This window comes from Acrocarpospora pleiomorpha (genome assembly GCF_009687885.1).
In the GTDB taxonomy this organism is placed as follows: Bacteria; Actinomycetota; Actinomycetes; order Streptosporangiales; family Streptosporangiaceae; genus Acrocarpospora; species Acrocarpospora pleiomorpha.
This window is the reverse complement of the sequence record NZ_BLAF01000039.1, coordinates 1-49,964: the sequence shown is the minus strand read 5'-3', so window position 1 is coordinate 49,964 and position 49,964 is coordinate 1. Positions and strand designations below refer to the sequence as shown.

The 49,964-nt window shown below is 69.1% G+C and carries 45 protein-coding genes; 27 read left to right on the top strand and 18 right to left on the bottom strand.

Annotated elements, in window-relative coordinates; translation table 11 throughout:
* Both Aple_RS54790 and Aple_RS30145 read left to right on the top strand, forming a co-directional pair.
* Positions 1-213: carbohydrate-binding protein (locus tag Aple_RS54790; RefSeq protein ID WP_373869653.1), on the top strand; the 213-nt coding region annotated here is incomplete at its 5' end.
* Between the two features lie 53 nt (positions 214-266).
* The gene (locus tag Aple_RS30145) at positions 267-812 is read left to right on the top strand and encodes a DUF305 domain-containing protein (RefSeq protein ID WP_155348103.1); all 546 of its coding nucleotides are present in this window, start codon (positions 267-269) and stop codon (positions 810-812) included.
* Between the two features lie 93 nt (positions 813-905).
* Here the strand turns inward: Aple_RS30145 and Aple_RS30140 are convergent, their stop codons facing one another.
* Positions 906-1,409, bottom strand: a complete 504-nt coding sequence (locus tag Aple_RS30140; protein WP_155348102.1) for a VOC family protein — start codon at positions 1,407-1,409, stop codon at positions 906-908.
* A 135-nt stretch (positions 1,410-1,544) separates the two neighbouring features.
* On the opposite strand from Aple_RS30140, the gene Aple_RS30135 reads away from it, so the two are divergent.
* Positions 1,545-1,769, top strand: a complete 225-nt coding sequence (locus Aple_RS30135) for a hypothetical protein (protein ID WP_155348101.1) — start codon at positions 1,545-1,547, stop codon at positions 1,767-1,769.
* Between the two features lie 119 nt (positions 1,770-1,888).
* Here Aple_RS30135 and Aple_RS30130 read toward each other — a convergent pair whose 3' ends face one another.
* On the bottom strand, positions 1,889-3,055 hold the full coding sequence (locus Aple_RS30130) for an ROK family transcriptional regulator (RefSeq protein ID WP_155348100.1): 1,167 nt from the start codon (positions 3,053-3,055) through the stop codon (positions 1,889-1,891).
* Positions 3,056-3,172: 117 nt separating this feature from the next.
* On the opposite strand from Aple_RS30130, the gene xylA reads away from it, so the two are divergent.
* The 5 genes from xylA (at position 3,173) to Aple_RS30105 (ending at position 8,777) form a co-directional block, all read left to right on the top strand.
* Positions 3,173-4,315: a xylose isomerase gene (gene xylA, locus Aple_RS30125; RefSeq protein WP_155348099.1), complete on the top strand. Its 1,143-nt coding sequence runs from the start codon at positions 3,173-3,175 to the stop codon at positions 4,313-4,315.
* Positions 4,312-5,676: a xylulokinase gene (gene xylB, locus Aple_RS30120; protein ID WP_155348098.1), complete on the top strand. Its 1,365-nt coding sequence runs from the start codon at positions 4,312-4,314 to the stop codon at positions 5,674-5,676. The genes xylA and xylB overlap by 4 nt, the downstream gene beginning before the upstream one ends.
* Positions 5,677-5,817: 141 nt before the next feature.
* Entirely contained in the window at positions 5,818-6,420 is a 603-nt protein-coding gene (locus tag Aple_RS30115) for a DUF998 domain-containing protein (RefSeq protein ID WP_246264874.1), read from the top strand.
* 51 nt (positions 6,421-6,471) lie between these two features.
* A complete protein-coding gene (locus tag Aple_RS30110) occupies positions 6,472-8,385 on the top strand; it encodes a sensor histidine kinase (protein ID WP_155348096.1) in 1,914 nt (637 codons plus the stop codon).
* Positions 8,382-8,777, top strand: coding sequence for a DUF742 domain-containing protein (locus tag Aple_RS30105; RefSeq protein ID WP_155348095.1), 396 nt, complete (start codon positions 8,382-8,384; stop codon positions 8,775-8,777). The genes Aple_RS30110 and Aple_RS30105 overlap by 4 nt, the downstream gene beginning before the upstream one ends.
* Here Aple_RS30105 and Aple_RS30100 read toward each other — a convergent pair.
* Complete coding sequence (locus tag Aple_RS30100; protein ID WP_155348094.1) at positions 8,774-10,042, bottom strand: sulfotransferase family protein; 1,269 nt, start codon at positions 10,040-10,042, stop codon at positions 8,774-8,776. The two genes, Aple_RS30105 and Aple_RS30100, sit on opposite strands and share 4 nt — an antisense overlap.
* A gap of 98 nt (positions 10,043-10,140) precedes the next feature.
* Positions 10,141-10,323, bottom strand: a complete 183-nt coding sequence (locus Aple_RS30095; RefSeq protein WP_155348093.1) for a BTB/POZ domain-containing protein — start codon at positions 10,321-10,323, stop codon at positions 10,141-10,143.
* A 226-nt stretch (positions 10,324-10,549) separates the two neighbouring features.
* Between Aple_RS30095 and Aple_RS30090 the strand changes: the two genes are divergently transcribed.
* Positions 10,550-11,002 (top strand): hypothetical protein, encoded by a 453-nt coding sequence (locus Aple_RS30090; protein WP_155348092.1) that lies wholly within the window; start codon positions 10,550-10,552, stop codon positions 11,000-11,002.
* Between the two features lie 193 nt (positions 11,003-11,195).
* On the opposite strand, the gene Aple_RS30085 is transcribed toward Aple_RS30090, so the two are convergent.
* Positions 11,196-11,987 (bottom strand): SDR family NAD(P)-dependent oxidoreductase, encoded by a 792-nt coding sequence (locus Aple_RS30085; RefSeq protein ID WP_155348091.1) that lies wholly within the window; start codon positions 11,985-11,987, stop codon positions 11,196-11,198.
* Between the two features lie 111 nt (positions 11,988-12,098).
* Here Aple_RS30085 and Aple_RS30080 point away from each other — a divergent pair, with 111 nt between their 5' ends.
* The 5 genes from Aple_RS30080 to Aple_RS30060 all read left to right on the top strand — a co-directional run bounded on the left by Aple_RS30080 (position 12,099) and on the right by Aple_RS30060 (position 17,078).
* The gene (locus tag Aple_RS30080; RefSeq protein ID WP_170321735.1) at positions 12,099-14,546 is read left to right on the top strand and encodes a sensor histidine kinase; all 2,448 of its coding nucleotides are present in this window, start codon (positions 12,099-12,101) and stop codon (positions 14,544-14,546) included.
* Positions 14,543-14,950: a roadblock/LC7 domain-containing protein gene (locus Aple_RS30075; RefSeq protein WP_155348089.1), complete on the top strand. Its 408-nt coding sequence runs from the start codon at positions 14,543-14,545 to the stop codon at positions 14,948-14,950. The genes Aple_RS30080 and Aple_RS30075 overlap by 4 nt, the downstream gene beginning before the upstream one ends.
* Positions 14,947-15,318, top strand: a complete 372-nt coding sequence (locus tag Aple_RS30070; protein ID WP_155348088.1) for a DUF742 domain-containing protein — start codon at positions 14,947-14,949, stop codon at positions 15,316-15,318. Before Aple_RS30075 ends, Aple_RS30070 begins: the two co-directional genes overlap by 4 nt.
* Positions 15,299-15,874 carry a GTP-binding protein gene (locus tag Aple_RS30065; protein ID WP_155348087.1) on the top strand — a complete coding sequence of 192 codons (576 nt, stop codon included), beginning with the start codon at positions 15,299-15,301 and terminating at the stop codon, positions 15,872-15,874. Before Aple_RS30070 ends, Aple_RS30065 begins: the two co-directional genes overlap by 20 nt.
* A 130-nt stretch (positions 15,875-16,004) precedes the next feature.
* Positions 16,005-17,078: an acyltransferase family protein gene (locus tag Aple_RS30060; protein WP_155348086.1), complete on the top strand. Its 1,074-nt coding sequence runs from the start codon at positions 16,005-16,007 to the stop codon at positions 17,076-17,078.
* A 12-nt stretch (positions 17,079-17,090) separates the two neighbouring features.
* Here the strand turns inward: Aple_RS30060 and Aple_RS30055 are convergent, their stop codons facing one another.
* Positions 17,091-17,888 (bottom strand): IclR family transcriptional regulator, encoded by a 798-nt coding sequence (locus Aple_RS30055; RefSeq protein WP_155348085.1) that lies wholly within the window; start codon positions 17,886-17,888, stop codon positions 17,091-17,093.
* Between the two features lie 96 nt (positions 17,889-17,984).
* On the opposite strand from Aple_RS30055, the gene Aple_RS30050 reads away from it, so the two are divergent.
* Positions 17,985-19,256: a glucarate dehydratase family protein gene (locus Aple_RS30050; RefSeq protein ID WP_155348084.1), complete on the top strand. Its 1,272-nt coding sequence runs from the start codon at positions 17,985-17,987 to the stop codon at positions 19,254-19,256.
* Entirely contained in the window at positions 19,250-20,293 is a 1,044-nt protein-coding gene (locus tag Aple_RS30045) for a 2-hydroxyacid dehydrogenase (RefSeq protein ID WP_155348083.1), read from the top strand. The genes Aple_RS30050 and Aple_RS30045 overlap by 7 nt, the downstream gene beginning before the upstream one ends.
* Here the strand turns inward: Aple_RS30045 and Aple_RS30040 are convergent.
* The 7 genes from Aple_RS30040 to Aple_RS30010 all read right to left on the bottom strand — a co-directional run bounded on the left by Aple_RS30040 (position 20,225) and on the right by Aple_RS30010 (position 27,403).
* A complete protein-coding gene (locus Aple_RS30040; RefSeq protein ID WP_155348082.1) occupies positions 20,225-20,941 on the bottom strand; it encodes a sulfite exporter TauE/SafE family protein in 717 nt (238 codons plus the stop codon). The genes Aple_RS30045 and Aple_RS30040 overlap by 69 nt on opposite strands.
* Positions 20,938-21,942, bottom strand: a complete 1,005-nt coding sequence (locus tag Aple_RS30035) for an ABC transporter ATP-binding protein (RefSeq protein ID WP_155348081.1) — start codon at positions 21,940-21,942, stop codon at positions 20,938-20,940. Before Aple_RS30035 ends, Aple_RS30040 begins: the two co-directional genes overlap by 4 nt.
* Positions 21,939-22,913, bottom strand: a complete 975-nt coding sequence (locus Aple_RS30030; protein WP_155348080.1) for an ABC transporter ATP-binding protein — start codon at positions 22,911-22,913, stop codon at positions 21,939-21,941. The genes Aple_RS30035 and Aple_RS30030 overlap by 4 nt, the downstream gene beginning before the upstream one ends.
* On the bottom strand, positions 22,910-23,866 hold the full coding sequence (locus Aple_RS30025) for an ABC transporter permease (protein ID WP_155348079.1): 957 nt from the start codon (positions 23,864-23,866) through the stop codon (positions 22,910-22,912). The genes Aple_RS30030 and Aple_RS30025 overlap by 4 nt, the downstream gene beginning before the upstream one ends.
* Complete coding sequence (locus tag Aple_RS30020; protein ID WP_155348078.1) at positions 23,863-24,798, bottom strand: ABC transporter permease; 936 nt, start codon at positions 24,796-24,798, stop codon at positions 23,863-23,865. Before Aple_RS30020 ends, Aple_RS30025 begins: the two co-directional genes overlap by 4 nt.
* A gap of 20 nt (positions 24,799-24,818) precedes the next feature.
* Positions 24,819-26,399 carry an ABC transporter substrate-binding protein gene (locus Aple_RS30015; protein ID WP_155348077.1) on the bottom strand — a complete coding sequence of 527 codons (1,581 nt, stop codon included), beginning with the start codon at positions 26,397-26,399 and terminating at the stop codon, positions 24,819-24,821.
* 86 nt (positions 26,400-26,485) lie between these two features.
* Positions 26,486-27,403, bottom strand: a complete 918-nt coding sequence (locus Aple_RS30010; protein WP_155348076.1) for a LysR family transcriptional regulator — start codon at positions 27,401-27,403, stop codon at positions 26,486-26,488.
* A 114-nt stretch (positions 27,404-27,517) separates the two neighbouring features.
* Here Aple_RS30010 and kdgD point away from each other — a divergent pair, with 114 nt between their 5' ends.
* The 4 genes from kdgD to Aple_RS29990 are packed head-to-tail and all read left to right on the top strand — an operon-like array spanning position 27,518 to position 32,267.
* Positions 27,518-28,450 (top strand): 5-dehydro-4-deoxyglucarate dehydratase, encoded by a 933-nt coding sequence (gene kdgD / locus Aple_RS30005; RefSeq protein WP_155348075.1) that lies wholly within the window; start codon positions 27,518-27,520, stop codon positions 28,448-28,450.
* A 2-nt stretch (positions 28,451-28,452) separates the two neighbouring features.
* A complete protein-coding gene (locus Aple_RS30000; protein WP_155348074.1) occupies positions 28,453-30,009 on the top strand; it encodes an aldehyde dehydrogenase (NADP(+)) in 1,557 nt (518 codons plus the stop codon).
* Positions 29,999-31,327, top strand: a complete 1,329-nt coding sequence (locus Aple_RS29995) for an enolase C-terminal domain-like protein (RefSeq protein WP_155348073.1) — start codon at positions 29,999-30,001, stop codon at positions 31,325-31,327. Before Aple_RS30000 ends, Aple_RS29995 begins: the two co-directional genes overlap by 11 nt.
* 13 nt (positions 31,328-31,340) lie before the next feature.
* On the top strand, positions 31,341-32,267 hold the full coding sequence (locus Aple_RS29990) for a 2-hydroxyacid dehydrogenase (protein ID WP_155348072.1): 927 nt from the start codon (positions 31,341-31,343) through the stop codon (positions 32,265-32,267).
* Here the strand turns inward: Aple_RS29990 and Aple_RS29985 are convergent.
* Both Aple_RS29985 and wecB read right to left on the bottom strand, forming a co-directional pair.
* Positions 32,264-34,330 carry a glycosyltransferase family protein gene (locus tag Aple_RS29985; protein ID WP_155348071.1) on the bottom strand — a complete coding sequence of 689 codons (2,067 nt, stop codon included), beginning with the start codon at positions 34,328-34,330 and terminating at the stop codon, positions 32,264-32,266. The genes Aple_RS29990 and Aple_RS29985 overlap by 4 nt on opposite strands.
* Positions 34,331-34,407: 77 nt before the next feature.
* Positions 34,408-35,547, bottom strand: coding sequence for a non-hydrolyzing UDP-N-acetylglucosamine 2-epimerase (gene wecB, locus Aple_RS29980; RefSeq protein WP_155348070.1), 1,140 nt, complete (start codon positions 35,545-35,547; stop codon positions 34,408-34,410).
* 56 nt (positions 35,548-35,603) lie between these two features.
* On the opposite strand from wecB, the gene Aple_RS29975 reads away from it, so the two are divergent.
* The 6 genes from Aple_RS29975 to Aple_RS29950 all read left to right on the top strand — a co-directional run bounded on the left by Aple_RS29975 (position 35,604) and on the right by Aple_RS29950 (position 43,450).
* Positions 35,604-37,268 (top strand): glycosyltransferase family 4 protein, encoded by a 1,665-nt coding sequence (locus Aple_RS29975; protein ID WP_246264872.1) that lies wholly within the window; start codon positions 35,604-35,606, stop codon positions 37,266-37,268.
* 78 nt (positions 37,269-37,346) lie between these two features.
* Complete coding sequence (locus Aple_RS29970) at positions 37,347-38,633, top strand: nucleotide sugar dehydrogenase (protein ID WP_373869652.1); 1,287 nt, start codon at positions 37,347-37,349, stop codon at positions 38,631-38,633.
* A gap of 13 nt (positions 38,634-38,646) precedes the next feature.
* Positions 38,647-39,735: a glycosyltransferase gene (locus tag Aple_RS29965; protein ID WP_174889893.1), complete on the top strand. Its 1,089-nt coding sequence runs from the start codon at positions 38,647-38,649 to the stop codon at positions 39,733-39,735.
* 35 nt (positions 39,736-39,770) lie between these two features.
* A complete protein-coding gene (locus Aple_RS29960; RefSeq protein ID WP_155348068.1) occupies positions 39,771-41,588 on the top strand; it encodes a DUF4434 domain-containing protein in 1,818 nt (605 codons plus the stop codon).
* A 26-nt stretch (positions 41,589-41,614) separates the two neighbouring features.
* Positions 41,615-42,271, top strand: a complete 657-nt coding sequence (locus Aple_RS29955) for an NUDIX hydrolase (protein ID WP_155348067.1) — start codon at positions 41,615-41,617, stop codon at positions 42,269-42,271.
* Positions 42,272-42,433: 162 nt separating this feature from the next.
* Complete coding sequence (locus tag Aple_RS29950) at positions 42,434-43,450, top strand: acyltransferase family protein (RefSeq protein WP_170321734.1); 1,017 nt, start codon at positions 42,434-42,436, stop codon at positions 43,448-43,450.
* A 178-nt stretch (positions 43,451-43,628) separates the two neighbouring features.
* On the opposite strand, the gene Aple_RS29945 is transcribed toward Aple_RS29950, so the two are convergent.
* The 3 genes from Aple_RS29945 to Aple_RS29935 form a co-directional block, all read right to left on the bottom strand.
* Positions 43,629-44,459, bottom strand: coding sequence for a hypothetical protein (locus tag Aple_RS29945; protein WP_155348065.1), 831 nt, complete (start codon positions 44,457-44,459; stop codon positions 43,629-43,631).
* A 558-nt stretch (positions 44,460-45,017) separates the two neighbouring features.
* Complete coding sequence (locus tag Aple_RS29940; protein WP_155348064.1) at positions 45,018-45,290, bottom strand: hypothetical protein; 273 nt, start codon at positions 45,288-45,290, stop codon at positions 45,018-45,020.
* 444 nt (positions 45,291-45,734) lie between these two features.
* Positions 45,735-46,379 carry a polysaccharide deacetylase family protein gene (locus Aple_RS29935; RefSeq protein ID WP_218038565.1) on the bottom strand — a complete coding sequence of 215 codons (645 nt, stop codon included), beginning with the start codon at positions 46,377-46,379 and terminating at the stop codon, positions 45,735-45,737.
* Between the two features lie 348 nt (positions 46,380-46,727).
* Here Aple_RS29935 and Aple_RS29930 point away from each other — a divergent pair, with 348 nt between their 5' ends.
* A complete protein-coding gene (locus Aple_RS29930; protein WP_155348062.1) occupies positions 46,728-49,928 on the top strand; it encodes an AfsR/SARP family transcriptional regulator in 3,201 nt (1,066 codons plus the stop codon).
* The last annotated feature ends 36 nt before the right edge of the window (positions 49,929-49,964 follow it).

The following is a 49,964-nucleotide window of genomic DNA, read 5'->3' as shown; positions in this document are numbered from 1 at the left end:
ACGACCCCCACCCCGACCCCCACCCCGCCGCAGCCTTCGCCGAGCCCGACGCCCAGCCAGCCCCCCGCGGGCGGAACCTGGGCAACCGGCGTGTTCTACGCCGTCGGCGCGCAGGTCACCTACGGCGGCGTCCGCTACCAGTGCCTCCAGCAGCACACCTCGCTGGCCGGCTGGGAGCCGCCGAACGTGCCCGCCCTCTGGCGCAGGCTCTGACATAGCGACCCGCGCCCGGGCTCCCGGGCGCGGCCCTCGCTCAGGAGAAAATCATGAGGCGGTACGTCCTACTCGCGGCCCTACTCCTCACGGGCTGCGGCACCCTCGAACCCGCATCGCAAGTCAACGCGTCCGACGTGATGTTCCTGCAGATGATGGTCGCCCACAACCAGCAGGGCGTCGGCCTCACCAAGCTCGCCGAAGGCCGTCAGGTCCGCCCCGAGGTCCGAACCCTCGCGGCCGCGATCGGCTCCACCCAGAGCACAGAGGTCCAGACAATGACCCGCTGGCTCCTCGAATGGGACCAGCCCCTGACCGCGTCCCCCGACGAGCACGCCCATCACGGCGGCATGCCGGAAACCACCAAGGCCGAACTCACCCGGCTCCGCAAAACCCCCGATCCGGACTTCGAACGCCGCCTCCTCAACACGATGATCGCCCACCAGGACGACGCCATCCAGCTGGCCCGCTACGAAACCGGCGGCGGCACCAACCCGGCCGCCCGGGACCTGGCCCACCAGATCGACGTCTCCCGGGCAGCCCAGATCAAGTACATGCTCGACCTTCTGGACGCGGAGGCCTCACCAACCGGCACGTAGCATCAGCGGTTCCATCGGTCATTTGGTGATCAGAGTTCGACCACGGACTCCGCAGGCACCCGTTGCGGCCCGAGATCGTGGGCAAGTCTCACGTCAGACCGATACGCCTACGCCGCCGCGCGTCTCCGCGCCGAAGCGTTCTTTCTCGCGGGCGATGTTCAAGGGTTTGATGGCGGATTTGGCGTTGATGATGTCCTCGCTGAGCAGGCTGAGGGGGACCAGCCAGGAGACCTCGAATTCGAGGCCGTCGGGGTCCTTGGCGTAGAGGGCCTTGGTGGTGGAGTGGTCGGAGGCGCCGACCAGGGAGTTCAGTTCGGTGAGTTTGGTGGAGATGCGTTCCAGTTCGGCGAGGGTGTCGACTTCCCAGGCCAGGTGGTAGAGGCCGACGGAGGTGCGGCCGGCGCCGGAGGCCGCGGCTTGCGGGCCGATCTGGAACAGGCCGAGGTCGTGGTCGTTGCTGGAGCCTTCGGCTTGGAGGAAGGCGGCGCCGGGGAACTCCATGACCACACGGAAGCCGAGGGCTTCGGCGTAGAAGGCGACGCTGCGGGCGACGTCGCGGACGTAGAGCACGGCGTGGTTGAGCCGCTGGACTGGCATGTTCCCTCCCAGGAATCTTCTCGCTCTCTTCAGCGATATCCCCGGGCGCGGTTGTTCCCGCCCCGGCGGGGGCGGCGATCCCCGAAACTGTCGGTGGCTCGTCGTACGGTGTCCAGCGGACCAGAGGGGGACTTGATGATCATCGACCGGGTGTCACGAGAGCGTGAGGCCAACCGGCTGCTCTTCCGGATCGTCCATCACGTGGCCATCCACCACGCGGGGCGGCCCTTCGACGAGATCGTCGGCGTGCTGCGCCGGGAACTTCCTGGCTCGCCGCCGCTAGCGGAGGAGGAGATCCGCCGCATCGCCGAACAGATCAGCGTGGGCCGCGATCCTTCCGGCCTTCCCAGTCCGGATTAGGGCAACGTCCGGACTTTAGGGCGAAGCGGGGGCAGCGAAGTTCGGACTAGGGACGATGGCCGACAGGCTCGGCTGCGTCGCTCCTTCGGCGCGGATCTCGGTCCGGTTGGATGGACTGGTCAGGGCTGGAGTAGGGCGGCCGGGTCGGCGATGACGCGTTCGATCACCTGGCCCGCGGCGCCCAGGGCGGCGGCTTCGAAGCCGAGGTGGGAGACCACGATCGGGGGAACGGAGACGCGCATCTGGCCGAGGCGGGATTGCAGGGTCTGGGTGACGATGTCGCCGATCCAGGGGAACAGGGGGACGAAGACGCCGCCGAGGACGATCGTGTCGGGGTCGACCAGGTTCACCGTTGAGGACAGCGCGACGCCGAGCGCCCAGCCCGCCTGATGGCAGGCCGCCGTCGCGGCGGGGTCCTGGGCCTTCAAGCGGCCCACCATGGTCATCACGCCCCCGGCGGGGATTCCGCCTGTGGCGCCGAGCAGGGCGTCCTGTCCCGCGTACTGCTCGAGGCAGCCTCGGCCGCCGCAGCGGCAGGGCGGGCCGTCGGGGGAGACGACGACATGGCCGAGCTCGCCCGCGAAGCCCCGCGCGCCGCGGAACAGCGACCCCGCGACCACCAAACCCGCGCCAATGCCGATTTCTCCCGACACGTAGAGAAAGTCGGTCGGACCAGAACCGAACCAGAGCTCGCCCAGCGCCGCCAGGTTCGCCTCGTTCTCGACGTGCAGCGGGATGCCCAGATCCAGCAGCGACAGCACCGGCACATCCCGCCAGCCGAGGTTCGGCGCGTTGTGGACGACGCCGCTCCCGAGGTCCACAGGACCGGGCACGGCCAGCGCGCCGCCCACGATCCGCAGCCCGTTACCCACAGCTTCATCCACAGCCGAAAGGGCCAAATCCCTGAGCCTGGCGATGACATCCACAGGCTGTGCGGAACGGTTATCCACAGCCTGTGTACGACGGAGTCGTACCGACCGGGAAAGATCGACCACCCGGACCGCCAGATAGTCGACGTTGATCTCAAGCCCGAGCGCGGCCACCCGATCCCCCCGGATGCGCACCTCGACCCCGGGCCGCCCCCGCTCGCCCCCGCGCACGGCCCCGGTCTCCACCACCAGGCCGGTCTCGATCAGGTCCGCCACCAGCTTGGACACCGTGGTCTTGGTCAGCCCGGTCACCTCGGCCAGCGCCGCCCTGGTCAGCGAGCCGCGCGCGCTGACGGAACCGAGCACCAGGGCCAGGTTGCGGGCCCGCATCGCATCGTGCCGTACGGCCTGGGTCATCCACGCCTCCGCGCACCTGAGAGAAAAGAGATCAGTGAAATCCTAGTAATGACTACTTGACCCACGCCCACCCACCACCGATATTTAGTCCACAACGTAGACTAAATGGAGGCGCCAATGTACACGCCCACTCCCGAGGACCGTTTCACGTTCGGGCTGTGGACGGTCGGATGGCAGGCACGGGATCCGTTCGGCGACGCGACCCGCGCCCCGCTCGACCCGGTGGAGAGCGTGCACCGGCTCGCTGAGCTGGGCGCTTACGGCGTGACCTTCCACGACGACGACCTGCTCGCGGTGGAGCCGGATCGCACCAAGGCGATCGAGAGCTTCAAGAAGGCCCTCGCCGAGACCGGCCTGAAAGTGCCGATGGCCACCACCAACCTCTTCACCCATCCGGTCTTCAAGGACGGCGGCTTCACCAGCAACGACCGCGAGGTCCGCCGCTACGCGATCCGCAAGGTCATCCGCAACCTCGACCTGGCGGCCGAGCTCGGCGCCAAGACCTACGTGTGCTGGGGCGGCCGGGAGGGCGCGGAGTCCGAGGCCGCCAAGGACATCAAGGCCGCGCTGTCCCGCTACAAGGAGGCCATGGACATCCTCGGCCAGTACGTGCTCGACAAGGGCTACGACATCAGGTTCGCCGTGGAGCCCAAGCCGAACGAGCCGCGCGGCGACATCCTGCTGCCCACGGTCGGCCACGCGCTGGCGTTCATCAACGAGCTGGAGCACCCCGAGCTGGTCGGCCTCAACCCGGAGGTCGGGCACGAGCAGATGGCCGGGATGAACTTCGCGCACGGCATCGCGCAGGCGCTCTGGCACGGCAAGCTCTTCCACATCGACCTCAATGGTCAGAACGGTATTAAGTACGACCAGGACCTGATCTTCGGTCACGGCGACGTGAAGAACGCCTTCTTCCTGGTGGATCTGCTGGAGAACGGCGGCTACGACGGCCCGCGCCACTTCGACTACAAGCCGCTGCGCACCGAGGACGCCGATGACGTCTGGGTGTCGGCCGCGGCCAACATGCGGACCTACCTGATCCTCAAGGACAAGGTGGCCAAGTTCAACGCCGACCCCGAGGTCCAGGAGGCGCGGGCCGCCAGCCTGGTCCCGGACCTGTCGCTGCCCACCCTCGGCGAGGGCGAGACCCTCGACCAGCTGCTCGCCGACGAGCGGGACCCGGCGGAGCTGGCCACCCGCGGCTTCCACTTCACCCGCCTCAACCAGCTCGCGCTCGAACACATTCTGGGCGTTCGATGACGCTGGTCGCGGGGGTCGACTCCTCGACCCAGAGCTGCAAGGTAGTGATCAGGGAGGCGGCCACCGGCGCACTCGTGCGCGAGGGCCGCGCGTCCCATCCGGACGGCACCGAGGTGCACCCCGATCACTGGTGGCACGCTCTCCAGCAGGCGATCGACCAGGCGGGCGGCCTGGCCGACGTGGCCGCCGTGTCGGTCGCCGGCCAGCAGCACGGCATGGTCTGCCTGGACTCCGCCGGCGAGGTCGTCCGGCCCGCCCTGTTATGGAACGACACCCGTTCCGCGCAGGCGGCGCGGGATCTGATCGACGAGCTGGGCGGCCCGGAGAAGTGGTCGGAGGCGGTGGGCAGCGTGCCGGTCGCCTCGTTCACGGTCACCAAGCTCCGCTGGCTGGCCGAGCACGAGCCGGAGCACGCGAAACGGGTGGCCAAGGTCTGCCTTCCACACGACTGGCTGACCTGGAAGCTGGCCGGCCGCCCGGAGACGATCACCACCGATCGTGGGGACGCCTCCGGCACCGGATACTGGTCGCCGTCCACCGGGACGTACCGGACTGATCTGCTCGCGCTCGCGCTGGGCGCGAGTCCGGGACTGCCGCGCGTGCTGGGCCCGGCGGAGCGGGCCGGGCAGATCCCCGGCGGCGCGCTGCTCGCGCCCGGCACCGGCGACAACATGGCCGCCGCGCTCGGCGTGGGCGCGCGGCCCGGCGACGTGGTGGTCTCGATCGGCACGTCCGGTACGGCTTTCGCCGTCGCGGACCGCGCCGCGAACGACCCGTCCGGCGCGGTCGCCGGGTTCGCGGACGCCACCGGAAAGTTCCTGCCGCTGGTGGCCACGCTCAACGCGGCCCGGGTCCTGGACGCCGCGGGCAGGATCCTCGGCGTCGGCCCGGAGGAGCTGAGCGCGCTGGCCCTGTCGGCTCCGCCGGGTGCGGACGGGCTGGTGCTGGTGCCGTACCTCGAAGGGGAGCGCACGCCGAACCGGCCGGACGCGACCGGGTCCGTGCACGGGCTGCGGCTGGCCAACTCGACGCCCGCGCATCTGGCGCGGGCGGCCGTGGAGGGCATGCTGTGCGGGCTCGCCGACGCGCTGGACGCGCTCGGCCTGGCCCCGAACCGGGTGCTGCTGGTCGGCGGTGGCGCCCGGTCCGAGGCGGTGCGGCGCATCGCGCCGAGCGTGTTCGGGTGCTCGGTGCAGGTGCCGCCGCCCGGGGAGTACGTGGCCGACGGCGCGGCCCGGCAGGCGGCCTGGCTGCTGGCGGGCACGCCGGAACCGCCGGAGTGGGCGGCCGGGGAAACGGTCGCGTACGAGGCCGAACCGACCGCGGGATTGCGCGATCGGTATCACGAGGCAACCGGCTGACCTGGGACGACCGCGGTGGGGTGGGGTTTGCCCCACCGCGGACCCTGACGGAACCCTGATGCCGCCTCGGGGGTCGGCATCAGGGGGATATCGGTACTTAGCCGGATGGTGGGGCAAAGCCGAGAACAGCAAACTTTAAACATGGTCAAGAGGCTTGCTCCCCTGGTCGCCTGCGCGGGCGTGGTCGTCGCGCTGGCCGCGCTCGTCCCGGATCAGATCGATCCGGTGAACATGACGATCAGCACCGCGCTTGATCACAGCGGGAGCACCCGATTGGCGCTGGCCGCGCTCGGGGTGGCCGCCCTGGCGTTATGGGCGGGAATGCGGGCACAGCGGGCCCCGGTGGGCGGCTGGCCGGAGCGGTTGATCGTGATCTGGGGCGTGGGGATGATCGCGTCTCCGGTGTTGCCGGAGATGGTCTGGCAGGTGCTGGCCTGCACCACGCTGCCGGTCGCCACCGCGCAGCTGGTCGGCAGGTTCACCGACGACAAGCGGTGGCGGGTGGTGGCCCGCCCGGTCGAGTGGCTGGCGCTGGCGGCGGGGCTCGGCGTGGCCGCGCTCACCTATGTCGCGTTGCCGGGCGACGGCGTCATGATCGGCTTGGTGGAGCGCGTCCTGCTGGGCGTCGAGGTCGCCACGCTGGCCCTTCTCGCGGCTCGCCTGGTCCACCTGACCTGGGCCCACACACTCCCAAATCTGACGGGTCCGGCATTTCGTAACATGTCCTTAACTAGATCCAAATAGCACGCAGCAAACTGCTACTCTCATCGGCTACGTACGGCCTTTGAGGGTGCCATGACAGCGAGCAGATCCGTCCGCTTCAAGATTTCTACGTTGCTGGTCATCCCGCTGGTATCGCTTGTGGCGCTCTGGGGGTTCGCCACGACGATCACAACGAGCGAGTCCCTGAACCTGTTGACCATCTCCACCCTGTACGAGTCGATCGGGGTCCCCGGCGACAAGCTGGCCCGATCGCTCCAGCGCGAGCACCTGCTCTCCGCCGAGTATCTGGCCACCGGTTCCACCGAGTCCAAGAGCCTGCTGGACGACCAGCGCCGGCTCACCGACGACGATCGTCAGGAATTCCGGCGCAGCTCCGGCACCAGCCAGGCGCAGGACGCCATGAGCCCGCCGATGAAGGCCAGATACAACGACGCGGTGGCCGCGGCGGACGAGCTGGACGACCTCCGGCAGGACGTGAACGGGCGCCGCATCGACCTGGTCACGCTGGGGCAGCGGTATGCCTGGCTGCCCACCGCCATGATCGCGCTGATCAACAGCATGACGCTCAGCAACAACGTCGAGCTCTACCAGCAGTCCCGCAGCCTCACCTCGATCGGCCTGGCCGAGGACCACATGACCAGGGAGTTCGCGCTCGCCGCCGGGCTGCTGCTGGTGCACAGCCGGTGGGAGGAGCCGGAACGGCGGGCGTTCACGCAGCTCGCCGCCAAGCGGGAGTTCCTGTTCGAGCAGGGTATGACGGAGCTGGAGCCGGACCTGCGCGCCCCGTTCGAGAAGCTGATCGTCTCGGACGTGTACCGGCAGTTCCAGCGGATGGAGGCCCGCATCGTCAGCGGCACCATCGGCCCCGACCTCACCCACGCCGCCTGGCGGCAGGTGTCCCTGGATGTGGACAAGGCCTACCGGGCGGCCATCGACGCCGGTGGAGTGGCCCTCGCATCCCGGGGCGAACCCGTCGCGATCGCCACGTTCGTGCGCGCCGGAGTGGCCGGGATCCTGGGCCTCGCCGCGGTCGTGTTGTCCCTGTTCGTCTCGCTGCGCATCGCCGGAGCGCTCTCCCGCGAACTCGGCGGCCTGCGTTCGGCCGCCCAGCAGCTGGCCGAGGTACGGCTGCCGCGCGTCGTCGAGCGGCTCCGCCGCGGCGAGAAGGTCGACGTGGCCGTCGAGGCCCCCGAGCTGGAACCCCCGGGCACCACCGCCGAGGTGCGCGACGTGGCGCACGCGTTCAGCGCGGTCCAGCACACGGCCGTGGACGCCGCCGTCGACCAGGCCAGGCTGCGGGAGAGCGTCGGCCAGGCGCTGCGCAACCTGGCCCGGCGCAGCCAGGGCCTGCTGCAGCGGCAGCTCAAACTGCTGGACGCGATGCAGCGGCAGACCGAGGATTCCACCGCGCTGGAGGATCTGTTCCGGTTGGACCATCTCACCACCCGAATGCGGCGTCACGCCGAAGGCTTGATCGTGCTGTCGGGCGGCACGCCGGGCCGTACGCACCGGAATCCGGTTCCGGTGGCCGACACGCTGCAGGGCGCGGTCGCCGAGGTGGAGGATTACCCCCGGGTGCGGGTGTATCCGATGCCGGAGGTCTCGGTGAAGGGCTCCACCGTCACCGACCTGATCCACCTGTTCGCCGAGTTGATCGAGAACGCGACCGCGTACTCGCCGCCGCACACCGAGGTGTCGGTTCGCGGTGAGGCCGTGGCCAAGGGCTTCGCCGTCGAGATCGAGGACCGCGGCCTGGGCATGTCCGCCGCGGACGTCGACGCGATCAACCGGCGGCTGGCCAGCCCGCCCGAGTTCAACCTGGCCGACACCGAGCGGCTCGGCCTGGTCGTGGTCGGCCGCCTGGCCACCCGCCACGGCGTCCGCGTCGAACTGCGCCCCTCGCCCTTCGGAGGAACCACCGCTATCGTGCTCATCCCCGCAGCCGTGCTGGCGCCGGAGGCCGTCCTGGAAGGGGCAGGCGCATGAGCGGCCACTATGAGGACTGGGTCGACGACGGCCCCGTGGTCCGCTCCTACGCGCTGACCCGCGGCCGCGCGACCACGAAAGCCCCGCTGGACCTGATGTCCGTGGTGGCCGCCACCGGCGCCCTGGTCCCGAACAACGCCGACCTGGGCCGCGAACACCGCCGCCTGCTCGAACTGATCCCGCGCTCCCGCCAGGTCGCCGACGTCGCCTCCGAAGCCGACCTCCCGCTCGGCGTGGTCCGCGTCCTGCTCGGCGACCTGCTCGACCACGGCCTCATCCTGGTACGGCCTCCGGCCGGCGGCGGCTACGTCCCCGGCTCCACCCAGGCCGCGCCCCCACCCCCGTCGGAGAGCATCCTCAAGGAAGTGATCACCGGCCTGCGCGCGCTTTAGTGGCCTTCGCGGGGCACTCCGAAGTGGTCGTAGTAGAAGGCGAAACGTTCGCGCAGGGCGGGCACGCTGAGGCCGAAGTCGGCGGCCTCGTAGGAGTGCACGCCGTGCCGGCCGCGCCGGTGCCGTGGGTACCAGACGGTCATCAGGCGTTCGGTCTCCTCGGTGAGCTCGGTGCCGGTGGCGGCGTAGATCCGGCGGACCGTGGCCATGGGGTCGGCGTTGAGCTGGGCGAAGTGCACGTCGACGAAACGGCGGTCGGCGCGGGCCCGGTCCCGTACGGAGGCGCGGAGCAGGCGTTCGGTCAGGTCGGTGACGTGCCTGCCGATCAGGTGCGGGTCGGGGTGGTGGTAGTTCTGGCGGGAGGCGTACGACATCGTCGCCGACAGGGACAGCACGCTGCGGACGGGGTCGCGGTGGGTCTGCACGAACGTGCCGTCGGGGAAGGTCGCGGTGAGCGGGCCGAACTGTTCCAGGTGCTGGGGAGATTTGAGCAGCCAGCGTTCGCCCGCCGGGCGGATCCACTGCATCACCTGCAGGGCACGGCGCAGGTAGGCGTATCCGGCGGTGTGGTCGGTCGTGACATACCAGGGCAGGTAGCCGGGGAGCGGGGAGATCGTCTCGAAGAACATCGACGAGAAACCCATCGCGAGCGGCACCAACTCCTCGTCGGGGGCTTCGTTCCGCCTGTCGTCCATCTCGGGCGCGTTCCAGCGGATGAACTTGAGCACCCGCGCGCCCGCTTTCATCCGCGGATCCGGAGCCTGGATCGGCTCCGCGAACGGCATCGGGTTCAGCGCCTCCCAGAACGGGATCGACCGCAGCCCCGGATCCCGCGCGAGCAGGCGCTGCAGAAAGGTGGTCCCGCTTCGCTGCAAGCCGGCGATCACGATCGGCCCGGTCACCGGCCGCTCGAAGATCTGCGGCCGCCGCCGGGCCAGATCCTCCAGCCGCAGCCGGTTGCTCAACGCCACCAGCAGCGCGTAATGCGTGCTCAACCGGCCCAGCGCGTGCAGTTCGGCGTCCTCGTCGAGGGTCCGGCACAACAGCTCCAGCGGCACGTCCAGCGGCGCCAGCGCGCCGAAATCCGTCAGCCGGGTCCGCCGGCGCGCCTTCGCCTTCAGCGCGGACGCGTCCAGCGGCCACCACATCCGGGCGAACGGCAGCCACGCCGCCAGCCGCAACGGAATCGGCAGGCGTGGATTCTGAAATGCCAGCGCACGCTCGGTCAGGTCAGCGCGCCGGGGCCGAGGGATGCCCTTCAGCATGCGAACTCCGAATCCGGAAACCACCGCCCCCCGGGGTCTCCAGCGAACCTCGGGAACCGTGAATCTCACCTATGCCGAGTGTCGCAGCGCCGGGCCTGCTACGGAACCACTTCGATGCGCACACGTCGATCCGGGTCGCGGTCGAATAGCTTGCTGTCGATGAAGAACTCGGTGTCGTTCTCGGAGAGTTTGATGACACGACGCCGATCGACCTTGCTTTTCCACGCTCGCAGCCGCCGGCCTGCCAGATCCGCGGTGCGTATCTTGACGACCAGTCGCAATTTCAGGGTCTTGCTCGTCCTGACCAGGTCATATGGCTGGCGGAAAGCATTCCGTAAAACGGGACTTGGTCGTAAATTTCCGGTGTTCCCGGACAATTCCTAAGAGCTCAAGTCGGAAATCTTGCCTTTTTTGGTGTGCTGTTCATCCAAAGCGGGTGAGGTCATACCGCACGATAAGGAAAGGGAGTTTCTTGCTCCAGCGCAATCCCGCGTGAGGGGGAGAACGATGTCTTGGCAGGATCGCGCGGCCCGCGCGCTACGGGTGCTCGACGGCGACTCCAGCGGCAACGGGGCCCACAGCCGGCAGATCTTCAACCACGTCCTGAACGAGTCGAACCGCGACGACTACATCAGCCGCGACTTCTTCAACGTCCAGCAGACCGCGGGCGGCCTGCCCGAGGGTGTCTCCTTCGACCAGTTCGTCGGGCTCGTGGCCGGGCATGTGCGCGCCGAGTTGGAGGGGAGCGGCTTCGCCGACGAGCTGAGCGACGACGACTTCCGCACGGCCGCGCTCAGCTTCGACGAAGTCATCCGCCAGCACATCCGCTTCCTCAACGGCGTCGTGCACCAGGCGGCGCCCGGCGAGGTGCACCTCAACCTGTGGGACCTGATCCTGCGCTCCCGCGACGACAACGCGAGCATCTACTCCTGCTACCGCGACTTCCTCGTGGACGCCTAGACCGGAACTCCGCCGCTCCCGCGTGTAGGCCCACGAGGGCCGCAAGTCCTTGCGAGCCCCGAGAGCCTCGAGAGTTCACGCGAGCCTCGAGAGTTCACGCGAGCCTCAAGAGTTCACGCGAGCCCCGAGAGCCCACGCAAGCCCCGAGAGCCCACGCAAGCCATCGCGTGGGACGCATAGCCTCGGAGAGAGGTCACAGGCCGGTCGCCTCGGCGCTGGCCGTCCACAGGGCCTCGGCTCGCGCCAGATCGCCCATGGCGGCGGGAACCTTCCGCGGCTGGTCCTTCTTGAAGTAGCGGCCGGCGTGCGTGACACCGTCCGCCGCAGTCGCCAGATGGACCAACCGGGCGGCCCCGGCCTCGGGGGGTTCGGCGAGCCCGGGAAGGGTGAGCGCGCGCATCATGAAAGTTCCAGCGGCGAATCCCGTTCTGATCACGCCGGGATGAAAGCAGGTCGCCGCGGTCCCCCGCGCCGCAAGTGCCACCGTAAACAGAACATTGGCCTGTTTGGAGTCCCCATACTGCTGCCATCCATTCCACCGCCGCCCATTTCGGGACAAATCCGAAATGTCAAGCTTTGCCCAATAGGCGGCCCGGGAGGTCGTCGTGACCACCCGCCCCACCCGGTCCAGGAGCAGGTTGGTCAGCAGGAACGGCGACAGATGGTTGACCTGGATCATCAGCTCGTGACCATCCGAGGTCAGCTCCCTGCGCGGAGTCATGACTCCGGCGTTGTTGGCCAGAACGTCGATGCGCGCGCAGTGTTCCTTGATCTCGTCGGCCGCCCGCCGTACCGCATCGAAGGACGCGTAGTCGGCCACGACGATCTTCGGATCACCGTCCGAAACCGCTCTCACACGTTCGGCTACCGCCGCGAGCCTCGCCCGGCTGCGCCCGACGAGGACAAGTTCGTGCCCATTTTTGGCGAGATCAAGGGCGGAAGCTGCGCCGATTCCCGCGCTCGCCCCGGTAATCACAGTAATCATCAGTTCCTCCACTGCGCACGAACTGTATCGGTGCTAGTCTCCTGTGCGATCTTCCGGAGGTGCATTTCCCCCCAAATGCGGCGCGAGCCTCCACGCACTGCAGGAGTGGCCATGGGTTCAAGAAACCGGTCGATTCGGTTCAAGATCTTTCTGCTGCTGCTCTTACCTCTGCTGACCTTGAGTGCTTTGTGGGGATTTGTCCTCAATCTGACCGTCGGCGACGGCCTCGCGCTCCTGCGGGCCGCCACGCTGTACGAGACGATCGGAGTGACCTCCACCGACCTCGGGCTGCGGATCCAGGAAGAGCGAGCACTCTCCGCCGACGTGCTCAGCAGCGGCCAGACCAGCTCGGCCGAGCTCAGCACCATGCAGGCCAAGACGGGCACGGCCGTGGACGCCTTCACCAAGGCCGCCAAGGATCCCGAGGCGCGCGGCTCGATGAGCGAGGAGCTGCACGCGCCCCTCGACAGCCTCATCTCCGCCCTCGGGAACCTGCCGAGAATCCGGGACTCGATCGCGCTGGGCAACACGTCCCGGCTGGAGGCCATCAAGTCCTACAACTCGATCATGGATGACCTGTTCCGGGTCTACGACCGGCTCGTCTCCGTGCCGGATCTGGGTATCTTCCAGCAGGCCAACGCCATGCAGGCGATGGGCAACGCGCACGAGATGATCGCCCGTGAGGACGCGCTCATCCGTGGCGCCCTGTCCAGGGGCAGGCTGACCGCCGAGGAGCACAACGCCTTCAGCGAGTGGGTGGCCACCCGGCAGTTCCTCTACGCGAAGAACCTCCCGGTGCTCGAAGGCGGCATGCGCACGCCGTACGAGACGGTGCTCAGCTCCGATCTGTTCACCCAGTTCCAGCTGCTGGAGAACCAGATCGTCAACCAGGTGCGCTCCGGCGGGCCGCTTCCGGCCGAGGCCGACAAGTGGAAGTCCACGGTGGACAGCCTGATCGTCCGGCTGGACGACGCCCGGATCCGCTCCTCCGACGCGCTCAACAACAACGCCACCTCGGTGGCCACCGGGATCATGGCCAGGATCGCCATCGCCGGCGGCCTCGGCCTGGTCGCCGTGGTGGCCACGATCATCTTCTCGGTGCGCTTCGGCCGCCGTCTCGTCCGCGACCTCGCCGGGCTGCGCCTCGCCGCCATCGAGCTCGCGGACGTACGGCTCCCGCGCGTCGTCGATCGCCTCAAGAAGGGCGAGGAGATCGACATCGAGACGGAGGCCCCGCCGATCGTCGCGGGCGGCTCCACCGAGGTCGAGGACGTGGCCCAGGCGTTCAGCTCGGTCCAGCGCACCGCCGTCGAGGCCGCCGTCGGCCAGGCCAACCTGCGCCGCGGCGTCAACCACGTCTTCCTCAACCTGGCCCGCCGCAAGCAGAGCCTGCTGCACCGCCAGCTCACCCTGCTCGACTCCATGCAGCGCCGGGCCAACGACCCGGAGACGCTGGAGGACCTGTTCCGGCTCGACCACCTCACCACCCGGATGCGCCGCCACGCCGAAGGCCTGATCATCCTGTCCGGCGCCACGCCCGGCCGGTCCTGGCGCAAGCCGGTCCCGATCATCGACGTGGTCCGCGCCGCCGTCGCCGAGGTGGAGGACTTCACCCGGGTGACCGTGCTGCCGATGCCGGAGTCCGCCGTGGCCGGCGCGTCGGTGGCCGACCTCATCCACCTGGTCGCCGAGCTGATCGAGAACGCCACCGTCTTCTCCCCGCCGCAGACCAAGGTGCAGGTGCGCGCCGAGATGGTCGCCAACGGCCTGGTGCTGGAGGTGGAGGACCGCGGCCTCGGCCTCGCCCCCGAGGAATACGAGGCGATCAACGCGAAGCTGGCGACGCCGCCCGAGTTCGACCTGGCCGACAGTGATCGCCTCGGCCTGTTCGTGGTCGGCCAGCTCGCCGCCCGGTACAGCATCGGCGTGGTCCTGCGCTCCTCCCCGTACGGCGGCACGACGGCCATCGTCCTAGTGCCCAGGGCCCTGGTGGCCGAGGAAGGGTCACCCGCCTCCATCCCTCCCACCACGACGGTTCAGGCGGAGGTCGTGCCCGCGCAGCCCGCGCTCACGGCGGCCGAAGCCCCCATCGACGTCGACGACCCCGAGCGGGCCGGCCCGGAAACCTCGCCGTTCTTCACCCCCGCGGCGCTGCGGACCGAGCCAGTCCCGTCGGCGCCCCGCAACGACACCGGTCTCGCTGTGGTGCCCCAGGCCGCTCCGTCGAACGGCGGGCTGCCCGCGCTGCCGTCCCGCAGGCGTGCCGCCAGGACGGAGGAACCGGCCCCGCCGGCCTCCCCTCCGCCGAAGCCCAGCCCCTCCTCAGTCGCCAGCGGAACCCACGCGGGCCTGCCCCGCCGCGTTCGCCAGTCGCACATCGCCCCCCAGCTCAAGACTCCCGAGCCGGAGCAGGCGCTGCCACTGTCCGCGCCCACGCCCGCCGAACGTACGCCGGAGCAGGCTAGGGCCATGTTCTCCGCCTTCCAGCAGGGGGCGCGGCGGGGCCGTGAGGATGCAGACTACGCAGATACCACTAACGGCGAGAAGGGTGAGGAATGACCGGGAAAGTGACTGCGTCTGGCGAGCTGAACTGGTTGCTGGACGACCTGATCAGCAGGGTCGGAGCCGTCCGCCAAGCGGTGATCCTGTCCACCGACGGCCTGGTCGTCGGGGCCTCCCAGGGGCTCACCCGTGAGGACGCCGAGCACCTGTCCGCCGTGGCCGCCGGCTTCCAGAGCCTCGCCCGAGGCGCGGGACGACATTTCGCCGGTGGCGAGGTGCGCCAGACCATTGTGGAGATGGAAGCCGCGTTCCTTTTTGTCACCGCCGCCGGGCAAGGCACCTGCCTGGCCGTGTTGGCCGCCTCCGACGCTGACGTGGGCCACATCGCGTACGAGATGGCGATGCTCGTCAAACGCGTTGGGCAGCACATATCCACCAACCCCCGGCGGAACTCCCCATGACGCCGCCGCCGGAGTGGCTCGACGAGGAGGCGGGGCCGATCGTCCGGCCCTACGCCCTCACCCGCGGGCGCGCCCATTCCTCGGCCGACGACATGGACCTGATCGCCATGGTGACGGCCGTCGGAAAGACCCCGCGCGACCCCGCGGACATCGGTCCGGAACAATGGCGAATCCTGGACATCACCGCCAGAGCCACCTCCGTGGTAGACATTGCCTCCGAACTGGATCTCGCCCTCGGAGTCGTCCGCGTCCTCCTCGGAGATCTGCAGGACCAAGGTCTGATCCGGGTACGGCCACCGGCCCAGGTCGCGCCGCTCCCCAGCGAGCGCATTCTCAAGGAAGTGATCAATGGCCTTCGCGCCCTCTGACGAGCCGGTCGCTCTCAAGATCCTCGTCGCCGGCGGCTTCGGCGTCGGCAAGACCACGCTGGTCGGAGCGATCAGTGAGATCCGCCCGCTGCGCACCGAAGAAGTCCTCTCCGACCGGGGAGTCGGCGTCGACGACGTCGGCGGCGTCGAGACCAAGACGACGACCACCGTCGCGATGGACTTCGGCCGCATCACGATCCGCGAAGGCCTGGTCGTCTACCTGTTCGGCACCCCCGGACAGGAACGTTTCTGGTTCATGTGGGACGAACTCTCGTACGGCGCGCTGGGCGCGGTCGTCATCGCCGACACCCGCCGATTAACCGACTGCTTCCCGTCGATCGACTACTTCGAACAGCGGGGCACTCCGTTCATCGTGGCCGTCAACTGCTTCGACGGCGCGGAACGCTACGAGCCGGACGACGTCCGCATCGCCTTGGACCTGGATCCCGAAGTCCCGGTCCTGCTCTGCGACGTCCGCCGCCGCGCCTCCGCGAAAGTCGTCCTGGTCACCCTGGTCGAACACGCCCTGAAAACCCTCACCGCCGCCCAGAGGTAGCTGACGACCGCGCTTCCCGGCGCGGTCGTATACCCGCTCTGGAGAGCCGACGCGGTTGTCGCGGTGAGTTCGGCTGAAGTTCAGGTGATGTTGGGCTGGGGGCTCGCAACGGCTCGTTACACTCCGGCGCGTGACAGCGCCGTCTCCTGCCCATCCCGAAGCGTCGCCAAGTTCGACCGCTGCGAACCCCTCGCCCAGTCCGGCTGGTCCGGCTGGAGCGGAGGCTGGTAGGCGTCGCGATCCGTTCCTGGACAACGCGAAGTTCCTGGCGATCGTTCTCGTGGTGGCGGGGCACCTGATCGAGGACCTACGCGATGTGCAGGCGGCCCACGCCCTCTACTTCTTCGTGTACTTGTTCCACATGCCGCTCTTCATCGTCATCAGCGGCTACTTATCACGAAATTTCACCGCTCTTCGGGCCCGGAAGCTGATCACCAGCCTGGCTGTGCCCTATGTCATCTTCGAACTGGCCTACTCCCTGCCGCGCTACTTCCTGTACGGCAAGCTGGACATCACCCTCCTCGACCCCTACTACCTGACCTGGTTCCTCATGTCGCTGTTCCTCTGGCGGCTGTCGACCCCGCTCTGGTTCCAGGTGAAGTGGCCGCTGGCGGTCGCGGTAGGAATCTCCGTGCTGTCCGGGATGAACCCTCTCCCGGATGAACTGTCGATGAACCGGACGATGGGCCTGCTGCCCTTCTACGTCCTCGGCCTGATGCTCAAGCCAGAGCATTTCCAGCTGCTTAAGCGCAAATGGGTCAGAATCACCGGGGCCGTGGTCCTCGTCGCCGGACTCGGGATCGCGTTCGCCGTACACACCGGGGTCAAGACCGAGTGGATCCGCTGGCGCCACGCCAACGGCCAGATCGGCGTCGACGACCTGACTGGAAGCGCGATCCGGCTGGCTCTGCTCCTCGTCGGGGCACTCCTGGTGGCCGCGTTCCTGGCCGTGACCACCTCACGCCGAACCTGGTTCACCGCCCTGGGCGCAGCGACGATCTATGCGTACCTGCTCCACGGTTTTGTCGTGAAGGTCATCGAACGCTTCCATGACTATCTGGTCAATCCGCTGGGAGTGGCCGCCATGTGCGTGTTCGCCGTGGCGCTTACCGCAGTGCTGTGCACGGCACCGGTGCGCCGAGTGACCAAATGGGCGATAGAACCGGATATGTCATGGGCGTTCAATCGCCGCTCAAGGCGATAACGGGCGGAGTCCTTACCCGGAGAGTCCCCCGAGCGGGTTGACCACGCGGGTGATGCGGTCGCGCAGCTGGAGCATGATGGCGACGACCTCGAGCTCGCCCTCCGTGGTGAGCCGCGCGAGCGGGATGGACACGCTTATCGCGTCGACCGGCGGCTCGGCGTAGTGCAGGGCGACCGCGTAGCACCGCAGCCCGAGGCTGTTCTCCTGCTCGTCGATCGCGTAGCCGCGCTTGCGCGTGCGATCCAGCTCCGCCTCCAGCGCGGCGCGCGAGGTGATGGTGTAGCGGGTGAGCGCGTCCATCGTCTTCGGCAGGTGCCCGTCGAGCTGCGCCGGGCTGCGCTCGGCCAGCAGCGCCTTGCCCAGCGCCGTGCTGTAGGCGGGCAGCCGCCGCCCGACCCGGCTGTACGGCCGCAGATACTGGCTCGACTCGCGGGTGGCCAGGTAGACCACGTCCGGCCCGTCGAGCCGCCCGAAGTGGAACGTCTCGTCGACCTTCTCGCGCAGTTCCTCCAGGAACGGCACGATCAGCGCCAGATAGGGGTCGGTGTCCAGGTAGCTGGTGCCGGCCAGCAGGGCCCGGATGCCGATGCCGTAGAGCGAGCCGGACGAGTCGGTGCGCACCCAGCCGTGCTTGACCAGGGTCCGGAGCAGGGCGTGCAGGCTGCTGCGCGGCACGCCGAGCGCGTCGGAGAGCTCCCGCAGCCGGGCCGGGCGGTTGCGCCGGGCCGCCAGGTATTCCAGCAACTCGACCGTACGCGCCGCAGATTTGACCTCGCGGACTCCTCCGGTCTCTTCGAGATCATCCGTCATGCTGCTCAGCGTAGTCGGGGAAGGATAGAGCTGTCCACATATGCGGACGATTTCCAGTATTGTTCGAGCATGTAGACATATGCCAGAATATCGAACATGGTTCAGGACCGTGTCACACGTATCACGACCACCCCGGTGGCCTTCCACGACCTGCCGCTGCTGAACACCGTCGGCGTGCACGAACCATTCGCCCTGCGCGCGATCGTCGAGGTGGAGACCGCGGCCGGACTGACCGGGCTCGGCGAGACGTATGGCGACGAGGCTCATCTGGCCCGGCTGCGCGGGGCCGCCGACGCCCTGATCGGCACCGAGGTCTTCGCCCTCAACGACGCCGCGGCCCGGGTGACCCGGGTGCTGGCCGCGGACACCACCACCGGCGGGCACGGCATGAGCGGCATGGTGACCGGCTCCAGCACCGCCGACCGGGTGCTGTCGCCGTTCGAGGTCGCGCTGCTCGACATCCAGGGTAAGACCGTCGGCCGGCCGGTGTCCGACCTGCTCGGCGGACGGCTCCGCGACCGGGTGGCCTTCAGCGGCTATCTCTTCTACAAGTGGGCGGGCCATCCCGGCGCTCCGGCGGACGAGTGGGGCGCCGCGCTCGATCCGGACGGCATCGTGCGGCAGGCCCGCACCATGATCGACAGGTACGGCTTCGGCGCGCTGAAGCTCAAGGGCGGCGTGTTCCCGCCCGAGGAGGAGATCGCCGCGATCCTCGCGTTGCGTGCGGAGTTTCCGGACCTGCCGCTGCGGCTGGACCCGAACGCCGCCTGGACGGTGGAGACCTCGGTGATGGTGGGCAAGGCGCTCGCGGGCGTACTGGAGTACCTGGAGGACCCGACCCCCGGCATCGAGGGGATGGCCGAGGTGGCCAGGCAGGTGCCGATGCCGCTGGCCACGAACATGTGCGTGGTCGCCTTCGACGACGTGCCGCCGGCCGTCCGCGCGGACGCGGTCGGCGTGGTGCTCTCCGACCACCACTTCTGGGGCGGGCTGCGCCGCTCGCAACTGCTCGCCGGGCTGTGCCGGACCTTCGGTCTCGGGCTGTCCATGCATTCCAACTCGCACCTGGGGATCAGCCTGGCCGCGATGACCCACCTGGCCGCGGCCACGCCCAACCTGGACTACGCCTGCGACACGCACTGGCCGTGGAAGCGCGCGGACGAGGACGTGATCAAGCCCGGCGCCATCGGCTTCGTGGACGGCGCGGTCGCGGTGCCGGACGGTCCCGGGCTCGGCGTCGAGCTGGATCGCGACGCTCTGGGCCGGCTGCACGAGCAGTACCTGTCCTGCGGACTGCGCAACCGCGACGACACCGGCTATATGCAGACCGTCGATCCGTCGTACCGGGCGGTGTCGCCGCGATGGTGACGCCGCTGCGGGTGCTCCAGACCGACCGGATCATGGACCGGTACGAGGACGTGCTGACCGCCGGCGGTGTCCACCACTGGACCTTCGCGTCGGGCTGGAGCCCAGAGCGGCAGATCGAGGCCCTGCGCACGGCCGACGTGCTGGTCGCCGCGAGTATGACGACCGAGATGGCTCGCGCCGCCGGGCGGCTGCGCCTGGTGCACGTCACCGGCGCCGGCTACGACAAGATCCCGCTCGCCAACCTGCCGGCCGGCGTCCAGGTGGTGAACACCTTCCACCACGGCCGGTCCATCGCCGAGTACGTGCTGGCCGGCGCCGTCCTGCTCGCCCGGCGAGTGCCGCGGTCGGACGCCGAGTTCCGCCGCGGCGTGTGGCGGTCGGTGCTCACCGACCCGGCGGTCCCGCTCGGGCCGACGCTGCACGGCCGGATGGTCGGGCTCATCGGGCTCGGCGAGATCGGGACGGAGGTGGCCCGGCTGGCCGGGGCGTTCGGCGCCCGTGTGCAGGCGGTGCGGGCGCGTCCGTCGGCGGCGGGACCGGCCGGCGTGGAGCTGGCTTGGGTGGGCGGCATCGACGAGCTGGACCATCTCCTGTCCACCTCCGACGTCGTGGTGGTGACCGTGCCGCTGACCGACGCGACGCGCGGCCTGCTCGGCGAGAAGCAGTACCGGTTGATGCGCCCGGACGCCCTGCTGATCAATGTCGCCCGAGGGCCGATCCTGGACGAGGCCGCGACGTACGCCGCGCTGGCCGACGGCACGATAGCGGGGGCGGCGCTGGACGTGTGGTGGGGTCACCCGCGCGAGGGCAAGCCCCCGGCCAGTCACGACTTCTCCGCGCTGCCCAACGTGCTGCTGACCCCGCACCAGGCAGGCCACACCGATGACACGTTCCGCGGCCGGGCCCAGGACATCGCCGCGGCGATCGACGCCCTCGCCGCCGGCCGTCCCCTGCGCAATGTGGTTCACTCAGCGGAACTGGTCGGCTATCAGGATCAGGGCGCCGACCACGGAGACCACGATCGCGGTGATGCGTAGGCGGCGCCGGCTCATGAAGCGGTTGACGTAGCGGGACAGCAGGTAGCCGGCCGCCGTCGGGGGCAGGAACCACACCGCCGCCCGGACCGTGTCCGCGTGGACCGAGCCGGTCAGCGCCAGCCCGGCCAGCGACATCGCCGACCCGACCAGGAAGAACGCGGCCATCGTGCCGCGCAGCTGGGCACCGCTCGACGACTGCCAGACCAGCGCCATCGGCGGACCGCCGATCGACGTCGCCGTGCCCAGCAGGCCGGAGACCGCGCCGGCGGCCGCGGTCGTCCGCCGGGTCGGGTCCGGCGCCCAGCCGGCGATCGCCAGCACCACGCCGACCAGCACCGCCGCCCCGAGCAGCAGCGCCAGCCAGCGTTGCGGGAGGACCGCGACCAGCCAGACGCCGGCCACCGTGCCGGGCACCCGGCCGAACAGCGCCCAGCCCGCGCCGCGCAGGTTCACCGCCTCGCGCTCGCGTAGCGTGACCGCCAGAGTGAGCACCACGGCCAGCATGATCAGCATGCCGGGCAGCAGGCCCGGGTCGACGATCGCGACCACCGGCGCGGCCACCATGCCCATGCCGAAGCCGATCGAGCCCTGCAGGCAGCTGGCCAGGACGATGGCCAGCGCGACGACGGTGACCGCCCAGCCGCTCACCGCGCGGCGGAGACGCGCGCGTCGAGCGGGTGGTGGCACTCGGCGGTGTGCCCGGGCGACACCGGATCTGCGCTCGTCGGCGGGGTCTCCGCGCACAGGTCGGTGGCCTGCCAGCAGCGGGTCCGGAAGCGACAGCCGCTTGGGGGGTCCAGCGGGGACGGCAGCTCGCCCTTGAGCAGGATCTTCTGCTTGTTCTCCCGGTCCGCCCGGCGCAGCGAGGGCGCGGCCGACAGCAAGGCCTTCGTGTACGGGTGCCGCGGGTTCTCGAAGATCTCCTTGGTGGCGCCGGTCTCCACGATCCGGCCGAGGTACATCACCGCGACCCGGTCCGCGACGTGGCGTACCACCGAGAGGTCGTGCGAGATGAACAGGTACGACACCGACAGCGCCCGTTGCAGCTCGTTCAACAGGTTGAGGACCTGGGCCTGCACGGACAGGTCCAGGGCGGACACCGGCTCGTCGCAGATCACCACCTCCGCGCCGAGCGCCAGGGCGCGGGCGATGCCGATGCGCTGCCGCTGCCCGCCGGAGAACTCCTGGGGGTAGCGGTCGGCGTCGCCGGGCCGCAGCCCGACCAGGTCCAGCAGCTCGCGGACCCGGGCGGCGCGCTCGCGCGAGGTGCGGAACAGGTCGCGGTGGGTGTGCCACGGCTCGGCGATGATCTGGGCGGTGGTCAGCCGTGGGTTCAGCGACGCGTACGGATCCTGGAAGACCATCTGCACCCGGCGCCGCCAGCGCAGCAGCTCGCTCTTGCGCAGGGCGAACGGGTCCACCCCGCCGAACCGGACCGTGCCCTGGTCGGGTCGTTCCAGCAGCATCAGCGTGCGGGCCAGGGTGGACTTCCCGCAGCCGGACTCGCCGACCAGGCCGAGCGTCTCGCCCTTGCGCAGGGTCAGGTCGACGCCGTCGAGGGCGCGCAGCCGGTCGTTCCCGTTCGGCCCCTTGGGCACGTGGAAGGACTTGCTGAGTCCCTGGACTTCGAGCAGCGGCGAGTCGGTCATCGGGCGGTCCCATCGGCGACGTGGCAGGCGACCGTGCGGCCGGCCCGGGTCTTGAGCGGCGGGCGCTCGGCCCGGCAGACGTCCCGCACCAGCGGGCAGCGCGCCTGGTACGGGCAGCCCGGCGGGATGGAGAACAGGTCAGGCGGGGCGCCCGGGATCGAGCTCAGGTCGGCGCCGCGCTCGGCGCTCACCGGCACCGAGTCGAGCAGCCCGCGGGTGTACGGGTGCCGCGGGTCCTCGAACACCTCGTCCACCGGCCCGGTCTCGACGATCCGGCCGGCGTACATGACGGCCACCGAGTCCGCCTCCTCGGCGACCACGGCCAGGTCGTGGGTGATCAGCACGACCGCCATGTCGTGCTCCGCGCGCAGCCGGGCGAGGAGCGCCAGGATCTGCGCCTGCACGGTGACGTCCAGGGCGGTGGTCGGCTCGTCGGCGATGAGCACCTTGGGCGAGAGCGCCACCGCCATCGCGATCAGCAGCCGCTGCCGCATGCCGCCGGAGAACTGGTGCGGGTAGGCGTCCACCCGTGACTCCGGCTCGGGGATGCCGACGTGCCGCATCAGCTCGATCGCCTTCGCCCGGGCCTGCTTGGCCGGCATCCGCTGGTGGATCCGGTACGGCTCGGCCAGCTGGGTGCCGACCTTGAGCACCGGGTTCAGGGCGGCGAGCGCGTCCTGGAAGACGATCGACAGCGCCGGGCCGGCGAGCTGCCGGCGCCGTTTGCGGCTCACCTTGAGCAGGTCCTCGCCGTCCACCTGGATCGAGCCGGCCGTCACCGAGGCGATCGGCTCGAGCAGCCCGGCGACCGCCTGCGCGGTCATGCTCTTGCCGCAGCCGGACTCGCCGAGCAGCGCCAGCGTGCGGCCGCGGTACGCGGTGAAGCTCACGCCGTCCACCGCGCGGACCTGGCCACGCGGGGTGGTGAGTTCCACGGTCAGCTCGCTGACCTCCATGCCGATCGTGGTCATGTCGTCTCCAGCACGGTCGGCCGGGCGGCGCGACGCCGCCGGCGGGGTGCGGTCAGGCGCCAGCGCTGTCCCGGGTCGGTGGCGATCCGGACCCAGGACGCGAGCAGGTTCGCCGACACGGTGGTGATCACGATGGCCAGGCCGGGCAGCACCGACAGCCACCACTGGGTGCGCAGCTGGTCGCGGCCCTGGGCGACCATCAGACCCCAGCTCACGTCCGGCGGCTGCACGCCGATGCCGAGGAAGCTGAGCGAGGACTCGGCCAGCATCACATAGCAGAAGTCCACCGTGGCCACGGTGAGCAGGGTGGGCAGCACGATCGGGAAGATGTGCCGGCGGATGATCGCGCCACTCGGGGTGCCGAACGTGCGGGCCGCGTCCACGAAGAGCCGGGTCTGCAGTTCGGCCGACTCGGCGCGGGCGGTGCGCAGGTAGACGGGGATGCGGGTGATCGCGAGGATCGCGATGATGCTGGCGATGCTGGGCGAGAAGATGTAGAGCACCACGACCGCCATCAGCAGCGAAGGGAAGCTGAGAATGACGTCGGCGATCCGCATCGCGACGGTCTCCCGCCAGCCGCGGTGATAGCCCGCCCACATCCCGGCCGAGGCGCCGATCACCAGCGAGATCAGCACCACCGGCACGACCACGCTCATCGTGGTCTGGGTGGCCACCATGAGCCGGCCGAGCAGGCTGCGGCCGAGCAGGTCGCCGCCGAGTACGTACTGCCAGCCGTGGTCGAGGCTGAACGGAGCCAGCCGGGACAGCGACAGGTCGCCCTTGGTGGCGCTGGCGCCGGCCAGCCGGGTGCCGAACACCGCGACGAACGCGACCAGCAGCAGGATCAACGCGGAGACGAAGGCGGCCGGGTCGGCCAGCAGCAGCCGGAACCAGTGCGCCTTGACCGGCTTGTCCGGGGCGGACGCCTCCGGTGGGTTCTCCAACAGGGTCATGCCGCCGCACCTACCTTCTGTCGAACGCGGGAGTCCAGCAGCGCGTACCCGAGGTCGATGGCGATGTTGAGCACGAAGATGCTGATCGCGGTGACCGCCACGGCCGCCTGGAGCACCGCGAAGTCGCGCTGCAGGATGGAGTCGATCATCAGCTTCCCGATGCCCGGCCAGCCGAAGATGCTCTCCACCACGACCGCGCCGTTGATCAACCCGACCGCTAGGTCACCCGCGACGGTCAGGGCCGGCGGGGCGGCGTTCTTCAGCGCGTGCCGGGCGACCACGCGGCCCTCTCCGGCGCCCTTGCTGCGGGCCACCTTCACGTACGGGGACCCGAGCGCCGCGATCATCGCGCCGCGGACCACCTGGGTGAGCACGCCGGCCGGCCGGAGCATGAGCACCGCGATCGGCAGCACCCAGCTCAGCCCGCCGGCGTCCACGCCGGAGGTGGGCAGCACGCCGAGCATGATGCTGAACACCCAGATGCCGAGGATGGCCAGCCAGAAGTCCGGCACGCTGGCCGCGGTCACGGACATCAGGCTGGAGACCCGGTCGGCCAGGCCGTTCGGCCGCAGCGCCGCCCAGCATCCCACCGCCGTCGCCACCGCGCACGCCAGGAGCATGGTGACGACGGCCAGTTGGAGCGTGGCCGGGAAGGCCCGCAACGCCATCACCGCGGCGGGCTCGCCGGTGCGCAGCGACGTCCCGAAGTCCAGCCGCGCCACCTGGGCGAGGTAGTCGATCAGCTGCGACCAGATCGGCTGGTCGAACCCGTGGGCCGCGCTGAACTGCTCCCGCGCCTGGGCTGTCGCGTTCTCCGGCAGGTACAGCGCGGCCGGGTCGCCGGTGAGCCGGGCGAGCACGAACACGCCCAGCACGACGGCCAGCAGGGGCGGCAGGCTGGTCAGCGTTCTTCGTCGCAGGAAGGTCAGCATTGCGGGGTCCGATCTGCCTGTCAGCTCTTCGGCTTCACGTCGGCCAGCCGCAACTCGTCGCCGGTGGCCGCGTCGGGGGTGTAGGAGACGTTCTTGGCCAGGCCGAGCACCGCCCCCATGTTGGCGAGGAAGGCGAAGCCGCGGATGTCGGTGTTCTCACTGGCGAAGACGTCGGCGAACGCCTGCTGCCGGGCGTCGCCGGTCTGCGCGCCGGCCGCCTTGATCTGCTTGTCCAGTTGCGGAGTGCCGCTGCTGCTCTGCGCGCCGTCGGTGGCGAAGTACTGCCCCACGGTGAACGCGGCGTCGCCGGCCTGGTTGCCGTGCATGATCATCAGTGCCACCGGCCCGGCGTCCTCGGGGAACGGCTGCAGCTGGTACTTGATCTGGGCGGAGGTGTCCAGCATCTCGATCTTGGCGGTCAGGCCGATCTGGGTCAGGGCGCTCTGGATCAGCTCGATGCTCTCGGCGATCTTCGGGAACTGGGCGGTCCGCCCGATGATCCGGAACGGGGTGTCGACCTTGACGCCGTCCGCGCGGGCCTGGTCGACCAGCTTCTTGGCGGCGGCCAGGTCGTACGCGGTCGGGGTGAGCGACTCGTTGTAGCCGACCACGCCGGGGCCGATCAGCTGGCTGGCCGGGCGTCCGATACCGCCGAACAGCGAGGTGATGATGCCGTCGCGGTCGATCGACATGTCGATGGCCTGGCGCACCCGGATGTCGTTGAGCGGCGCCTGGTCGGTGGTGAAGCGCAGCGCGGTGGTCTCGTTGTTCGGGAACTGCACCCCGGTGTCGCCTGCGCCGTCGTCCGCGCCCAGGTTGGTGGCCAGGTCGGCTTCGCCGTTGACCACCATGGCGGCCCGGACGGTGCCCTCCTCACGCCACTGATACTCGGCCTTCGGGTACGCCGGCTTGCTGCCCCAGTAGCCGTCCCAGCTGGTGAGGGTCAGCTTCTGTCCGGCGGTCCAGGTCTCGATCTTGTAGGGGCCGGTGCCGATCGGCTCGCGCACCTTCTCGGTGGTGCTGATGTCGGACTTGGTCATCTCCACGAACGAGACACGCAGCGGCAGCAACGGGTCGGGCTCCTCGGTCTGGACGGTGACCGTGGACGCGTCCGGCGCGGCGAGCGTGAGCTTGCCGCTGTCGCCGAACACGTAGCCCTGAACGTTGCAGGCCAGGGCCGTGTTGTTCGCGCTACGCTCGATCGCGGCGACCGCGTCTTCGCTGGTGAAGTCGCTGCCGTCGGAGAACTTCACCCCGGTGCGGAGCTTGAAGGTCCAGAGGGTCGGCTGGGTCTGGGTCCACTCGGTGGCGAGCTTGGGCTCCAGCGCGCCGCTCGTCGGGTTCCGCTCCAGCAGCGGCTCGGTGATGTTGGACCGGACCACGACGCCGGTAGCCGTCAGCGACGCCTCGCAGGGCTCCAGGGTGGGCGGCTCCTGCGGCAGGACGACGCGCAGCGGGGTGCCGCCGCCGGTGGCGGCGGTGCCGGGGTTGGAGTTGGCGACCGAGCATCCGGTGGCGGCCAGCGACACCGCGGCCGCGGCGGCGAGTAGCGCGGCGCCACGGGAATTCCGGGTCCGTAGTCCGTGGGGGGTATGGGTCATGATCCGCTGACCTCTCAGATGTTGTCTGCATATGTAGACGAAATCCTCGTTCGTGAACGACACCGTAATTTCGCCAAAAGCCGCCGTCAAGGTCCCGGGTAACTCTGGTGAAACATCCGGGCGGTGGAGCGGACATGCTCGAGCAACACCGCGAGGGCCGGGCTGTCGTTGTCGGGGCGCCAGGCCGCGTACACCTCGACACAGTCCTCCGGGATCTCCGCCACCGGCAGGAACCGCAGGTTGCGAAGGGTGATCGCGGACGCGGAGGCGGGCACAAGAGCGACCCCGAGACCCGCGTCCACTAAGGCGAGCACGCTGTTCACCTGGGTCACGTGCTGGGCGTACGCGGGTTGCACGCCGGCCGACCGGAACGTGGAGACGACCAGGTCGTGGAAGTAGCGGGCCTCCACCGGCGAGTAGGTCACCACGCTCGACCGGCCGATGTCGACCAGCTCAGGGGCCCGGCCCAGCCGGGTCAGCGGGTGCCCGCGGGGCACCGCGAGCAGCAGCGACTCGGTGTGCACGAGCATCTGCTCCAGCGCCGCCCCGGGCGGCACGCCGCGGATCAGGCCGATGTCGATCTCCTCGGCCAGCAGCGCCTCGACCTGCCTGCCGGTGACCATCTCGCGGAGCACCCGGTGCACCTCGGGCAGCTGGTCGTCCAGGAACGTCACCCACGCGCCGAGCACGCTGAGCGCGGCGGTCGCGGTGAAGCCGACGCGCAGCGTGCCGCGCGAGCCGTGCGCCGCGCGCTGGGCCAGCAGCGGCGCCGCCGCGGCCAGCCTGAGCACGCGCCGGGCCTCGTCCAGGAAGACCCGGCCGGCCGGGGTCAGCTCGACCGAGCGTGAGGTGCGGATCAGCAGATCGACCCCGACCGCCCGCTCCAGCTTCTGCATCTGGCGGCTGAGCGGCGGCTGGGTCATCCGCAGCCGCTCTGCGGCCCGGCCGAAGTTGCGCTCCTCGGCGACCGCGACGAACCCCCGGAGCTGATCCAGACTGAACATCGTTCCTCCCGCGTTATGCAGTCTGGGTATCAAACCATGCTCTGTGTGTCTTGGACAGGTATCGCAGTAAACGCCTACCGTCGTGGCACCAATTGCCTCGGATCTGGAGCCCTCATGACGACGTTCTCGCCCACCCAGCTACGCGACACGCTGGGTTCCGGGCTGCTCTGCTTCCCGGTCACGCACATGACCGCGGAGCTGACCTTCGACGAGCCCGCGTTCCGCTCGCACCTGCGGTGGCTTGCGGCCTACGACGCTCGCGGGGTGTTCCCGGCCGGCGGTACCGGCGAGTTCTTCTGTCACACCCCGGCCGAGGTCGGGCAGATCGTGCGCGCGGCGGTGGCCGAGGCCAAGCCGGGCGTGCCGGTGCTCGCCCCGGCCGGGTACGGCACCTCGCTCGCGGTGGAGATGGCCCGCGACGGCGAGCGGGCGGGCGCGGACGGCATCTTCCTGCTGCCGCCGTACCTCACCGAACTGGACCAGGAAGGACTCAAGGAGCACGTGCGCGCGGTCTGCCGCGCCACCTCGCTGGGCGTGGTCGTCTACCACCGGGCGAACGCCCGGTTCACCCCGAAGACCTTCATCGAGCTGGCCGAGGAGCTGCCGAACCTGATCGGCTTCAAGGACGGCGTCGGCGACGTCGACGTGGTCGCCCACCTCTACGCGGTGCTCGGCCCTCGGCTGGTCTACGTCGGCGGCCTGCCCACCGCGGAGACCTACGCGCTGCCCTACCTCGAGCTCGGCGCCACCACCTACTCCTCGGCGATCTTCAACTTCGCGCCGCAGTGGGCCAGCGACTTCTACGCCTCGGTGGTCAAGCGCGACCGTGACGACGTGTACGCCCGGATCCGTGACTTCGTCCTCCCGTACCTGGACATCCGCAACCGGCGCAGCGGATACGCGGTGTCGATCGTCAAGGCCGGCATGACCGCGGTCGGGCGAAGCGCCGGTCCGGTCCGCCCGCCGCTGTCCGACCTGACGCCTGCGGAACTGGCCGAGCTGACCGAGCTGATCGCGGCCACGGACTCGATCGAGCGGGTGGGCTGAGCATGTCCCCGACCGCCACCATCGGCCTCACCGGCGACCTGCTCGTCGGAGGCGGCGCCTACCGCGGCACGCACGGCGAGATCGCCGCGGTCGACCCGCGCACCGGGCGGGAACTGCAGCCGTCGTACGGCCTGGGCGGCCCCGAGGACGTGCGGCGGGCCGCCGAGCTGGCCGAGGCCGCCTTCGACACCTACCGGGAGACCACGCCCGCGGTCCGTGCCGGTTTCCTCACCGCCATCGCGGACGGCCTCGACGCGCTCGGCGACGAGCTGATCGCCCGGGTCACCGCCGAGACCGGCATCCCGGCCGCCCGGGTCACCGGCGAGCTGGCCCGCACCACCAACCAGCTGCGGCTGTTCGCGGACGTGGTGCGCGACGGCGGCTGGCTGGGCGCGCGGATCGACCCGGCGCTGCCGGAGCGTACGCCGCTGCCCCGCCCCGACATCCGCCGCCGGCTGGTTCCGGTCGGTCCGGTCGCGGTCTTCTCGGCCAGTAACTTCCCGCTCGCGTTCTCGGTGGCCGGTGGCGACACCGCGTCCGCGTTGGCGGCCGGCGCCCCGGTGATCGTGAAGGCGCACAGCTCGCACCCGGGCACCTCCGAGCTGGTCGGCCGGGTGATCCAGCGCGCGGTCGCCGACCACGGCCTGCCCGAGGGGGTCTTCTCCCTCCTCTTCGGCACCGGCCGCGAGGTGGGCATCGCGCTGGTGACCGACCCGCGGATCAAGGCGGTCGGCTTCACCGGCTCGCGCAGCGGCGGCCTCGCCCTGGTCGCCGCCGCCCAGGCCCGGCCCGAGCCGATCCCGGTGTACGCGGAGATGTCCAGCGTCAACCCGGTGATCGTGCTGCCCGCCGCCCTGCGCGGCCGGGGCGCCGAGATCGGCCGGGCGCTGGTCGCCTCGATGACCGTCGGCCAGGGGCAGCTGTGCACCAGTCCTGGCCTGGTCTTCGCGGTCGATGGGCCGGGCGTGGCGGAGTTCGTGGCCGCGGCCGCCGAGGCGCTGCGTGCGGTTCCGGCCGCGCCCATGCTCTCGGCCGGGATCCAGCAGGCGTTCGCGGAGGGCGTCGAGCGGTTGCGGAGCGCGACCGGCGTGGAGATCGCCGCCGCCGGGGAGGCAGGTGACGGGATCGCCGCGCCAGGGCAGGCCCACCTCTTCCGGACCACGAACGCCGAACTCCGCGACAACCCGGCGCTGCAGGAGGAGGTGTTCGGGGCCAGCTCGCTGATCGTCACGGTGAACTCGGCGGACGAGTTGCGGGACACCGTGGCGGGCCTGGAGGGTCAGCTCACCCTGACGCTGCACGCGGACGACGCGGATCTGGAGGTGGCTCGCGCGCTGCTGCCGCTCCTGGAGCGCAAGGCTGGGCGGATCGTCGTGAACGGCTGGCCGACCGGCGTCGAGGTCGGGCACGCGATGGTGCATGGCGGGCCGTTCCCGGCGACCTCCGATTCGCGTACCACCTCGGTCGGCACCGCCGCGATTGAGCGGTTCCTGCGGCCGGTGGCGTACCAGAACCTGCCCGCTGGACTGCTGCCGGCTGGACTCGACGATGGCCGCTGAGACGCCACGGGTCACCGGGATGCGCGTTGTGCCCGTCGCGGGGCACGACAGCATGCTGCTGAACCTGAGCGGTGCGCACGGGCCGTACTTCACCCGGACAATCGTGGTGCTCTCCGCCTCCGACGGCAGCACCGGGGTCGGCGAGGTGCCCGGCGGCGAGGAGATCACGCGCACCCTCGAGGAGTCCCGGGACCTGGTGGTCGGCCAGCCGATCGGGGCATACCTGAGCGTGCTCGGCGCGGTGCGTACCCGGTTCGCGGACCATGACGCGGGCGGCCGCGGCCCGCAGACGTTCGACCTGCGCACCACGGTGCACGTGGCGACCGCCCTGGAGGCCGCGCTGCTCGACCTGCTCGGCAAGCACCTCGGGGTGCCGGTCTGCGACCTGCTCGGCGACGGGCGGCAGCGGGACCGCGTGCGCACCCTCGGTTATCTGTTCTTCGTGGGCGACCGCACGGCCACCGACCTGCCCTATCGTGCCGGGGACGGACCGGACGCGTGGACCCGGCTGCGCGACGAGCCGGCGCTCACCCCGGAGGCGGTGGTCGCGCTGGCCGAGGCCGCACGGGAGCGGTACGGCTTCGCGGACTTCAAGCTCAAGGGCGGCGTGCTGCCGGGTGAGGACGAGGTCGCCGCGGTCACGGCGCTGAAGGCGCGGTTCCCGGACGCGCGGATCACGCTGGATCCGAACGGCGGCTGGCCGCTGGCCGACGCGATCCGGCACGGGCTGGCGATGCGCGGCGTGGTGGCCTACGCCGAGGACCCGTGCGGCGCCGAGCGGGGCTTCTCCGGCCGGGAGGTGATGGCCGAGTTCCGCCGCGCCACCGGCCTGCCGACGGCCACCAACATGATCGCCACCGACTGGCGCGAGCTGGGCCACGCGATCCGCGCCGGCGCGGTCGACATCCCGCTGGCCGACCCGCACTTCTGGGGCATGCAGGCCTCGGTCCGGGTCGCCCAGCTGTGCGATGCCTGGGGGCTGACCTGGGGCTCGCACTCGAACAACCACTTCGACATCTCGCTGGCGATGTTCACCCACGTGGCGGCGGCCGCGCCCGGCGAGATCACCGCGATCGACACGCACTGGATCTGGCAGGACGGCCAGCGCCTCACCCGCGCGCCGCTGGAGATCAGGGGCGGCTACCTGGACGTGCCCACCGCCGGTGGTCTCGGCGTCGACCTCGACGAGGACCGGCTGGCTGAGGCGCACGAGCTGTACCGCGCCCAGGGGCTGGGCGGTCGCGATGACGCGGTGGCGATGCAATACCTTGTGCCCGGCTGGTCCTTCCACCCCAAACAACCCGCCCTGGTCCGATGATCCGGAGGTACGCATGACTGTGCTGCAGGTCGGCCCGCTGATGCCGTTCCTGGAGGCCGACCTGCGCGAGCTCTACGCCGCGCCGCGGCTGCCGGACCCACCGGATTCCTTTCTCGACGGCCCCGGCGCCCAGGTCGAGATCGTGGTCACCTCCGGCCGGACGGGCGTGGACGCCGACCTGATGCGGCGGCTGCCCGCGTTGCGCGCGATCGTCAACTTCGGCGCCGGATACGACACCACCGACGTGGCCGAGGCCGCCCGCCGCGGCATCGCGGTGGCGAACACCCCGGACGTGCTCGACGACTGCGTGGCGGACACCGCGCTCGGGCTGATCATCGACGTGATGCGCGGGCTGAGCGCCTCCGACCGGTACGTGCGCCGGGGCGACTGGGCGGCGGGCGGCAACTACCCGCTGGCGCGGAAGGTGAGCGGGGCCCGGGTGGGGATCCTCGGCCTGGGCCGGATCGGGCTCGCGATCGCCCGGCGGCTGGAGGGCTTCGACTGCGTGATCTCCTACCACAACCGGCGGCGCCGGGACGTGCCCTACCGCTACGTGAGCACGCCGGTCGAGCTGGCCGCCGAGACGGACGTGCTGGTGGTGGCGGTGTCCGGCGGCCCGCAGACGCAGCACCTGGTGTCCGCCGAGGTGATCGCCGCGCTGGGCCCGGACGGCTTCCTGGTGAACGTCGCCCGCGGCTCGGTGGTGGACGAGCCGGCGCTGGTCGCCGCGCTGGTGGCGGGCCGGCTCGGCGGCGCAGGCCTTGACGCGTTCACGGACGAGCCGCACGTCCCGGCCGGCCTGCTCGCGCTGGACCGGGTGGTGCTGACCCCGCACCTGGCCAGCGGCACCACCGAGACCCGGCGCGCGATGGCCGACCTGGTGCTGGCGAACGTGGCGCAGTTCCGCAAGAACGGCACGCTGGTGACGCCGGTCGTTTAGATCATGACGTGCTGTTCGGGGTGGCCGACGAAGCTGAACTGGGCGTTGCGGGTGAGTTTGTAGTCGGCGGCCTGCCAGGTGTGAGCGGAGGCGTCCGAGCCGCGCATGTAGACGAAGTTGAAGCGGTCCGCGGAGTAGATGCGGATGCCGTCCTCTTTGAGCCGGCGGACCAGGCGGGTGTCCTCGCCCGCGTTGACCGGTTCGAAGGGGATCGAGCGGAGCAGGTCGGCCTTGGCGAGGATGGTGGCGCCCTGGACCAGATGGGCGTAGCGGTGTTCCAGGCCGGGGAGGCGGTAGACCGTCTCGTTGCGGTCGGGGAAATAGGTGTAGTGCGCGCCCTTGCCGACCATTTCGGCTTCTGAGTAGTCGAAGGAGCGGACCAGGTCGGAGAGGTAGTGCTCGCCGTAGAGGTTGTCGTCGTCCATCTTGGCGATGAGCTCGCCGTCGGCGTGGGCGATGCCGTGGTTGAGGACCTCGCCGAGGGTGAAGGCGGGGGGCGCGGTCAGGACCTTCACCGCGGGGATTCCGGCGGCGAGGGCCTTGTCGCGGATGACGCTGGGGTCTTCGGAGAGGCCGTGCAGGACCAGGACGAGCTCCAGGTCGCGGTGGCGCTGCCGGGCGACCTGGCTGATCGCGTGTTCGAGCTGGCCGGCCCGGTTGGTGGGGAGGACGACGGAGATCGAGTGCGAGCGGGCCACCACCGGGCGGCCGACGGCGCCCAGGATCTGGTCGACGCGGTGGGAGAAGAGGTGCTTGTCGAAGACTTCGCGCATGGCGAGGTGGCCCTGGCGGGCGCGGAGCTCGGGGCTGTTGATCAGGTAGAGGGCCCGGTTGTACGCCTCTTCCTGCGAGTGCGCGACCGGGATGAGATCCCCGAACGTCTCCTCGATCGCCCGTGACCAGCCGGAGAGCACGGTGGTCCCCGAAGCGGACAGTTCGAAGACGCGGCGCGCGCACATGGTCGGTGAGTCGATCACCGAGTTCACGTTCAGGAAGACCTTGTACATCTTGTACGCGGCGAGCATCTGCTCGTAGGGAAGCTCGCCCACGATGTGCGGCCGGTACTCCTCCGGCCACGCGTACTTGTCGGCGACCGTCCCGTTACGAGCGAAGATGTGCAGCCCGAGCTCCCGCGCCGGAGCCAGAATGGTCTCCATCTGCTCGCGGCGTTCCGGGTGTTTGTCCCGGAAGTACATGCCGCCGAACACGATGTCGTACATCCGGCCCTGCTTGGTCTGGATCGGGTTGTGAATCCGCGGCTGCGCCGCGAACTGCAACACATCCACCCGATCATGACCCAGGATTTCCCGATATTTCGGGATCATGTCGCCGTCGCACGTGTACACGTGGTCGAACAACTTCGCCGTATCGATGAAGAAGTCGAAGTTCGGCGGGTCCTCCTTGTTCCAGAAGACCGACGGAATCCCTTCCGCCCGGCACCATGCGAGCAGGTCGCGGAGTTCCTGCTTCGGGGCGTTCGTCCCCGTCATCTGGTAGCGCCAGCGCCCCTGGTTCCCATGCCATGCCGACTCGCAGAACAGCAGATCGGGCCGCTTCTCCGCGAAGATCTCCGGCCAGTCCGCGAGCCCGAACTCGATCTGATCCCACTCGTACTGGAAGGCCATCCGGGAGAAGTCGTCCAGGATGACCGCCACCTTGAGATCCGGACGCGTCATCACCCCTTCCGGCCACTGCAACGTCGGGATCTTGACCTCGGGCCCTTTCAGCTCCGCCTGCGCCGCCGCCTCGACCACGGAAATAGGCGCCTTCGGGCTCTTCCGCCCCTTCATCGCCTTCGACAGATCCCGCGGGAGCCGTACGAACTTGGCGGGCTTCGCCGCACCCGTCAGCGCCTGAGCGACCCGGAACGGCCGCTGCGTCTGGGTGGCCTTGAGCTTCCAGATCGCGTATTCCGCCCGCGCCTCCTGGGTGGCGAGCTTTTTCTCCAGCTCCCGGATCCGCTGCTCGTAGCGCTCGACGACCTTACGTTCCTCGGGCAGCCAGTTCACCGGCCCGAGCCGCTGGAACCGCGGCTCGTCGAAGGTCTCGTCGCTCTCAGCCATGCTTCAGCCCTTGCGTAGGTCGTCGTGATCAGCCATGGTACGGCGGAAGCCGTGGTCATTTGTGAGTTTTGTACGGCTTAGCCGACTGTTCCCCGCGCGGCAGGGGAGAGGTTCTCTCCGCGCAACCACGCTGCGACCACCCGCGCGATCCGCAGCCCCGACTTCCCGTCCCACAACACCGGCAACTCCTCGCTCGGCGTCGAAGCCCCGTCGACCAGGGCCTGAGCGGCGGCGGCCGGCAGCTGCGCCGGAGTCACCAGGCGGTTCGTGCCGTGCGTCACCGTGATCGGCCGCTCGGTGTTGGGCCGGATGGTCAGGCAGGGCACGCCCAGCATGGTCGTCTCCTCCTGTACTCCGCCGGAGTCGGTCAGCACCAGCGCCGCGCCGCGCACCAGCGACAGGAAGTCCACATACCCGAGCGGCTCGACGATCTTCAGGGCGGGCCCGTCCACCAGACCGGCCTCCGCCAGCCGCTGCCGTCCGCGCGGGTGCAGCGGCACGATCACCGGCACGTGTTCCGCGACCCCGAGCACCGCGTCCACGAGTTCCTTGGCGGAGGCGGGATCGTCCACGTTCGCGGGCCGGTGCAACGTTCCCACCGCATAGCGGCCGGATAGCCCGAGCCGTTCCTGTACGGGCGCGGGGTCCAGCTTCGGCAGCGCCGAGAAGAGGCTGTCGATCATCGGATTCCCGACCAGATGCACCTTCGACGGGGAAACGCCCTCATGCGCCAGGTGCGACAGAGCGTCCGGCGAGGTGCAGAACAGGATGTCGGCCAGCGCGTCGGTGACGATCCGGTTGACCTCCTCCGGCATGCTCCGGTCGAAGGAGCGCAGCCCGGCCTCCACGTGCGCGGTCGGGATGCCGAGCTTGGCGCAGACCAGGATCGCGGCCAGCGTGGAGTTCACGTCGCCGTAGACGATCACCAGGCCGGGCTGCTCGCGGAGCATGACCTCTTCGAGACCGGTCAGCAGCGTCGCGGTCTGCTGCGCGTGCGTTCCGGAGCCGACGGCCAGGTTGGCGAGCGGCTCGGGCAGGTTCAGGTCGACGAAGAACACGTCGGACATCAGCGCGTCGTAGTGCTGGCCGGTGTGGATCAGACCCTGCCGTACCCCCAGCTCGGCCAGACCGGATATGACCGGTGCGGCCTTGACGAAGTTGGGCCGAGCGCCCAGAACATGCAGGACGAGGGTGTCATTTAGCTGCGAATCCCTCAATGACCTTGCCTTTCTTCTGGGACTGGGGCAAACGTTGCCTATGGTACGGTCACGCCGTGGTAAGCGAGGCCAACAAGCCAACGAAGGTGTCCGCCAAGAAGGCGAAGGCCGGTGTGGGTGGACTTCTGCGGGGATTCGTGAAGAATCCCGTGATCGTGTCGCGAATCGTGGTGGGCAAGGTCAAGTCGGATCCCATGCGGGTCGCCCAAGCCGCCGCGGACGCCATGCCGGCCCGGATGCGGCCCCTCGTGGGCCGGATCGCCTGGCCGGTCGCCCGGTATGCCCGGGTCACGATCCGGAAGATCGTTCGCCGGATGGCCGACGGACCGCTCGAAGCGGCCAAGGTCCACTGGGAGGGCGGGCGGATCACCAAGGCCATCGAGGTGCTGCAGCCGCACACCCGGTGGCCGTTCATCCGCCGCAGGATCGCCTACTACGAGGGCGAGCTGGCCGCGATCGGCAGCGATCCCATTCCGCCCAAGGCCAAGGTGATCATGGGCGAGCGGGTGCCGGGGCGGGTGCTGCACATCGTGACCAACGCCTTGCCGTACACGCAGGCGGGGTACACGGTGCGAACCCACCGGATCGTCACCGCGCAGCTGGCGGCGGGGCTCGATCCGCATGTCGTGACCAGCTGGGGCTGGCCGATGTTGCAAGGCCACACCGACGCGACGCCGTACGACGAGATCGACGGGATCCCCTACCGGCGGCTGCTGCCCAGCGGCGAGGTGCCGAACGAGAGCCGGGGCCGCATGATCCGCGGCGCCGCGGACGTGACCGAGCTGGTCCGGCAGCTGCGCCCGCAGGTGCTGCACGCGGCCACCGACCACCGCAACGGTTCGGTCGCGCTCGCCGTGCGCGAGCGCACGAACACCCCGTTCGTCTACGAAGTGCGCGGCTTCCTCGAGGAGACCTGGACCTCCAGGGACCCCAGACGCATCGGCAGCGAGCGGCACCTGCTCCAGAAGGAGCGCGAGGCGCACATCATGCGCTCCGCCGACGCCGTGGTCACGCTGGCCGAGACCATGGTCACCGAGATCCTCGACCGCGGCGTGCCCCGCGAGCGGATCTACCTGGCCCCGAACGCGGTGGACGACAGCCTGCTCACCGCCTCCTACGACGGCCAGGCCCTGCGCCACGAGTACGGCATCCGCGACGACGAGATCGTGGTCGGCTCGGTGTCCAGCATCGTCGGGTACGAGGGTTTCGCCACCCTGCTGAGCGCGGCCGCGCTGCTGAAGGCCCAGGGCACGCCCGTCCGGGTCCTGATCGTCGGCGACGGCGCTGAACGGCCCGCGCTGCTCCAGCAGGTGGACAAGCTCGGCATCGGCGACATATCCCTGCTACCCGGGCGAGTCGGGCCTGAGGAAGCACTCCAGGCTCAGGCGGCCATCGACATCTTCGTCTGCCCGCGCGACGATCTTCGCGTCACCCGGCTGGTCACCCCGCTGAAGCCGGTCGAAGCGATGGCACTGGGCAAACCGGTCGTGCTCAGCGACCTTCCCGCGCTGTCCGAATTGGTGGGCTCCGACGGTGCGGGCCTGCTGGTGAAGCCGGAGAGCCCCGAAGAGCTGGCCAAAGCCCTCGCCGAACTGCGGGACGACCCGGACCGGCGGCGCAGAATGGGCGAAGCCGGTCGCGCAGAAGTTGCCGCAAAACGGACGTGGAGCAGCCTCGCAAAGACCTATCGTGACATTTACGAATCGATCGCCAGCAAGTGAGTTCCACCGAAGAGGCCGGATCTGGTGCATCAGGCATCCTTGGTGCCGAGTTGAGATAGCCTTTGCGACCATGAAGTGTTGTTCCCGCTCCCAGGCCTCATCGTGACCCGCTTCGATCTCACGATCATCGGATTGGGCTACGTAGGCATGCCGCTGGCCAAGGAGGCCACCGCGGCCGGCTTGACCGTGGCCGGGCTCGACGTGGACCCCCGCAAGGTGGACGCGCTCAACGCGGGCAGGTCGTACATCGACGACCTGACGGACGCCGACCTCGACGGCATGATCGGCAGCGGCTTCACGGCCACGCTGGACCCGTCGGTGCTGTCGGAGTCGGCCACGATCGTGATCTGCGTGCCGACGCCGCTGGATGAGGACCACCGCCCGGACCTCTCCGCCGTCGAAGGAGCCACCGCCACCGTCGCCGCCCACCTGCGGTCCGGCACGCTGGTGGTGCTCGAGTCGACCACCTGGCCGGGCACGACCGACGAGGTGGCGCGCCCGATCCTCGAGAAGTCGGGTCTGGTGGCTGGGGCCGACTTCCACCTGGCGTTCTCGCCGGAGCGGATCGACCCGGGCAACACCAAGTACGGGCTGCGGAACACCCCCAAGGTCGTCGGCGGGTTCACGCCCGCCTGCCGGGAGCGGGCCGAGGCCTTCTACTCGCAGTTCATCGAGCGGGTCGTGCCGGTCAGCGGCACCCGCGAGGCCGAGATGGCCAAGCTGCTGGAGAACACCTACAGGCACGTCAACATCGCGCTCGTGAACGAGATGGCGATCTTCTGCGACGAGCTCGGGGTGGACCTCTGGGAGTCCATCGAGGCGGCGGCCACCAAGCCGTTCGGGTTCCAGAAGTTCCTGCCTGGGCCGGGCGTCGGCGGGCACTGCATTCCGGTGGATCCGTCGTATCTGTCGTATACGGTGCGCAAGCTCGGGTACCCGTTCCGGTTCGTGGAGCTGGCGCAGGAGATCAACGAGCGCATGCCGTCGTATGTGGTGGCGCGGGTGCAGCGGCTGCTGAACCGGCATCGTAAGCCGGTCAACGGGTCGAAGGTGCTGCTGCTCGGCGTGACGTACAAACCGGATATCGCCGATGAGCGGGAGACGCCCGCGATCCCGGTCGCGGAGGCGCTGCTCGATCTCGGCGCGGATCTGTCGTTCTGCGATCCGCATGTGCGCGAATGGTCGGTGGAGGGCACCCCGGTGGCCCGGAAGGACGATCTCGCCACCGCTATCGCGGAGGCGGACGTGACCGTGCTGCTGCAGCAGCACTCCGCGTTCGATCTGGAACTGATCGAGCGGCAGGGCGTCCTGGTGCTCGACACTCGTGGCGTGCTCGCCACGAGCGAACGCGTCGAGCGGCTGTAGGGAGGCCTGGCGCGTGCACGTGCTCGTCATGACGGTGGTGCATCACCCCGAGGACGCCCGGATCCTGCACCGGCAGATCCGGGCCCTTGTCGACGCCGGTCATGAGGTCACGTACGCGGCGCCGTACACAGCGCGCGGAGTCGTTCCCCGGTCCTGGGTGACCGGCGTGGACCTGCCGCGAGCCGCGGAGCGGCGGCGGGTGACCGCGGTGCGGGCGGCCAGGCAGCTGTTCAAGAGCATGCGCGGAAAGGTCGATCTGGCCTTAGTGCACGACCCGGAGCTGCTGTTCGCGGTGGCCGGGGTGCGCAACCGGCCGCCGGTCGTCTGGGACGTGCACGAGGACACCCCGGCGACCCTGTCGCTGAAACCGTGGCTGCCCGCGTTCCTGCGCCCCCCGACCCGCTTCCTGGCCCGCCTGCTCGAAGGTACGGCGGAGCGCCACCTGCACCTGCTGCTGGCCGAGACCGCCTACGCGGGCCGGTTCCGGCAGGCGCACCTGGTGGTGCCGAACGAGACCTGGGTGCCGGACAATGTCAGCGCGCCCGGCGACGACCGGGTCGTCTACCTGGGCTGGCTCTCGGAGGCGCGCGGCGTCCGGGAGGCGGTCGAGGTCGCGCGGCTGCTGCGGCCGCATCGGGTGGCGGTCGAGCTGATCGGATACGCCGACCCGCAGACCCGTCCGGTGCTGGCCGGCGCCGTCGAGGAGGGCCTGCTGGAATGGCGGGACTTCATGCCGAACGACGAGGCGCTGAAGCGGCTGGACGGGGCGCTGGCCGGGCTTTCGCTGCTGCATGACGAGCCGAACTACCGGCACTCCATGCCCACGAAGATCGTGGAGTACATGGCACACGGCATACCGGTGATAACGACACCCTCGCCCCGGGCCGTCGAGCTCGTGGAGCGTTACCAGAGCGGCATGGTCGTGCCCTGGCAGGATCCGCAGGCGGTCGCCAAGGCGGTGCTGTCGCTGCGGGACAACACCGAGGAACGACGGGGAGCGGGCGCGCGCGGATACGCCGCCGCCCGGGCCAATCATCACTGGCCGAACTCGGCCCGTCGGTTCGTCGCCCAGCTAGAAGCGTGGGCAGGCGTCAGGCGTTAGTGTCCTAAAAAGCCGAATATGTCAGGGGTGACGGTTTGCGTTGGCTGGCTCTGATCTTGGGCGTCGCGATTCTCGGCGGTGTCGCGTCCGTCGTGGTCGCGCTCAACGAGCCGGAACCTCGCGCCTCGAACGTGGGCAACAGCGCGCCCTCCTCGCCAAAGCCGAGCGAGTCGGTGAAGGAGAACGAATTCACCGATCCGTGTGGAACGTTCGACACGAATGTGACGACGCCGTATTCGATTACGGGGTACTGGATTCTCCCCACGACGGATCGGTGTAACTGGCGGCGGCAGCTGGAGGCCATCCACCATTTGGGCGGCGACACCGTGGTCCGGATCGGGTTCGGGCTCTCGCCGCGGCAGGTCAGCGCCGAGGGGTGGATTCTCGACCAGGTCACCGCTGAGGGCAAGGATCCGCTGGCGGACAAGCGGTATGCGTTCTGCGTTGAAAACAGCGTGCCTTGCGCGAAGGCGGCTGAAAACGACCTGAAGGCGGCGAATCCGGAAAATCGCATCAGCTGGAACTTCACTTATCGCACGGATGAGCAGTATGGGGACGGGGTGTTCCGGTGCCCGTCGATGGAACGCAAGATCGTGATCGGGGACAAGGTCTTCTACCGCCTGCTCGCGTCCGAGGATGGATCTGACGACGCGACCTGCGACTTTACGTCCAAGGGCAAGGCTTACCATCTGATTCTGGTGTCCGCGGGGGCGACCGACAGCCTGACCGAGCTGCTCGATCTGGGCGATCGGTTCGGGATCAAGGTCTTCCCGGCCCTGCCGCTGGCGCCGCGTGATCCGACCGGGACGACGAGGGCGAATCCCCGGCATGTCGGTACGCTCACGACTTTGACCCGGCGAATTCTCCAGGATTACGGCGACCGGCACGCCGGGCGGGAGTCGCTTGGGGGGGTCTACCAGCCGTTTGAGTTACAAATCCGGGATTGGGCTGAGCCGGAGAACGTGCCGACGCTCCAGGTGTACGCGGAGCAGCATCGGATCGTGGAGCAGGAATTGCCGGGGAAGCCGATCCTGGTGAGTCCGTATCTGGACGCGCGGCGGCGGGTGGGGTACACCTCGACGCCGAAGCAGGTGAAGAATGGGTTCAAGGCGCTGGCCAGGACCGGGGTGGGGATCATCGCGCCGCAGGACGGCCGGGGGACGGGCAAGGGCGGATTATTCTGGCCCAACTGGAAGAACCAGCCGGTCGATGAGCGGTTGAAGCCGGTGGTGGGGGAAAGCACGTACAACACCGCTTACTACGGGGGAACGCGCGAGTACTACCGGGAGATGTCGGAGGCTCGTAAGGAGCTTCTGGGGGAGGGCGTCGAGGTCCAGCTGTGGGCCAACGTCGAGTCGTTCGAACCGTCGGCCACGGAGCGGTGTGGGACGCAGGGGTCCCGGGGGCGTACGGACAAGCCTCGGATGGACACGGCGGTGACGCTCGTGGGGCCGTACGTGTCGAAGATCATTTCGTATATGTGGACGGATTTTTATACCTGTGGGTCTCCGTCGCTCTCTGAGGAGATTGCCCGGGACTGGGATCGGCCGGTGGCGATCCAGGCGGTGCGGGAAGAGCGACAGATCCAGGATGGTCTGGAAATTCGGGGCTACCACATGCAGGACACCAAGGTCACGTTGAGCTGGTCCGGTTTGGAGACCCCGCGCGTGGTCGACGCGGCCACCGTCGGCTGGTTCGACGGCAGCCCGATGGCGGATCTGCCCAGCACGGTCGGGCGCGTCTGGATCCCCGTGGACTGGGAGTCGGTGCCCAAGGACACGTGGGTCCGCGTCGAGGTCACCTCCGCCGACGGACGCAAGGCGGCCGAGCCTGTTTACTACCGCCACGAGTGATCCATTCAGCGTGTAACGTGCCTGACATGGTCCCGCGTATTCCCGTCAGCGTGGATCTCGTTGTGCTCACCGTGCGGTTTCAGCAGCTGAGTGCCCTGGTGTGGCGGCGGGATCGTGCGCCATATAACGACTTGTGGGCGTTGTCGGGTGGGTTCATTCAGCTGGAGGAGGACCTGCCCGCGGCGGCCGCCCGAGTGCTGGCTGAGCGGGCCGGGTTGCCTGGGGCTCCGGTGCATCTGGAGCAGCTCAAGACGTATGGGTATCCGGATCGGGATCCTCGGCAGCGTGTGGTGAGTGTGGCGTATCTGGGGTTGGCTCCGGATTTGCCGGCTTCGACTGAGGCGCATATGAGCTGGCAGGCGGTGTCGTCGTTGACGGCGATGGCGTTCGATCATCGGCGGATCGTGCTGGATGGGATCGAGCGGGCTCGGGCCAAGCTGGAGTACACCTCGTTGGGGGCGGCGTTCTGCCCGGAGGAGTTCACGGTGGCGGAACTGCGGCGGGTGTATGAGATCGTGTGGGGGCGGCAGCTTGATCCTCGTAACTTCCATCGGAAGGTGACGAAGACCGAGGGGTTCCTGATCCCGACGGGGCGGACGACGACGCGGGATGGGGGGCGTCCGGCCATGCTCTACCGGCGCGGACCTGCGGTGTTGTTGCATCCGCCGATGTTGCGGGTGTGACGTCCGTGCCCGAATGAGGCGGAATGTGATTTCCCAGGGTTTTCTCAGGATATATTCGCCCCTGTGCTGATCTCTGCGCCTCCGGCTGGGTCTCCGTCGGCGTCTCCGTCCTCGGCGGCCATCGCGGAAACCGTTGAACCCCCGGTTCGCCAGCGGCTGCGTGTGCTTGATCTGCTGCGGTTTGTCGCGGCGCTTGGGGTGGTTCTGTTTCACTTCGTGGAGACGCGGGCGTGGGGGACTCCCAACGCGTTTCCGGGGTTGAGCGCGGTCAGCGTCTTCGGGGCGTACGGCGTGCGGTTGTTCTTCATGATCAGCGGGTTTGTAATCCTGATGAGTGCGTGGGGGCGGACCACGGGGGAGTTCGCGGCTTCGCGGATTGCGCGGTTGTATCCGGCGTACTGGGCGAGTGTGATCGTGCTGGGGGCGCTCGCGCTGGCGGGGTGGATCACTGATCATCGGCCGACGTTGTCGGAGCTGCTGGCTAATCTGACCATGCTTCAGCATGGGATGAAGATTCGTGATCTTGAGATCGTGTACTGGACGCTCTGGCAGGAGCTTGTCTTCTACGTGATGATCGGGTGTTTCGCGGCGGTTGGGATCACTTATCGGCGTTGCTTGGGGTTCATGGCCGGGTGGGTGTTTCTGCTGCTGGTGGGGGAGCGGCTGGATATCAGCGTGCTCAAGGTGGTGTTGGTGCAGTTCAGCGCGCCGTACTTCATTGGGGGGATGGCGCTGTTCCTGATCTACCGGTTTGGTGGGTCGTTGCTGCCTTGGCTGTTCGTGGGGGTGGCGTGGACCATCGGGCTGATTCAGGCGCTGGGGGAGCGTCCGCCGGCGGTGGTCAGGTTCGGGGAGGCGCTGGGGTCGGCGCTGGTCGTCGGGGTGATCTCCCTGATCTTCCTGGTGATGATCCTGGTGGCCATGGGGAAGCTGGAGGGGTTGGACTGGAAGTGGTTCACGGTGCTGGGAGCGTTGACGTATCCGCTGTACCTGTTCCATCACCATGTCGGGTTTCTGTTGATCCAGTGGTTGCATCCGGTTCTGGGGAATCGGGTGACGTTGCCGCTGGTGGTGGGGGTTGTGCTCGGGGTGGCGTGGCTGGTCTATCGGCTGGTGGAGGTGCCGTTGCAGCCGCGGCTGAAGTCAGCGCTGGCCCGCTCACTTCGGGCCGACGCCTAGTCGCTTCGTCTGAGCGTTGTTGCCACTCGTTGAAAACGGACAGTTCTGTTCTCTGAAATTCCCAGGTAGGCGACCCGCCGGAGAACGATCCTCCGCTGAAGGGGCACGTCATCAGGGAGCGGGCGCACCAACTCGATTTGCTCCGGCGATGGCAGGATTGGTTCGACCTCCGGCTCGCTCAGTCGAACCAGAAGTACTTCCAGTGCGGCACCGCCGAATCGTGCACCTCGTACCAGCCCTGGTTCGCCTTGAGCTGCTCCGGCGACCAGAGCAGGATCCAGCTGTCGTGACTGGCCATGATCTGCTCATCGAGCCGGTTATACATCACGATTTCCCGCGTGCCGAAATTGTCGATGAGGAATCTCGGCTGCTCGAAATACAGGTTGTAGGCCGAGCCGGTCAGCGCGTAGTGATACTCGCCGACCCCGATGACGGGCAATTTGTAGTCCTGATGAAGCGCCAGCAACGACGCCGGATAACTCCCGAACCGCGCCTTGTGCTCCTCAATCTCGTCGATCAGCTGTCCGTTGCCCGCGATCACCCGGCTCCTGCTGAACTCCGCCATCGGCACGGCCAGCACCACCTGCGCCACCACCAGCACCACCGGCAGCACCACGAGATACAGGGGTACCCGTACCCCGTTCAGCCTCGTTCTCCACAACGCCAGGACGATCCCCCACCCGGCGAGCACCACCACCCCGAGCGAGACACCCACTGATTCCGTTGCGGCCAGCGCCCCCGCCAGCACCACCAGCGACCCCATGATCATCCCTGCTAGCGCAAATCCGCGCCCCGCCTTCCCCCTCACTTCTTGAATCAGCCACGGCACCCCCACCGGCAGGAGGAGCAGCCCGGCCAAGCCGAAGACCTGCACCATGAGCGATAATGGCAGCGCCATCGCGTCATACGCGCCAGGCAGGTACGGTCGCACCATCACAAACACCAACACCGCCACCAAGCCGACCATCAGGGCCGCATGGCGGGCTATTCCGGCCACTTTCAGGGGCATGGCGGCAGAATAGCCGTCGGATACGCACAAGCCGTGCAGGGAATGCGCAAACAATGCGCAGATAACTCCGATCTTGCGAATTATCCCAGGCCTACGGCCGGCAACAGCGGAGTGACCGCTTCAACCTGTCTGTCTCCGTCTTGGGCTCCAGCTGCTGGATCGTCACCGCGGCCGTCCAGAGCCAGCAGGGTGCCGGAGGCCAGCCGGTCCCGCACGACGGGCAGCCGGGCCAGCTGGGTCGCCAGCCGAATCAGACGGAGGCGCCCGCCCCCGTCATCCCCGCCGGGGCGCGCAACCAGGTACCGGTCCGTGGGCGCCGCTGCCGGCACTCCTGGCCTCACCGGCCGCATGGACCCGTCCCACCCGCGCGGCGATCGCCGAGCTCAGCGACCTGGCAAACGCTGACCAATCTGCCCGCCCTGCGGAAGATCGGCTACACCGCCAACCGGCGCCCGCTGGGCGTCCAACGACTCAGTCACGACCCGATCCCCGGAGCCTGCGCCCTGCAACGCCACCTGCGACCCGATCATCCACCCCAACGGCACCCGCGTCGCCGGACTACGCCTCACCGACCCACACGCCCAAACCCTCCTGCACATCCTGCTCGTATTCCGGCGCGACCCCGGGTTCGCCAACCAGGACCTGCGCGACCTGCTCACCGAACTCCTCGGCAAACCAGTGGACGGGCCTGGATCGATCAGCCCCGGTCAGGCCACCTACGACCTGCGGCGGCTCCGCGAACACGGCCTCATCCAGAGCGTCCCGCACACCCACCGCTACCAGGTCACCGAGACCGGCCTGCGTCACGCGATGTTCCTGACCCGCATCCACGACCGGCTCCTGCTCATCGGACTCGCCGAACTCAACACTCCGGGCCCTGGCCGCACTACGCAAAGCCGACCGGGCCTACCAAGCCGCCATCGACCTCATCCGACACGCGGGAATCGCAGCATTACCCAGGCAACTATCGAACACGACCCAGAATCCAAGATCAGAAAACTTGATCCGATCTTCCCGGCTTCGCCGCTTCTAGCTTCTAGTTCTCAGCAGTGAGGCACCACCACAAACGGGCAAACCCGCAGGTCGGACCGGGTAGTAGCAGGTCAAACAGGACCCGACCGGCCATCCCTGAACAGCTTGTCTGCATGGGTGGGAGATCACACCGATCGAAGGCCGGGCCGAAGCCACGGTGCCGTCATTTCGCGTGAGTGACCACGGCGCTGTCGGGGCGGGCGGAGCCCGAGGGGAATCAAAAGGGCTGGGTGGGTGGGAGAATCACTTCTTTTTGGGCCAGACCTCGCCAGGGGCTAGCTTGCGGTCACCGAGCAGGGTTGAGATGGTCACGAACTTGTAGCCGCGCTTCTTGAGGGTCTTCAGGACGGCGGGCATCGCCTTGACGGTCTCGGGGACGATGTCGTGCAGAAGGATCACGCCGTTGCGCTTGGCCAGTTTGAGGGTCCGGGCGGTGATGATCTTCTGGTTTCTGGCCTGCCAGTCGAGGGTGGAGCCGGTCCACATGATCTGCGGCAGGCCGAGTTCGGCCATCCGCGCGCCGACTCGGGCGTTGGTGGCTCCGGACGGCGGGCGCATCATGGTCGGCCACAGACCGATGGTCTCGTGGATCACATCCTGGGTGCTGGTGATCTCAGCGACGATCTCCTCGTCCGAGAGCGTGGTCAGGCTGGGGTGATCCCACGTGTGGTTCCCGACCTCGTGCCCATCCTTGACCATGCGCTGCATCATCTCGGGACGGCTGGCGACCTTCCGGCCGAGCACAAAAAATGTCGCCTTGGCTTGATACTTCTTGAGGGTGTCCAGCAGCGCGGGGGTGTACGGCCAAGGGCCGTCGTCAAAGGTCAGCGCGATGCACTTGTATCGCTCGCAGTATGGCTTGGCCACCTGGGCGGTCGCCGGCGGCATGAGCAGGCCCGCAACGCATAAGGCGCAGATCGCGGCAATCGCGACCCGGGAAAATCGTGCAATCTTCGCATTTCGGACGCGGTTGGTCCTGTCCCGAGCGCTGCTCATAATCCTTGCGACTCTCGTGATCCTTGCGACCTTCGTGAGCCCGGCAACTCGGGCAACATCGGCAACTCTGACATTTCTGGCGATCAACCGCATGGTGCCGCATCTTAACGTTCGTCACCGTATGCGGTCGCATTGGCGATCTTTTCGGGATTTCCTTGCGTCTAATGACGTGGTGCGATTGGATCCGTACCGCTCTTGTTCGTGTCCGCGCGTCCCCACTGCTGATGGCTGGGAGAGACGGTGGAGTTTCGAGTACTGGGCCCCGTCGAGGTGTTGGACGGGGCGCGCAGCCTGCAGTTGGGGGGCCCGAAACCGCGCACGTTACTGGCCGCTCTCCTGCTGGAATCCGGGCGAGTCGTCTCGGTGGACCGGCTCATCGACATCCTGTGGCCGCTGTCGCCTCCAGGCAGCGCGCCCGCGCTCATCCAGACGTACGTATCAGCGTTGCGCAAGGAGTTGCTCGCCGCCGGTCGGGGCGAGGTGATCGAGACGCGGGCACCGGGTTATGTCGTCCGTACGCGGCCTGGAGAACTGGATTCTGAGCAGTTTGAGGCACTTGTCGCGGAGGGGCGGCGTCGGGCGGCTGCGGGGGATCTGGAGGGCGCCAGCGGCTCGTTCGTGGCGGCGCTCGGATTGTGGCGCGGGGAGGCTCTTGGGGGCCTTGGGGAAGCGTTGCGGACCGAGGCCACCCGCCTGGAGGAGATGCGCCTCTCGGCCATCGAGGAGCGAATCACCACCGATCTGGCCAGGAACGCCGAATCCGAGATCGTGGCCGAACTCCGCTCACTGGTCGGCGAACACCCCACCCGCGAACGACTACGCGGCCAACTGATGATCGCCCTCTACCGCCTCGGCATGCAGGCCGAAGCCCTGACCATCTTCCAACGCGGCCGCGATCTCCTCGTCGAAGAACTCGGCATCGAACCCGGCCCAGAACTCCGCGCCATCCACGAGGCTGTCCTCCGCGCCGACGACACCACCCTCGGCTGGACCAGCATCTCCCGCCCGGACTCGACATCCCGAACCGGCACCTCCGACCAACGACTTCGACTGCGGGACCCCCACCTCAGATTGCCCAACCCACGACATGAGGTTCAGGACCTCGGGTTCGGTGGGCCGGACTCCCGGGCCGGCCGGGCGGAGCATCCGGACGGTCGGTATTCGGGATCGGGGGAAGAGCGGGTGGAGGGGACGCGGCGGAGTGGACCCGTGTTGGCTCAGTTGCCGCCTGAGCCGCCGGACTTTACGGGGCGGCGGCATGAGGTGGAGATGCTGGCTGAGTTGCTGGTGCCGCGGGTGGGGGTTCCGGTGGCGGTGGTTTCGGGGCAGGGCGGGAGCGGGAAGTCCGCGCTTGCCGGGCATGTCGGGCATCGGTTGGCGCGGGAGTTTTCCGATGGGCAGATCCATGTGGAATTGCGCGGGATGACGGATGCTCCGGCCGCGCCGGAGGAGGTGCTCGGGCGGCTGTTGCGTGAGCTGGGGGCCGATCCCGTCAACCTGCCGGCGGGACAGGAGGAGCGGGCCGCGCGTTATCGCTCATTGCTGGCCGGGCGGCGGGTGCTGATCGTGTTGGACGACGCGGCGGACGAGCGGCAGGTTCGGCCGCTGCTGCCGGGGACTCCCGGTCCGGCTGTGCTGATCACTTCGCGGAACCGGCTGGCCGGGTTGGCGGGGGCGGCGTTCACCGAGCTTGCCGTACTCAGTCCGGATGAGGGTGTGGAGTTGCTCACCAGGATTGTCGGCCAGGACAGGGTCGGAAAGCAGGAGGAAGCCGCGCGGCGGATTGTCGCGCTCTGCGGGCATTTGCCGCTGGCGATCAGGATCGCGGGCGCCAAGCTCACCTCTCGCCGGGCCTGGTCGCTGGATCTGATGGCGGACCGCCTCACCAGCGAGTTGCGCCGCCTGGACGAGCTGGCCGTCGGCGACCAGGAGGTCCGGGCTGGGATCGAGCTCAGCTACCGCGCCCTGCCGGGTCCAGCCCGGCGCGGGCTGCGACTGCTCGGCTTGCTCGGGCTTCCGGGCTTCTGTGCGGCCACCGTGGGAGCGCTGCTCGGCCTTCCGCGCGATGAGGCGGAAGACCTCATCGAGGGCTTGGTGGACGCCCAGCTCGTGGAACACACCGGCACTGACGGCCTCGGCGACCTGCGCTATCGCATCCACGATCTGGTACGGATCTTCGCCCGCGAACGCGCCGAATCCGAGGACGAGCCGCAGGACCGGGTAGCCGCCGTGGAAGGTGTGCTCGGCCGGTGGCTGTGGTTGATCCAGCAGATCACGCTGGCCGCGCCGTCGGGGTCGATCCACCTCCGGGAGGCGTACCCACACGCCATCGAAGTCGAGCCGGCGCTCGCCGAATCCGTGCTGGCCGACCCGCGGGCCTGGTTCGAAGCCGAGCAGGACAGCCTGGTCGTCGGTGTCGAGGTGGCCGCCGCGATGGACCTGGACGAGTTGGCCGGGGAGCTCGCCTCCGCCCTGTGCGGGTCGGTTTTCGTGGTTCACAACCGACTGCAGGCGTGGACCCGCACTCACGATGCCGCCCTCGCCGCCGCCCGCCGGGCAGGGAACAAACACGGCGAAGCCCGCCTGCTGGCCGAACTCGGCGAGCTCAAGTTCGCCCAGGATCGTTTCGCCGAGGCCCGCGAATGCCTGATCCAGGCCCTGGCCATGTTCCGCGAGGTCGGGGACGCCCAAGGCGAGACCTCCGCGCTGGCCTCCCTGGGCGCGTCCTGCCGCGAGCAGGGCAGATTCGCCGAAGCGCTCGAACACCTCGACGCGGCCAGGATCACCGCCCGCGCGATGGGCGAGGAGGCCGCGATCGGCCAGGTCACCCGGCTCCGCGGCTCGGTACGGCTGGAGCTCGGCGACTACTCCCTCGCCCAGGAGGACCTGGCTGAGTCCCTGACCGCCTACCGGAACGCGGGCAGCCGTCGCGGCGAAGCGTTGACCTTGCGCAGCCTGTCCCTGGTTCACCGCGCGATGGGCGAACTCGCCCTGGCCGAAGATCTCGCCGCCCAATCGTTGGCCATCTTCCGCGAGGTCGGCGATGAACTCCTCGAGGCTTTCGGCGTCCAGGCCTGGGCCAAATCCCGCCTCCGCCAGGGCAAGTACGACGGCCTGCTCACCCAACTGGAGAACGCCCTGGCCGTCTCCCGCCGCTCCGCCGACCGCTTCGGCACCGCCCTCACCCTGCGCACCCTCGGCGAACTCCACCTGGCCGAAGCCCGCTACGACCACGCCGCCACCTGCTTCGACGAATCCATCCACCTCTGGGACGAACTCGACCTCCCCCTTTTCCGCGCCCGCACCCTCCGCGACGTCTCCCACCTCCACACCCGCCTGGGCGACCCCACCACCGCCCACGCCACCCTGCAATCCGCCCTCCAAATCTTCGACCGGTACGGCTCCCGCGAATACAACGAACTCACCGAAGCCCCTGACTGAACGAAAGCCCGAGCACTTTCGCGGACTGGTGATTGC

Bases quoted from the DNA above. Each gene is read 5' to 3' on its own strand.
- Aple_RS30035 (WP_155348081.1), bottom strand. From the start codon at position 21,942: ATGACCGACTCGCCGCTGCTCGAAGTCCAGGGACTCAGCAAGTCCTTC.
- xylA (WP_155348099.1), top strand. From the start codon at position 3,173: ATGTACACGCCCACTCCCGAGGACCGTTTCACGTTCGGGCTGTGGACG.
- Aple_RS30030 (WP_155348080.1), bottom strand. From the start codon at position 22,913: ATGACCACGATCGGCATGGAGGTCAGCGAGCTGACCGTGGAACTCACC.
- Aple_RS30065 (WP_155348087.1), top strand. From the start codon at position 15,299: ATGGCCTTCGCGCCCTCTGACGAGCCGGTCGCTCTCAAGATCCTCGTC.
- Aple_RS30115 (WP_246264874.1), top strand. From the start codon at position 5,818: ATGGTCAAGAGGCTTGCTCCCCTGGTCGCCTGCGCGGGCGTGGTCGTC.
- Aple_RS30140 (WP_155348102.1), bottom strand. From the start codon at position 1,409: ATGCCAGTCCAGCGGCTCAACCACGCCGTGCTCTACGTCCGCGACGTC.
- Aple_RS30055 (WP_155348085.1), bottom strand. From the start codon at position 17,888: ATGACGGATGATCTCGAAGAGACCGGAGGAGTCCGCGAGGTCAAATCT.
- Aple_RS30130 (WP_155348100.1), bottom strand. From the start codon at position 3,055: ATGACCCAGGCCGTACGGCACGATGCGATGCGGGCCCGCAACCTGGCC.
- Aple_RS30000 (WP_155348074.1), top strand. From the start codon at position 28,453: ATGTCCCCGACCGCCACCATCGGCCTCACCGGCGACCTGCTCGTCGGA.
- Aple_RS30085 (WP_155348091.1), bottom strand. From the start codon at position 11,987: ATGATTACTGTGATTACCGGGGCGAGCGCGGGAATCGGCGCAGCTTCC.
- Aple_RS30070 (WP_155348088.1), top strand. From the start codon at position 14,947: ATGACGCCGCCGCCGGAGTGGCTCGACGAGGAGGCGGGGCCGATCGTC.
- Aple_RS30100 (WP_155348094.1), bottom strand. From the start codon at position 10,042: ATGCTGAAGGGCATCCCTCGGCCCCGGCGCGCTGACCTGACCGAGCGT.
- Aple_RS30045 (WP_155348083.1), top strand. From the start codon at position 19,250: ATGGTGACGCCGCTGCGGGTGCTCCAGACCGACCGGATCATGGACCGG.
- Aple_RS30010 (WP_155348076.1), bottom strand. From the start codon at position 27,403: ATGTTCAGTCTGGATCAGCTCCGGGGGTTCGTCGCGGTCGCCGAGGAG.
- Aple_RS30145 (WP_155348103.1), top strand. From the start codon at position 267: ATGAGGCGGTACGTCCTACTCGCGGCCCTACTCCTCACGGGCTGCGGC.
- Aple_RS30015 (WP_155348077.1), bottom strand. From the start codon at position 26,399: ATGACCCATACCCCCCACGGACTACGGACCCGGAATTCCCGTGGCGCC.
- Aple_RS30110 (WP_155348096.1), top strand. From the start codon at position 6,472: ATGACAGCGAGCAGATCCGTCCGCTTCAAGATTTCTACGTTGCTGGTC.
- Aple_RS30090 (WP_155348092.1), top strand. From the start codon at position 10,550: ATGTCTTGGCAGGATCGCGCGGCCCGCGCGCTACGGGTGCTCGACGGC.
- Aple_RS30080 (WP_170321735.1), top strand. From the start codon at position 12,099: ATGGGTTCAAGAAACCGGTCGATTCGGTTCAAGATCTTTCTGCTGCTG.
- Aple_RS30075 (WP_155348089.1), top strand. From the start codon at position 14,543: ATGACCGGGAAAGTGACTGCGTCTGGCGAGCTGAACTGGTTGCTGGAC.
- Aple_RS30025 (WP_155348079.1), bottom strand. From the start codon at position 23,866: ATGACCCTGTTGGAGAACCCACCGGAGGCGTCCGCCCCGGACAAGCCG.
- Aple_RS29995 (WP_155348073.1), top strand. From the start codon at position 29,999: ATGGCCGCTGAGACGCCACGGGTCACCGGGATGCGCGTTGTGCCCGTC.
- Aple_RS30135 (WP_155348101.1), top strand. From the start codon at position 1,545: ATGATCATCGACCGGGTGTCACGAGAGCGTGAGGCCAACCGGCTGCTC.
- Aple_RS30050 (WP_155348084.1), top strand. From the start codon at position 17,985: ATGGTTCAGGACCGTGTCACACGTATCACGACCACCCCGGTGGCCTTC.
- Aple_RS29945 (WP_155348065.1), bottom strand. From the start codon at position 44,459: ATGCCCCTGAAAGTGGCCGGAATAGCCCGCCATGCGGCCCTGATGGTC.
- kdgD (WP_155348075.1), top strand. From the start codon at position 27,518: ATGACGACGTTCTCGCCCACCCAGCTACGCGACACGCTGGGTTCCGGG.
- Aple_RS30020 (WP_155348078.1), bottom strand. From the start codon at position 24,798: ATGCTGACCTTCCTGCGACGAAGAACGCTGACCAGCCTGCCGCCCCTG.
- Aple_RS29985 (WP_155348071.1), bottom strand. From the start codon at position 34,330: ATGGCTGAGAGCGACGAGACCTTCGACGAGCCGCGGTTCCAGCGGCTC.
- Aple_RS30105 (WP_155348095.1), top strand. From the start codon at position 8,382: ATGAGCGGCCACTATGAGGACTGGGTCGACGACGGCCCCGTGGTCCGC.
- xylB (WP_155348098.1), top strand. From the start codon at position 4,312: ATGACGCTGGTCGCGGGGGTCGACTCCTCGACCCAGAGCTGCAAGGTA.
- Aple_RS29935 (WP_218038565.1), bottom strand. From the start codon at position 46,379: ATGCCGCCGGCGACCGCCCAGGTGGCCAAGCCATACTGCGAGCGATAC.
- Aple_RS29990 (WP_155348072.1), top strand. From the start codon at position 31,341: ATGACTGTGCTGCAGGTCGGCCCGCTGATGCCGTTCCTGGAGGCCGAC.
- Aple_RS29955 (WP_155348067.1), top strand. From the start codon at position 41,615: ATGGTCCCGCGTATTCCCGTCAGCGTGGATCTCGTTGTGCTCACCGTG.